Raw genomic sequence first — 54,215 nt, 5'->3', positions numbered from 1 at the left:
GCAGCCGACGCAGGCCGCGCGGCGATATCTCTCAGGCCGATATGGCGACGTAGGGAATGCTGGTCACGAGAGCGACCAGCAGCACCGCGTTGCCCAGCATGCCGCTCCAATGCAGCCGGCGCAGCCGGTGCGGGGCCTCAGCATCACCTGCGTCCCTCGCGCGGAGCTGGTCGTCGATCCGTTGCATGAACCAGCGGCGTCCCCAGATCGCCAGGGCCGCGAGCAGGCCGACGCCCATCGCGGCGACCAGGCGACCGTCGAGCAGGAAAGCCAGCGCCCCGATCACGCCGGCGACGCGCATCACCAGAAAATGGGCGTTGAACATCCCACGCAATAGCTGGGCGACGGGCTGGATATCGAGCTTCACCAGCAGGAAGGCGGGCGAGGCCAGCGTGAAGTAGCCCATCGGAAAGAGCAGAGTGATCATGACGGCAACGGCGACGCCATCCGGTGTCATGCGATCGGCCTTTCTTGTCCGCCGGTGAGGGGGCCGGCACCGGCGCACAATCATAGCGGGAAAATGCGCTTCCGACACTAGGCTTTGGTCGGATGCCGGGCTCCGATGGGACAGCCCCGTGCGCCGCGGAAGGTTCAGGCCGGCTCGAGGCCGAGCGACCGCGCGCTCTCGATCCAGATCGGCAACTCGTGCTGATACAGGGCATTGGTCTCCTTGAAGCCGATGGCCGGCTCGAGCACGAAGGTCGCGAGAACCTCCTTCACCTTCGGATCGCTGTTGGCGGCGACGCAGAGCGCCGCCAGGCGGTCGACCACCGGCTGCGGCGTCGCCTTCGGCACGGCCCAGCCGGAGAAGCCGCTCACGGTGAAGAATTTCGACGTTGCGCCCTGCTCCGGGAGGGTCTTGATGGCTGGGATCGCGTCGACCTTCTTCGAATGCACGGCGAACACGGTGCCACGGTCGCTTTGCAGGACGGACTGCGCCGCCGTGTAGCTGCCCATTGCGGCATCGAGCGTGCCTTCCAGCATCCCCGTCCACATCGGCGCTTCGCCGCGGTAGTGAACCGGCTCGATGGAAAGACCGTACTGCTTGTTGAGCTCGTTGATCGTCATGTGCGGGGCCGAGCCCGCGCTATAGGTGCCGAAGTTGACCTTGCCGCTCTTGCGCGCGAAGGCGACGAAATCCTCCAGCGTCTTGACCCCGGTCTTGGGGTTTGCGACCAGCAACAGGCCGGCGCCCGGAATGACGCTGACCAGCGTCAGATCCTTGTCCATGTCGTAGCCGGGATTCTTCATCACGACCCGGTTCATGATGTAGGTGGTCGAGATCGAGCACAGGATGGTGTGGCCGTCGGGCTCGGCGCGGGCGACCTCTGCGGTGCCGATCGCGCCGGAGGCGCCGGGCTTGTTCTCGACCACGACGGTCTTACCGACCTGCTTGGAGATGAATTCGCCATAGGCGCGCGCGAGCAAATCGGTCTGTCCGCCGGCGGGATAGCTGCAAATCATGCGGATCTGCCGCGAGGGCCAACTGCCTTGCGCCGAGGCGCCGCGCGCGACGAAGGGCATCGCGATTGCACTGGTACCGGCGGCGATGAAGTGGCGGCGATCGAATTTTGCGGGCATGATTCCCTCCTGATTTTTGCCGACCCTACTGCATCAGGCTGGGGTGGTAGGCGAGACAGATTGGCGCATTCGACAAGGCCGCGCGGTGCCCATTTGCGCGTCATCCGGGCGATCGGGTCTTCCGCATCACCCGCAGCCAGACGATCTCGGTCAGGGCCACCGCAATCAGGCCGAACGTGCCGCCGATCAGCACGTTGACGATGCGCTCCTCGGCGATGCCGCTGGCGCCGCCGGCAAAGGATGCGGCGAGCGCGATGAAGCAGCAGCGCAGGCCGAAGCCGACGATGTAGCGGGAGAACGAGATCAGGGTGAGGGTGGCCGCGAGAATCGCGATGGCGTAGCCGACGCGGCTTTGCGGCAGTGCAAGGCCCGCGAGAAAGCCGAGCGGCGCGCCGATGAAGGCGCCGATCGCCCGCTGCTTCAGCTTGCCGGTGGACGCCGTGAGGTCGCCGACCACGACGCTTGCGGCCGACCACATCACCCATTGCCCCTGCGCGAGGTTGAAGATCTCGACCAGGGCGGCTGCGGCAAAGACCGCCATAGCGGTTGCCGCGGCGGGCAGAAACCAGTCGGTCGCGGGCGGTCCGAACGAGGTCGCGGCATTGCCGCGCTGCCGCTGGTCGTAAATCTGGATCGCGCAGACGAGCGCCAGCGCGATCGGAGAGGAGGCGATGACCACGCCGGCATGACGTATCGCTTCCTCGGCGCTCACGCCCTCCCGCACCTCGCAGGCGAGATAGACGGCGGGGATGAAAACCCAATTGCCGAGCGTGCGGAAATGTTCGCCATAGCGCGTTCCCGCCACCGCAAGGAAGCCGGCGAGCGCCGTCAGCACCACGAATAGCGGCTTGACCGGAGCTGCAAGGAAAAGCGCGGCAAAGGTGACGAGGATGGCGAGATAATGCCACGCGACGACTTTTGGCGGAAAGTGCTGCCTGAGCGCCGGAATCAGCAGCGAGACCGCGACGAGCCCCAGGTTCAGCAGCGCCGTCTCGCGCGAGATGAAATAGGCGGCGACCATCGGACCGACGACGATCAGCGCGCGCAGCAGTTCGCTGGTCTTGACGTCGCGGGAGAGGAGATCACGCAAGTTGGTGGCGGAGGGAGTCGTGGGGGGATTCACGGGGCACCAAAGGGGCGAACGAAACACGATGCATACCACGGAAATGTGGTCGGCACTTTGGCGTGTGGAGCGACGGTCGCGCCACACCCTCGCTGTCATCGCCCGGCTTGACCAGGCGATCCAGTATTCCAGAGGCGCTTGCGATTGAATCGAGAGGCCGCAGCGTACTGGATGCCCCGCCTTCGCGGGGCATGACACCGGTGATGTGACGGCACGTGTGGCTACCTCACCGCTGAATGATCTTCGTCCAGACATCGCCGAGGATCGCAGGCTCGCGCGGTGGCAGATAGGTGAGGCCGGCCTGCTTGCCGAATTCGGCGATCTTGCCCTCGGCGGCAAGGCTGGTCAGCGTCTTGTTGACCGCGTCGATCAGTGCGCCGTCGCTGGCGAGCCCGACATAGCCGCGATTGGCGCCGATCGGATAATAATAGCCCGACGCGGTGATCGTCGTGTCGGGATGCGCGGCGCGGTGGGCATCGAAGCGGCCGAGGTCGATCAGCGTCGCGTCATAGTCGCCGCGCTGGAGCGCGCCGAGGAGATCGTCGCGGCCGGGGACGAGATGGGTGATGCTGTCGATCAGGCGGCCCTTTTCGAAGGTCATCAGGATGGCATCGCCCAGCGAGCCGCTCTCGATCGCAAGGCGAAGGCCGCCGAGATCGCCGATGTCGCCGATCTTGCGGCCCTGCGCTTTCGGCCCGAGTACCACCGTCATCGGCGAATAGACGTAAGGCTGGCTGGGCACAAGCACGCCGAGCGCGACGCGGCGGCGCCGGTCGTCGCGCGTGGCCCCGGCGAAGTCGGGCAAGCGTGCCGTCTTCATGCCGGGCTTGACGAGGGAATCCGTCGTCAACGCATAGCCGCCGACCAGCGAGCAGCGCCCATCGGAGAGCAAGGCGTTGGCCTCGAGCTGCGGGCTCGAATCCTCGTCCAGCTTGCTCTCGAACCACTGGATCTTCAGCGGCCGGCCGATCCGGTCCGCGATCGCCTGCGCCAGCAGCACGTCGAAGCCTGAATCCGGCTTGCCCTTGTGATGCACCGAGAGCGGAGGCCGGTCCTCATCGAGGCAAACCTTCAGCGGCTCCTCGGCCGCGCGCGAGGCGGTAGTCGCCGCCGCGAGGATCGCGGCAACGCTCCATGCGGCGAGCCAGGGTCTCATGGCTTTCTCCTGCTCGAGACGAAGGCCCAGAGATTGCCGATCTCGTCGTCGCTCAAAATGTCGGCCCAGGGCGGCATCTTGTTGTTCTTGCCGTTCTTCACCGTCGTGACGAAGCGCGTCTTGTCGTCGGGAAAGGCGCGCAGGTCCGGCGTGATGGTGCCAGAATTCATCATGTTGGGGCCGTGGCAGTGCGAGCATTTCGAAGTATAGGTCGACTTGCCATAGTCGATCTGTGCCTGCACGGGATTGCCGGTTGCATCGTCCGCGGCACGAACGGTCGCCGCAAGCGCGACCGTCAGCACCGCGACGGTGGCGATCGTCGCCACCGTCTTGTGAGATATGTCCTTCAGCATCGGGCCGTGGTTATTGCTTGACCGCAAAAACCCACAGCGAGCCGCCGGGCGGCACCTTGGCAAGCCGCTCGTCGCCGGAGAACAGCGAGTAGACGCCGCCATAGCCGGAGGTGACGGCAACGTACTGCACGCCATCCTGCTGCCAGGTCACCGGTTGTCCCTCGATGCCGGAACCGGTCTGGAACTGCCAGAGCTTCTTGCCGGTGTCGGCGTCGAAGGCCTCGAACTCGCCTGTCAGTGCGCCCGAGAACACGATGCCGCCTGCGGTCGACAGCACGCCCGAGAAGCGCGGGATGTCGCTTGGCGCTTCCCACTTGGCCTTGCCGGTCATGGGATCGATCGCCTTCAGATGACCGCGCGGGCCGTCACCCCACTCCCAGAGGTCGGTGAGGTCCATGCCGAGATACCATTCGCCCTGCTTGAAGGTGACGGGCTCGGTCTTGTACCTGCCGCCGAAGGCGAGCGTGTTGGCATAGGCCAATCCGGTCTGCGGATTGAACGACATCGGCTCCCAGTTCTTGCCGCCGAGGATCGACGGATAGACGGTGACCTTCTTACCGTCGCGCGCGTCCTTCGAGACGTCGGTCTCGATCGGCTTGCCGGTCTTCATGTCGATGCCGGTTGCCCAATTCACCTTCACGTAAGGATTGGCCGCGAGCAGCTTTCCGTTGGTGCGGTCGAGCACATAGAAGAAGCCGTTGCGGTTGGCGTCCATCAGCACCTTGGTCGGCTTGCCCTCGACATTCATGTCGGCGAGGACCATCTCGGCCACCGAGTCATAGTCGAACGGATTGTTCGGCGAGAACTGGTAGTGCCACTTGATCTTGCCGGTCTTGGGATCCATCGCCAGCACGGAGCAGGTGTAGAGGTTGTCGCCGGGACGCACCGCCGAGTTGAACGGTCCGGGATTGCCGATGCCCCAATAGACCGTGTTGAGCTCGGGATCGTAGGACCCGGTGATCCAGGTCGAGCCGCCGCCGAGCTTCCAGGTGTCGCCCTTCCAGGTGTCGCCGCCGGGCTCGTCCGGCGAGGGGATCGAATGGGTACGCCAGAGATGCTTGCCCGTCGCCGGGTCCCAGCCGTCGATGAAGCCGCGGGTGCCGAACTCGGCGCCGGAGATGCCGGTGATGACGACACCGTCGGCGACCAGCGGCGCCACCGTCATCGAATAGCCTTCCTTGATGTCGGCCGCCTTCTGCCGCCACAGCTCCTTGCCGTCCTTGGCATCGAGCGCGATCACGTTGGCGTCGAGCGTGGTACGGAAGACCTTGCCGTCATAGAGCGCGGCGCCGCGGTTGATGATGCCGCAGCAGACGATGCGCGGCGTCTCGGTGGGATACTCGACCTTGGATTTCCAGATCTGCTTGCCGGTCTTGGCGTCGACCGCCATGGTGGCGTTGTGCGAGGTCACGTAGATCACGCCCTGGTACACCAGCGGCTGCGATTCCTCGCTGCGATCGTCGTTGAAACTGTAGTTCCAGACCGGGACGAGATTCTTGACGGTGTCCTTGTTGACCTGGTTCAGCGTCGAGAAGCGCTGCAGATTGTAGCCCATCCCGTAATTGAGAACGTTCGATGTATCGGTCGCACCCTTGACCAGCTGCTCGGTGGTCTGGGCGTTTGCACACGTCGATGCAAGCATGACGAGGCTCGCGGCCATCGCAAAGCGTTTCATCCGTTCCTCCCAATATGCGCGCCTTTTGACGCTGCGGCAGCAACACTCCGCCCGAACGCAAAACACGTCAATACGAAAGTGGTAAGTGCGTCGCCGATATGTTGGATGCCAGATGCCGGTCACCTGACAGAAACCTGACAACCCACTTTCACTTGTGCGCAGACGCTGAAAAAATTCCGTGGCATGAAGCGGAGGCGGCTTCGGCCGCTCTGCTCGGGCCGTCGGGTTCCGCGAGTTGTGCAGTGCGCAGGTTGCAATTCCGGACTTGAACCGGGGCTCGCTTGTAGACTTATGTCGTTTCGATCCCCTGCGAATCGGGGGGCTGGTCAGGAGGGTTTGATGATTTCACGTCGCTCAGTTGCGCTTGCGCTCACGATTGCAGTGCTGTCCGGTCCAGCTTGGGCTGCTTCCGGCAACGCCGTAAAGATGTTCGACACCGACAATGACGGCACGCTCGATCTCGCCGAGGTGAAGAAGGCGGCCGCCGCGCTGTTCGCAAAGCTCGATCCCGATCACGACGGCACGCTTGACGCGCGCGAATTGCGCGGACGGTTAACGGCGAAGGAACTCGCCGCCGCCGATCCCGATCGCGACGGGACTCTCACGCTCGACGAATATCTCGCGGTGGTGGAGCAGCGCTTCAACGCAGCGAATCCCGACAAGGACGGAACGCTGGATGCGAAGGAGCTGAACTCGCGCGCCGGCCGCGCGCTGCTGCGCTTGTTGCGGTGAGAGACGCGGCGCTTGACTGGGAGCGAAGGCGATTTGCCCGAGAGGGAAATTCGCGAGCATAATGCGACAGTTCGCTGTGTTTGCGCTTCGATTCCAGGCTTGCGCTGCACCTGACGCAGCCCTAGGTTTTGCCCCGCGCGATGTCGCGCTCAATACCCTTGGGAGACCCGAATGGCTTGGAAAGCTCCGAAGATCGTGGAAGTGCCGGTCGGCATGGAAATCAACATGTACGCCTGCGCTGCGCGCAAGTAAGACTGACGACCTGCCGCGGCTTCGATGGCGAACGCCGTCGAAGCCGTGGTAGTGTTCGCAATGCGCCTTGGAGCCCACACGATCTGGACGGCAATTGCGTTCGGTGTTGCGCTTGCACCGGCGTGTGTCAGTGCCGAAGAGAGCTTCGATACCGAGCACATCTTCGGCTTCATGATCGGCACCGACGTCGGCAATCCCGGCGAGCGCGAATTCCAGACTCAGACCACGGGACGCTTCGGCAAGGGCGGCACCTATCGCGCCCTCCAGCAGGAGGTCGAGATCGAAGTCGTGCCGCTGCCGAACTTCCGTATCGAGGTCGGCGGCACCGCCACGCTGCATGACATCACCGGCGTTCCCGATATCGACGACCGCCGCCAGTTCAATTTCCAGGGCGCCTCGCTCGACCTGCGTTACCGCCTGCTCGACCGCGGGCGCGCGCCATTCGGATTGACTGTCGCCGCCGAACTCCATGGCGATCGCATCGACGAGACCAGCGGCGCGAAGGGACGGATGTACGGCTCCGAATTCACGCTCGCTTTCGACCGTGAGCTGATTCCGAACTACGCCATCGGCGCGCTCAATTTGATCTATCAGCCGGAATGGGCGCGCTTCGAGGTGGCGGGGGTGTCCGAGAAGAGCTCGACGATCGGCGTTGCCTTTGGCGGCATGGTGCGCGTGCGCCCCAATTTTCTGCTCGGTGGGGAGATGCGCTACTTCCGCCAGTATGAGGGCATCGGCCTCGGTGAGTTCTCGGGGCAGGCGCTGTTTGTCGGTCCGACCGCCTATTTCCAGCTATCGGAGAAGTCGCGGCTCACCCTGAGCTGGAGCATGCAGGCCTGGGGCCGCCCGGCCGGATCAGGCGGCAATCTCGACCTCGTCAATTTCGAGCGTCATCAGGCGCGATTGGTGTTCGGGGTAAACTTCTAGGTGTCTGTTCCGCCGTTCCCCGCGCGCGGGGAGAGGGAACATCCCGTCCGTTTGAAACTTCCTGCTCCTCGGAACGTAATCTTTCGTGCTAATCTCCATTGTCCCCTTGCGACAGGATCCCGGCATGAACCCGATTGACCTGGTGGTGACTGTATGTGCGGTGCTCTCGCCTGCGACCTGCGAGGAGCAGCATCTGGTGTTCAACTTTGCGGGCTCGCCGAGGCAATGCGTGATGGCTGCGCCGCCCTATATCGCGCAATGGGTCGGCGACCATCCGAAGTGGCAGGCGGTGCGGTGGCGCTGCGAATATCCGCACCCGAACGACAAGGCGTGAGCCGCCTTCGTTATTTCGAGCAGTCCTTCAGGTCTTTGTCGGCGATCGAGAACACCGCGTCCGCCTTGATCTCGATGTCGCGGACGATGCACTGCCGCGCATTGGGATAGCTGACCCTGGCGTCATAGCGGCCGGGTTCGACGCCGGTGATGCGCAGCCGCTCGTCGTGGTCGACCTCCTTGTCCTTGTCGTTCAGGCACTGGTTCGGGCCCCACTCGGTCTTGCCGGCGGGCGAGAGCTGGAAGCCGGAGATCGTCTCCGTCGTCAAATTCCAGAGCCGGATGCCCTTGCCCTTGCTTTGGGCGGCGGCTTCGCCGGCCAACGTCAACAACGCGATCAAAGCCAGAAACCAACGCATCAGCCGATCCTCCCAAAGGCGACCTGTTATTCCCTGATCAGGCGCTCGCGGTTCTTTGCCTTGTCGAAATTCCTGGCGCGGTCAAGGCCGATCGGCGCGATCAGCTTCGCCGAGGCAAGATCAGCGCCCTCGAAATCGGCGTCAGTGACGGTGGCTCCGGTCAGGTCGGCGCCGCCGAGCTGAGCATTTTTGAGCGATGCGCCGGTCAGGTCGGCTCCCTTGAGGGAGGCAAATTCGAGATCGACGCGCGACAGGTCGGCATTGCGCGCGTTCAACCCTTCCAGATTGGCGGATCGCAGCACGGCGCGCATCAGCCCCATCGACTGGTTGCGCATATCGGCGCCAAGATGCGCGTTCGCAATCGAGGCGCCGATCAGGCTTGCGCCGGTGAGGTCGGCCGCGATGCGAGCACCGGTCAGGTCCGCGCCGTCCAGACGCGCGCGCGCCATCTGCGAGGCGAACAGATTGGCGCCCTTCAGGCTCGCGCCCGCGAGATCTGCGTCGAGCAGCCACGCCTGATCGAGGATCGCCTGATCAAGACGGGCACCGGCGAGTTTCGTCTTGTTGAGTCGTGCCGCACGGAGAATCGCCGTGGAAAGGTCGAGACCCGAGAGATCGAGCCCCGACAACCGCTTGCCGGTGAAATCGGCCGGCGCCACGGCGCTGGCTTTGGCCAGGATGGCCTCGACCTCCTGCCGGCTCATTTCCGCGGAGACCATCGCGGGTGACGTGAGGTCGACGTCACGCATCATGTCCTGCGCGCTCGCCATGGTCGCGACGAGAGCGAGGCCAAGCGTCATGAGGGCGACCATTCGCTTCATCATCGGGCTCCGCTACGGGCCCTGTTTAGCACGCGCTTTGCGTGGCTGCCTATGAGGCATCACGCCCGGCGTGTTCGCCGCCATGTTCGCCTTGGATTCTCGCCACGAGGTCCGCCCTGATCGCGGCGATCTCTGCGTCGCCGCGTGCGCCACGCGGGATGCTGATGGGCACTTCTGCCAGAATTCGCGCCGGCTGCGGCGACAGGAAGAACAAGCGGTCGCCGAGGCGGATCGCATCGTCGAGGCTGTGGGTGACGAGCAGGGTCATCATGGGGCGGCTTGCGACCAGCGTCGCGATCTCGTCGCGCAGGCGGCCGGCGAGCGCGTCGTCGAGCGAGGCGAGGGGCTCGTCGAGCACGAGCAGATCGGGCTCGACCGCGAAGGCGCGGGCCAGCGCGACGCGCCGGGCAAGACCCAGCGACAATTCGCCGGGAAAGTGGCTGCGATGCGCTTCCAGCTCCAGGATCCTGAACAGCTCCGACAGCTTCGCCTCGGAGATGCCAGGAGCTGCAAGCCGCACATTCTGCTCGACCGAGCGCCACGGCAACAGCCGCGGCTCCTGGAACACCATCCCGATCCGCGCTTCCGGTGGACGCGCGATGGTCCCGTGGAAATCGCGGTCGAGCCCGAGGATGATGCGCAGCATCGTGCTCTTGCCGCAGCCGGAGGGGCCGATCAAAACGCCGACCTCGCCGGATTGAAGCGCGAAGCTGACCGGGGCCAGCACCTCGTGCGTTTCGCCCGCGGCACTCCTGAATGTCTTTCCGGAGATATCGACTTCAAGCCGCACGGGGCCGCCACCGTGTTGCGCGGGCTTCGAACGGCTGCACCAGCAAGGTTTCGATGACGAGTACGACGGCCGCGAAGGTGAGCGAATAGGCCAGCAGTCGCGGCGTGTCGAACAGCTGGAAGGCGACGCCGATCTCGAAGCCGACGCCGTTCGGCCGTCCCAGCAGCTCGGCCACCAGCACGATCTTCCATACCAGCGACAATCCGGACCGGGCCGAGGCTGCGATATAGGGCGCAAGCTGCGGCAGCACGACGTGGCGGAACGCGCGCCAGCGCGGCATCGCGAACACGGTGGCCATCTCGTCGAGCGAACGGTCGAGCGCGCGCGTGCCCTCGCGCAAGGTAACGATGGCGGTCGGCAGCTTGTTGATGGCGATCGCCGCGATCGCGGCCGCTTCGGTCAGGCCGGCCCAGATATAGGCCAGCACGATCACGACCAGCGCCGGCAGGTTCAGCAGCAGGATCAGCCAGGGATCGCCGAGCCGGTCGGCGAGCTTCACCCGTCCCATCAAATAGCCGATGGCGCTGCCGAGCGACATCGCCAGCACGAAGGCGAGCGCGACGCGCGCCAGCGTGGCGCCGAGATGCAGGAACAGGGCGCCGCTCGATGCTTCCGCGATGATGACGTTGAGCACGGCAGGCGGGGAGGGCAGCTTTGCGCCGCCGACGAACAGCGCTGCAATCCACCAGGTCGCGAGGAACAGGGAAAACGAGAGAAGACGCAGCACCTCAGTCTCCGGGGACTGCGTGATAGAAGGTGCCGGGATCGAGCTCGGCCGCCGGCCCGACCAGGTCGCGTCCGCCGATCTCGGCGAGCACGCGATAGAGCACGCGCGCATCCGCCTCCTCGTCCACGATGCTCCGGCGCGGAATGCCGTCGCGATAGCGGTCGCGGTAGGTCTTGAGGATGGCCGGATCGCTCGCGCCGGTGAGCGGCGCGATCTTGTCCCAGGCGGCGTCCGAGGTGACCAGCAGCTGCTTGGCCTTGCGGGTCATCGCAATGAAACGCGCCACCGCATCGCGGTGGCTTGCGGCCCAGCTCTCGTCGAAGACATAACCGACCGCGGACACCGCGCCCTTGGCCCCCAGCTTCGGCAAAATATCCTCGATGCCGGCGAGGCGGCGAAAGCCCTTGGCCTCGAGCTGCGCACAGAAATTCCAGAAGTTGAGGCTCGCATCCATCTCGCCGTCGAGCGCCTTGGCGGCAATCAAGGGCGGCGCGCCATAGACGATGCTCGCGTCCGACTTCAGGTCGATGCCGTCCTGCTTCATCCGCGCCTGCAGCAGCAGCCAGCTCTTGTCGATCGCGCCGCCGCCGACGCCGAGCTTGCGGCCCTTGAGGTCGGCGAGCGTCTTGAGCGGCGACGAGGCCGGCACCATCACCGCGCCGAGCGCGCTGGAATAAGGATAGAAGGTGAGCTTGGCGCCGAGCACGCGCTCGCGCGACACCCACAGCCAGTCGGACAGGATGATGTCGGCACTCCCGGCGCGCAGGGCGATCTTGCCGGCCTCGGGGCTCGCGAGCTCGGCGACGTCGAGCGACAGATCGGCTTCCTTGTCGAGCCCGCCGGCGCGGATTGCGGCCAGCTCCCAGGAGAATGTTCCGGTCTTCTGCACTGCAAGGCGGATCGTATCCGCGGCGCGGCCGGGGGCGGCCAGCGACAGCGCCAGCGTCATCGCGAGCGCCAATGTTCGTCCAGGCGCTCTCAAACCAAGTGCTCTCATCACCTTGTGAGCCGTTTCCTCGAAGGGAGTGCTTTTCATGACAATACGCATAGCATAGCTTTCGTCGCAACCAGCGGGAGGACGCTCATGAATCTGGCGGGACAGCTACGACCGATTGTCGCCGCATTGGCGGTGTGGGCTGCGACCGTCTACGCCGCGCGTGCCGAGGAGGCCAATGATTATCCGACCTCAGCGCGTGCCGAATACGTCTATGGCTGCATGAAGGCCAATGGCGAGAGCCGGCAGTCCATCGAGCAATGCTCCTGCTCGATCGACGTGGTGGCCTCGATCGTGTCCTATGACCGTTACGTCACCGCCGAGACGGCGCTGAGCATGTCCCAGGTGCGCGGCAATCTCGGCGTCCAGTTTCGTACGTCGGAGCAGGCGAATTCGGCGGTGAACGATCTCAGGCGCGCGCAGGCGGAAGCCGAGGTGAGGTGTTTCTAGCTGCCGCATAGACGGTGCGATCCCTTCTCCCCTTGCGGGAGAAGGTGGCGCGAAGCGCCGGATGAGGGGTATCTCTCCCCACGTTCAGACGACTAAGAGTGCCGCTCGCGGAGACATACCCCTCACCCGTCTCGCCGCTTTGCGGCGAGCCACCCTCTCCCACAAGGGGAGAGGGGAGGGCAGAGCCTCACGTCCCCGGCTTCTCCACATCCCATTCATTGCGGAACACGTGCCCGTCCGTGTCCTTCGCCTCCGCACGGAATCGCTTGGCGCCATTTGACACATACGTGAAGCGCAGGTTGGGATCTTCCGAGATCGAGATGCCGCCCTCCATCGACAGCACGGGGCTGTCGTCCTGCGTCAGCTTCAGCTGGTTGACGAAGAAGGCGGGGACGTAGAGCTGCGTGACCTGATCCATTTGCAGCCCGGAATTGTTGGGATGGCCGATCATGATCTGCGCCTCGCGGACGCGGCTCGCCGGTGCCTCCTCGCGCGCGAATTGCCGGTAGCGCATCTGGCCGAGCCGGTTCCTGGCTTCCTCGATGTTCTTTCCTGCCGGCGCCGAGCAGCCGCCTGAGGCCTTCACATAGGTCTTGGCGACGTAGAGCTGGCCGTCGCTGAGCTCGGCGACCGCGTGGACGTCGGTGTAGTTGTTGACGCGCACGCGCGTGGAGATCTCGGTGACGTTGGCATCTGCGCCGAGCTCGAACTTTGCCGCCATTGGCGCGGGGTTGCGGTCGATGACGAGGGTGATCGAACGGATGCGGCGGCTATCCGCAGGCGACAGTTTGCTGCGCAGGGTCACCGGCACGATCGCCGCGTCCTCGGCGCGATAGGGCATCTCGATGCCGATGACGTCGTTGCCGTCGTTGATCGGACGGTTGCTGAAGATGTCCTGCACCAGGCCCGGCCAGGGATCGTAAGCCTCCTCGGCGCTCGCCGGCACAGCGAAGGCGATGCCAAGCAATGCGGCGATCAGGGGCAGGCGGCGTGTGCATCCCGTCATGGTCGTGGTTCCGTGCGGACGAAGCAGTTTTCTCTGGGGCGGCGCAGCCGATCCCCCGTCCAGCGTAGCGCGTCCACTACTCCCATTCAATTTCCGAAAATGCTGCGGTTGCGTTGCGAGCATTGTAGTCGTCGAACAATTGCCAATGCGGCCGTTCCGATGCGGCCGCCTTGTCGGCGGCAGTCCGGATCGGCTCGCCCTTCTTGTTCGACGCCCGCACGTCCGCCAGCAGCGTCGTGAGATAACGCCGCTCGTCGCCGAGCGCGGCAGGCCAGTCGCTCACAGGCCCGTGACCCGGCACGACGCGCTGCGCCGGAATTTTATCGAGTTCCCCGAGCGTGCCGAGCCAACCGCGGATGCTGCCGTCCATCACCGGAATATGGCGGAGGAAGACGAGATCGCCCGCAAACAGCGTCTTGCTGGCCTCGTCGAACACGGTCAGATCGTTGTCGCTGTGCCCGACCGGCCAGGCCCGCAAGGAGAGGCGGCGCGACCCGAGATCGAGCGTCAGGGTATCAACGACGAGCAGGGTGGGCGGCACGATCTTCACGGGATCGATCAATTCGCTACCCATGAGGCGTCCAAAATTGTCGAGATAATACGGCCCGCGCGTCGCCAGCGCCTGCGGCAGCTTGCCGTGGCCGACGAAGCTGGTTCCCTCTGCGGCGAAGGCCGCATTGCCGAAGACATGGTCGGGATGGCCATGGGTGTTGATGACGTAGCGGATCGGCTTGGATGTGCGAGCCCGCACCGCCGCCAGCAGCGCCTCGCCCTCACGGAGGCTGCCGCCGGTGTCGATCACGGCCACTGCATCCTCGCCGACGATAAAGCCGACATTGGCGATGTCGCCTTCGTTCTCGCGGGTCATGAGGGCGGTGGTCCCGGAGTGCACGAAGATTCCCGGTGCGACTTCGCTCACAGGCAATTCGGCTGCCCCGGCGCGTGCTAGCGTTGCTGTCCCCAGAAGGGACAGGGCTGCGATCAAGGAAGCGATGCGAGACACTTTTCCGCCTCAGTTCAGATGGCTTGCCGCACTGCACTGCAACAAACCAAAGCCAACACAAAGTGTGGCAAAGCATGGCGCGTCATGCGTTGCATGGCTAGCATTCAAACAAACCGAGGAGGAAGCGCGATGACGGAGGCCGGGCGACATCGTCGCTGGTTGTTTTCACTGTGGGTCCTGGTGGCATCCTGCGCATTCGGCGACGTCGCCATTGCGCAGACCAGCGAGACCGGCGACCTCTCGTTCGAGCTGGTCGATCCAAAAGTGCTGCGCGTCTGTGCCGACCCGCGCAATCTGCCGTTCTCGAACGAGAAGGGCGAGGGGTTCGAGAACAAGCTCGCCGAGCTGCTCGCGGACAAGCTCCAGAAGAAGCTCGATTACGTCTTCTTCCCGCAGGCCACCGGCTTCGTGCGCATGACGCTGGGCGCGCATCGCTGCGACGTCATCATGGGATTTCCGCAAGGTGACGACCTCGTGCAGGGCACCAATCCCTATTACCGCACGACCTATGCGCTGGTCGCCAAGACCGGCAGCGGGCTCGAGGACGTCGATACGCTCGAAGACGCGCGCCTGAAGGGCAAGCATGTCGGCATCGTCGCCGGCACGCCGCCGGCGACCAACATGGCGCTGGCCGGCCTGATGGGCGATGCAAAACCCTATCCCCTGATGATCGACACGCGCTTCGATAACTCCGCGCAGGCGATGGTCGACGACCTCGTCGCCGGCAAGATCGACGCAGGCGTGCTGTGGGGTCCGATGGCCGGGTATTATGCGAAGAAGGCTGGCTCGCTTCATGTTACGCCGCTGGTGAAGGAAACCACCGGGCCAAAGCTGATCTATCGCATCGGCATGGGCGTGCGCCCCGCCGACCAGAACTGGAAGCGGCAGCTCAACAAGCTGATCCAGGAGAACCAGGGCGAGATCAACAAGATCCTGCTCGACTTCGGCGTACCGCTGCTCGACGAGAGCGACAAGCCGCTCGGCGCGGAGACGGCCAAGAAGACGCCATGAGGCGGCGCGTTGCCGCTGCGCTGGTTGCCGCTGCCCTCACGGCGCCGGCATTCGCGCAGCAGCAGGAGCCGTTCGAGCCCGATGGATATCGCGCCGACAATTACCGCGCGCCGGTGCCGGCGACGCTCACTGGCGCGCGCGTGCTGACGACTGCGGAGGCCGAAGCAATCTGGCGTGCGAAGAGCGGCGCGTTCATCGACGTGCTGCCACGCGCGCCGAAGCCGAAGAACCTCCCCGAAGGCACCGTCTGGCGTGATATGCCGCGGAAAAACATTCCGGGCAGCATCTGGCTGCCGGACACCGGCTACGGCATTCTGCCGCCCGCCATGGACGATTATTTCCAGCGCGGCCTCGCCCACGCCGCGCGCGGCGACAAGGCCGCGCTGCTGGTGATCTATTGCCTGGCCGACTGCTGGATGTCCTGGAACGCCGCCAAGCGCGCCTTGGCCTACGGTTATGCCAACGTCGCCTGGTACCCCGACGGCACCGATGGCTGGGAGCGCGCAAACCTTCTGCTGGACGATGCGCAACCCGAGCCGCGGCCGGAGCAATAGTTCTCTCCTCGTCATTGCGAGCGTAGCGAAGCAATCCAGAGTCCCTCCGTGGAAAGATTCTGGATTGCCTCGCTGCGCTCGCAATGACGGTGTGGGTCGTCCGCGCACATCGACTAGACGCCTCGCGGAAGCTCCCTTTCGCCGAGAGCGAGGCGGAAGCAAAGCCTACTGCTTCTGCAGCTTCGTCAGCGTGCCTGTACCATTGTTGTCGGTCGCCGAGTACGTCACCCTGTCGCCGGCATGGACGGCATCCAGCATCGCGGCGTCCTTGGCCTTGTACTCCTGAAGCGTGCCGGCGCCGCCTGCGCTGCCGCCGACTGTGCCCTTCTGTGTCTGCTGGATCGAGATCGTGCTGTTGAGCCGGTCGATTCTGGTGACCATCCCGGTCATGTCGTCAGCAAAAGCAGGGGACGCAAGCGTGCTGATGGCTGCAGCGCATGCGAAGATGAATTTTGTTGTTCCCATCGAGGCCTCCCGACGTCTTGGAGTTCACGTCGACAAGCCATCCTAGAGCGATTTGGTTCCGGCTGATAGCGCGGCAAAGGGTAACGATTGATATCGCGGGAACTTTCAGAAAGTCGTCGTCAGCGAGGCTGACGCTATTCCATTTCCTGCTGGATCACGCGTCCGAGAGCGAACAGGCGCTGGTCGATCGCGGTCGGAACCTCGCAGACGAACCGCACCACCTTATGGCGATCTTCGAAAATGCGGGTTTCCCAGATCAACTGGTTGCTGAGCGCATCGACCTTTGCGTCGTCGCGTGGTGTCGCGCTCTGGAGCGCCTGGAGCTGGATCGACTCCTCGCGGATCTTGTCGGCCGCCTCGCGCTGTTTGCGGCTGACGCGTTCGAGCCCGTTCATGACCTGCGAGCGCTGGGCGTTGAGCGTGTCGAACAAGCCGGCGAACAACAGCTTGGCGTTCGCCGTCTTGTCAGCGGCGGAGCCGGCCAAAAACTCCTTCACCGACTTCTCGGCCTCGTCCATCGGCGTCTTCCGCGCCGACAGTTTTGAGACCAGCGCGGTGACCTTTGCGTCGTCCTTCCATTTGGTCTCGGCGTCGTCGAGTGCGGGACCGGCCCAGACGGCGGCGAGCGAGATGTCCGGCACCTTGGCCTGCGTGCAAGGCCAGTTGGGATAGCGTGGATCGGCGGCGCACGCAGCCGTGCTCGCAACGGCGAGCGCAAAAGCGGCCATGGCCAGAACCTTCATCATTCGCCTCCCGCAGGGCCCCGTCGCGCCAGCCCGCGCGAGGGATCATAGGCCAGAATCGCGCCGATCATGAAGACGATTGTGCAGGCCGCCACCACCGCCAGCGAGATCCAGTTGATTTGCCCGTAGAATGCAAAACGGATCAGTTCGACCGCATGGGTGAACGGGTTGGCCTGGCAGAGATAGTAGAGATAGGGGCTCCCCTCCTGCACGCGCCAGAGCGGGTAGAGCGCGGAGGAGGCGAAGAACATCGGAAAGATCACGAAGTTCATTACGCCGGCAAAACTCTCGAGCTGCTTGATGCCCGAGGAGATCAGCATGCCGAGCGAGCCCAGCATCAGCCCGGACAGGATCAGCGCCGGCAGCACCGTGAGATAACCGATGGGGGGAGGCGTGATGTCCCAGAACCAGGCGATCAAGAGGAACGCATAGACCTGGAGCAGCGACACCGCGGTGCCCGCCAGCAGCTTGCAGAACAAGAGGAACCCGCGCGGCAGCGGGCTCACCAGCAGCGTCCGCATATTGCCCATCTCGCGGTCATAGACCATCGAGAGCGAGGACTGCATGCCGTTGAAGAGCTGGATCATCGCCATCAGCCCGGGCGCGATATAGACCTCGTAGAGGATGTAGGTCTCGTAAGGCGGGATGATGGAGATGCCGAGCACCTGGCGGAAGCCGGCGGCGAAGATGAACAGCCATACCAGCGGCCGTACCAGCGCCGAGACGAAGCGCTCGCGCTGATGCAGGAAGCGCAGGCCCTCGCGCCAGACGATGCCGGTGAGGCAGGTCATGTATTCCGCGGTCGAGAAACCGCGCGGTGTATCCCGCGTCGTGATGCTGCTCATGCGCCGCCTCCCGGCATCGTCTGCGCACCGGTCAGGCGCATGAAGGCGGTGTTGACGTCCTGCGCGCCGGCATCCGTGATGACGCGGCTCATCGGCCCCTGCGCCAGCACCTTGCCCTGGTGCAGCACCACGAGGTCGTCACCAGGCATGATCTCGTCGAACAGATGCGTGGCCCAGAGCACGCCGATGCCTTGCTCGGTGACGAGCTGGCGGACATGGCTGATGATGTCGGCGCGCGCCTTGACGTCGAGGCCGACGGTCGGCTCGTCCAGCAACAGCAGCCGCGGCCGGTGCAGCAGGGCGCGTGCGATCTCCAGCCGCCGCATCTGGCCGCCCGAGAGATCGCGCACCTTGCTGCCGGCACGCTCTTCGAGCCCGATGCGGCCGAGCAGCTCGCCGCTGCGCGCGGCCGCTTCGCGCCGGCTGATGCCGTGGAGTGCGGCGTGATAGAGCAGGTTCTGCGTCAGCGACAGGTCGAGATCGAGCGTGCGCGGCTGGAATACGACGCCGAGCAGCCGCAGTGCCTCGCCGGGGCTCTTGCTGATGTCGTGGCCGAAGATGCCGACACGCCCGGACTGGATGCCGAACAGGCGCGTGATCAGCGAGAACAGTGTGCTCTTGCCCGCGCCGTTGAGCCCGAGCAGCGCAGTGAAGCTCGCAGGCTGCACATTGAAGGAGACGTCCATCAACGCCCGGCGCGGCCCGTAGGAATGGCTGACGCCGTCGATCGACAGCGCCGGCACCGCGGCCGCTTGCAGCCTCGGCATCTCCTGTGGCTCGGCGATGGGAGCAGGGCTGGTCATGGCGAGATCGTAATGCCCCAGGGCAGTTCGCCCACCTGAATGGTCTTGATCACCTTTTGCGCGACGACGTCGATGACCGAGACGTCGTTCGACACGCCGTTGGTGGTGAGCAGGTATTTCTCGTCCGGCGTGAATGCCATGTGCCAGACCCGCTGTCCCACCAGCAAATATTTCGTCACCTTGCGCGAGGCGACGTCGACCACGGCGACGCGGTTGGCGGGACCCAGCGCGACGAAGGCGGTCTTGTCGTCTTTGGTCATGCCGATGCCGACCGGCTGGATCGCCTCTTTCCGCAAGCCCGGAATCTCGAACGTGACTTTGCCGGTCACCTCGTGCTTTTTGGGATCGATGATCGAGACGGTGCCGCCGATCTCCGAGGACACCCACAGCTCCGAACTGTCATGCTTGAATTCGGCAAAGCGCGGCCGCGCGTCGACCAGCACGTTGGCGACGATCTGGCGCGACGAGGTGTCGATGAAATGCGCCATGTTGGTCGTCTCGGACGTGTTGATCAGTGTCTTGCCGTCGGGGCTGATGGTCATGCCCTCGGGCTCGACGCCGACCTGGATGTCGCCGAGCCGCGCGCGCTTCTCCAGATCGATCACGGTCACCGTGTTGTCGTTCTCGTTGGCGACATAGAGGATCTTTCCGGCCGCATCCTGCGCGAACAATTCCGGGTCGGGCCCGGAGGGCAGGCTGTCCACGATCGCTTGCGTCTTGGCGTCGATCACCTGGATGGTGTCGTCGTCGCCGACCGCGACCATCACGAACTTGCCGTCGCGCGTGAAATCGATGCCGCGCGGGCGCTGGCCGACCTTGATGGTCTTGGTCACGGTCCAGCTGTCGGTGTCGATCACCGAGACCGTGTTGCTCTTCTCGTTCGAGACATAGGCGATGAACGCATGCGCGGGCGCAGCCGCAAGCGCCAGTCCGGACAGCAACCCCACACGCCACATGCGCAACATTCGCGTCCTCATTTCAGCTTGCATTTGCTCTCCGGGCGGTCGTAGCCGAGCGTGTCGAGCTCGGAGACCTGGTGCAGAAATCCCTCCTGCGGCGATACCGACACCACCATCCGGCCGTCGACCAGCAGGATCGGCTGGCGCAGCTGCAGGTTCCAGTCGCGCAGGCTCAGTTTTGTGCCCTTGAACGCGGCAACCGAGAAGTCCGGCCCCTTGATGAAGTCGGCGACCTTCTTGACGTCGCCGGAATTGGTGCGCGAGGTGGCCTCGCCGATCATGCGCACCGCCGTCCAGGCCTGCATGTCGAGCGGGGTCATGCGCCGCGAGTTCAGCTTGATGAAGCGGTTCTGCATCTGGATCGCGCCCCACTGGTCCTGCGATGCGTCCCAGCTGCGCGGCACGAGGCCGGCCGAGCCCGCGACGGGGCGCGGATCCCAGGTGCGATAGGGCAGATAGGCGCCGAACACTTCGCTCTCGTCGGCGGCGACCAGCACGTCATAGGCCGGCAACTGTTGCGTGAACACCGGCATCTGGCGCTGGATCAGCGTGACACCGCTATCGGTGCGGCGCGCGCCGCCCTTGTCCTCGAAGGTCTTCTCTTGCACGATCTTGGCGCCGAAGCGTGTGGCGGTACGCCGGAGCGCGTCTGCAAACAGCTTGTCCTCGTCATGCGAGCCGACCACGAGCACCCAGCGCTTCCACTGCTTCCACACCAGATATTGGCCGAGCGCATCGGCCAGCATCGCGCGCGTCGGCGCGGTGTGGATGACATTAGCGCGGCAATCGGCCTCGCGCAGGCGCTCGTCGATCGCGCCGGCGTTGAACAGCAGCGTGCCGCGCTCGCGCAGGGCATCCGAGACCTTCAACAGCGCGTCGGCCGGCAGGTCGGCGATGATGAAGCCGTTTTTTTCGGCCAGCGCAGCCGCAGCCTCAACCGGATCTTCGCCTTCCTTGATGCGGCGCTCCTCCAGCGTGAAACGCTGGTTGAGGAATTTTCCCGTGGTGTTGTTGTCCTCGATGGCGAGGCGCGCGCCGGCGACGCCGTCATTCTCCGCGGGCTGCTCGACCAGCGACAGCGTCGATCTGGTGCCGGCGACGCCGAGATAGCCGACGCCGATCTGCACCGGGTCGGCCGCGAGCGCGCTCGTCGCGGCAAGACCCAGGCCGATCAGGCCGACCAACCATCGGATCATGTTTCCTCCAGAAGTTCTCCCTGGCTTGACCGCCGGTGGAGAATTGTCTCTGCTAAAGCATGACCGATTTGGCCCGGCTTGCAACCCCGCATTTCGTCCCCGCGCGCGCGAGGCCGGGAATCACGATCATGCGAGCGCTGATCTGTTTCGCAGCTTTGCTGTTGACGGGTTCGGTCGCGTTGGCCGATCCGCCAAGGCTCGCGGTGTTCGATTTCGAGCTGATCGACACCAGCCTTCCCGGCGAGTTCTACGGCTCCAAGCCGGAGGAGGCGCGGCTCGAGCGCATCAGCGACCAGCTGCGCAAGGAACTGGCGCTGTCAGGAAGGTTCCAGCTGCTCGACATCGCGCCGGTCAGGGATGCCGCCCGTCACGCCAATCTGCAGGCCTGCGGCGGCTGCGACCTCAAGCTTGCCGGGCAGCTCGGCGCCGACCTCGAGATCACCGGCATGGTGCAGAAGGTCTCGAACCTGATCATCAATCTCAACATCTATCTGCGCGACGTGAAGACCGGCAACATGATCACCGTCGCCAGCGCCGACATGCGCGGCAACACGGACGAATCGTGGTCGCGCACGATGAGCTACCTGATCCGCAATCGATTGCTGGCGCCGAACTACGGGAAGCCGGAGTAGAGCTTCGCCTTTCCCCGCTAGCTCTGCTGCACCCTCGCCCCTTGTGGGAGAGGGTGGCTTCGCGAAGCGAAGACGGGTGAGGGGTCTCTCTCCGCGAGTCTAACTTTCACTTGAAGCGCGGTGAGATACCCCTCATCCGGCATCCGGCGCCATAGCCGAAGCTTTGCTTCGGCGTTCTTAAGAACGGCGGCCGTGGGCCGCCTATGCCACCTTCTCCCGCAAGGGGAGAAGGAAGAAATCACCCCTTCAATCTTTCCGCATGCCAGTGCAGATGATCGCCCATGAACGTCGAGATGAAATAATAGCTGTGGTCATATCCCGCCTGCCGCCGCAGCGTCAGCGGGATGCCCGCCTTGGTGCAGGCGGCCTCGAGCAGCTCGGGCCTGAGCTGTTCTTTCAGGAAATTGTCGGCCTCGCCGACGTCGACGAGGAAGCCGGAATATTTCGCGCCGTCCTCGATCAGCGCCACGGTGTCGTGGTTGCGCCAGGTCTCCTTGTTCGGTCCGAGATAGCCGGTCAGCGCCTTGATGCCCCAGGGCACGAGCGAAGGCGCCACGATCGGCGCGAACGCGCTGGCCGCGCGATAGCGGTGCGGATTGCGCAGCGCGACCGTCAGCGCGCCGTGGCCGCCCATCGAATGGCCCATCACCGATTGCCGCTTGGCGTCGACCGGAAAATTCTCCGCCACGAGCTTGGGCAGCTCGTCGGTGACATAGCTCCACATGCGATAGTTGCGCGCAAACGGTTCTTGCGTCGCGTCGATATAGAAGCCAGCGCCGAGGCCGAAATCATAGGCATTGTTGGCATCGCCCGGCACGTCGGGCCCGCGCGGACTGGTGTCGGGCGCGACGAAGATCAGGCCGAGCTCGGCGCAGGCTTTGCGGAATTCGCCCTTTTCGGTGACGTTGGCATGGGTGCAGGTGAGGCCGGAGAGATACCAGACCACGGGAAGCTTTGCGCCGGCGGCATGTGGGGGAACATAGACCGAGAACACCATGTCGGTTCCGGTCGCCTGGCTGGCATGGCGGTACACGCCCTGCACGCCGCCATAGGAAGTGTTGGTCGAGACAGTCTGGATCGTCATGCCGTTATGCTCCGTGGCATCTAACCACATCAAGATTGCAACGCTTGTGTGACCGAATTCGTGGCGGTGTTTGTCAGGCGACGCCGCTGTCGATCGCCAGCCGCACCAGCTCGACCGAGGTCTTCACGCCGAGCTTCTGTCGCATGATCGAGGAGGTGTTGGCGACAGTCTTGTAGGACGACTGCACCAGCCAGGCGATCTCGGACAGGCTCTTTCCGGCGCTGAGCAGCCGCAGGATTTCCATCTCGCGTGCGTTCAGCTTCGACAGCGGGCTTTGCGCCAGCGTCGGTCCTGCAAACGCGATGCTGCGCGCGATCGCGGTGGGCAGATAGGTGCTGCCGCCCCCGACGGCGCGGATCGCCTCGACGAGGTCGTCGGGGTCGCCGGTCTTGGAGACGTAGCCCTTGGCCCCGCACTCGATCGCGCGCGCGGCGAACGCAGGGTCGTCGTTCATGCTGAACATGATGATGCGGGCCTCGGGCGCACGTTCGAGGATGCGGCGCGCGAGCTCGAAGCCGGAGACGGTCGGCAGGTTGATGTCGATGATGCAGAGGTCGGGGCGCTCGACAATGAAGACGCATTCGCCGTCCTCGGCGTCGGCGGCCTCCAAAATCTCGATCTCGCCCTCGTCGGCCAGCACGGCACGGCAGCCGGAGGCGACAATGGGATGATCGTCGACGATCAGAATGCGCATAGGCGTTCCCCGTGACAGCCTCGGCCTGCTTTTCCGCCGCATGATCCGAACAAGAACGCTGCGCGTCTCATGTCGCCTCATGCAACCCGGCCGGGATTGCTGTACGCTTTCGATTAGATATCGGGCGCTTCGCCTCTGTCAACGTCAACGGACAGGCGCGGGCCAACCTTCGCGAGGCACGGGCGGCACCAATGTGGCAAAATCTATCGTTGCGCGCGCGCATCAACCTTCTGCTGGCGCTGCTGCTGGCGCTGGGGCTCGCTGTCAATATCGGCCGCCAGGTCGCGGAAGCCGGGCCGCGCGTGCAGGCCGAGGACCAGAGCGTGATCCGGCTCGCGCGCGAATTCATCGAAATGATCGTTGCGGATCTGAACGAGGCGCCCGACCCGGATGCCAGGCTGAACCAGATCGCGCGCGATCTGAGCCGCCTGCGCCATGTCAGCATCGCGCTTCAGGACGCCGGCGGTAACCCGCTGACGCCGCCCCGGCCTGCCGACGACGACGCGCGTGGACCGCCGGCCTGGTTCGTCGGCCTGGTTCATCCGGAGCAGACCACGGTGAGCGTGCCGGTCTCGGTCCATGGCAAGCCGGGCTCGCTGGTGATCACCGCGCATCCCGATGACGAGATCGCCGAGATCTGGGACGCCATCGTGACCCAGCTCGAGGTCGGCTCGGTGATCGCGCTCGCGCTGTTTCTGGTGATGATGACGGTGGTCGGCCGCGCGCTCGCGCCGCTGCAGTCATTGGCGCAGACGATGACCGCGATCGAGGGCGGGCATTATGACGCGCGCGCCACGCCGGGCGGTGCGCCCGAGCTGGCCGCGATCTGCGGCAAGCTCAATCATCTCGCGGCGGCGCTCGGCGAGGCGGTGGAGGAAAAGCGGCTCCTGGCCGAGCGCGCGGTGTCGCTCCAGGACGTCGAGCGCAAGGAGATCGCGCGCGAGCTGCACGACGAATTCGGGCCGTATCTGTTCTCGCTGCGCGCGCATGCGAGCGCGCTGGCGAAGCTCGCGGACGGGCGCGCGCCGAATGCCGACTCGGTCCGGAAGCACGGCAGCGCCTTGCTGGAACAGATCAACCAGCTCCAGCAGTTCACCCGCCGGGTGCTGGAGCGGCTCCGGCCCGTCGGCCTTGCCGAGCTCGGCCTGCGCCAGGCGCTGGAATCGCTCTCGCGGCTGTGGCGGGAGTCGCATCCCGACGTCGCGATCGAAACCGTGATCTCCGCCACGCTCGGGGTCACCGGCGAGACGGCCGACCTCACCATCTACCGCATCGTGCAGGAGGCGCTCACCAACGTGTTCCGCCACGCCGGCGCGACGTCGGTCAATGTCGTGATCGAGCCCGTCGAGCAGGCCGGCGGCCGCGGCTACGCGCGCGTGCGGGTCAGCGACAACGGCTGCGGCATGGAGCCGGGCCAGAAGCTCGGCTTCGGCCTCGTCGGCATGCGCGAGCGCATTCTGGCGCTGGGCGGCACGCTCAACGTCGTCTCCAACGACGGCGGCTTGACCGTGGAGGCGCTGGTTCCGACGGCGGCGTCCTGATTGCATCGGGAAAAATTCCCGATTTGGTCGGGAAAACGGGTGCGGATAGTGCCAGACCTTTTGTGGCTGGCGGACTCACTGCCGCCGAATACACTCATCTCAACCAAACGGCGAAAATCAAAACAGCCGGTGGTCACGGATTGGAAGGCAGGGATGGGCAAGCCTCTTTGGTTCAAGCGTCGTTTGTTGATGGCCTCGGTGTCGACGGGGCTGGTGTCGGGCTTGGTCCTTGCAAGCCCCGCCGCAGCCGCGCAGGACGAGGAAACCAACGTCCAGAACCTGCCGCCCGTCGAGGTGACGGCACCTCCGCCGTCGGCCGTGAGGCGTAGTGCGCCGACGCGGCCGGTCGCGCGCATAGGGGCGCCGGCGTCCGCCAGCCCCAGGACGCGCCTTTACGTCTACCCGACCTCGCCGGGCACCGGCCGAGGTCTCGATGTCGACAAGGTGCCGTCCGCGATCAATGCGGTTGATGCCAGCCAGATCAGGCGTACCGCCTCCCCGGATATCGCGGTTGCCCTGCAGCAGTACGTGCCTGGTCTCAGCATCAATGAAGTGACCGGCAATCCCTTTCAGCCCGATGTGCAGTTTCGCGGCTTCGTCGCTTCACCTCTGGCCGGCACGCCGCAGGGCCTCGCTGTCTACCAGAACGGCGTACGCATCAACGAGGCGTTTTCCGACACTGTTAATTGGGATCTGATCCCGACGGCTGCGATCCGATCGGCAGTGGTCGTGACTAACAATCCGGCATACGGCCTTAACGCGCTCGGCGGCGCCATCGATCTGCAGATGAAGAACGGCTTCAACTATCAAGGGGCCGAGATCGATATCATGGGCGGCTCATTCGGCCGCATCCAGGGCTCTGCACAATGGGGCAAGAAGGTCGACAATAATTGGGCAGTCTACGGAGCGCTCGAAGGCATTCACGACAATGGTTTCCGCAATTTCTCGCAATCGGATGTCCGGCGCTTCTATGGCGATGTCGGGTATCGTTTCGAAGGCAACGAGTTCCACCTCAATGGCGGCGTCGCCAACAATTCCCTGGCAGGCCCCAGCACCGTTCCGGCCGAATTGCTCCAGCAATATTGGGGGGCGACCTACACAACGCCGCAAACCATCTCCAACAAGGTCGGCTATCTCAACCTGACCGGCAAAGTGGAGGCGACGCCGACCTGGACCTTTGAGGGCACGGCGCATCTGCGGAGCTTCAAACAGAGTACCGTGGACGGAAATCCGACCGACGCCCAGGCATGTGCCGATCCAACGCTCCTGTGCTTTGGCAATGATACGGTCCCGGCTTTTGGCCTGAATGGCGTTCAGCTCGCCAATACCTTTGCGCCAGACGCCATCCTCAGCGAGATCGATCGCACCAGCACGAAATCGACCACATTTGGCGTATCCGGTCAGGCAACCAACACCGACCAGCTGTTCGGTCATGAGAACCGCTTCGTAGTTGGCGCGAGCTATGATGTCAGCAGCACGCGCTTCACCGGCAGCGCTGAATTAGGAACCATAGGCACGAACTATGTCGTCACGGGCAGCGGCATATTCCTGGGTCCCTCCGGTGACCCGACATCGGTTGGTCCCGTGTCGCTTCGCACCGTCAACCAATATCACGGGCTCTACGCGCTCGACACGTTCAACGTGGACGATCGCTTTGCGGTGACGGCAGGCGGGCGATTCAATGCGGCCCGTGTCACGCTGATGGACCAGCTCGGCACCGCACTCAATGGCGATCATACCTATGATCGGTTCAATCCGATCATCGGCGGCACCTACAAGATCACCTCTGAAGTGACTGCCTATGCGGGCTATTCCGAAGCCAACCGGGTGCCCACGCCACTCGAGCTCGGCTGCGCCGATCCGGCGAGGCCATGCATCATCGGGCAGTTCCTGATCGCAGACCCCCCACTGCAGCAAGTCGTATCCAAGACGTTTGAAGCGGGCTTCCGCGGCACCAAGGAATTGAACATCGGCTCCCTCGGCTGGAAGATCGGCGCCTTCCGGGCTACCAACTACGACGACATCCTCGCGACCCCGATTCCCGGCCTGACTGGCTTCGGCTTTTTCCAGAACGTCGGCCGGACGCGCAGGCAGGGTATCGAAGCCGAGGTGAGCCTGAAGTCGAATGTGCTTCAGTTCCAGGCGAGCTATGCGTTCCTGGACGCGCGCTTCCTCGACGCGCTGACGCTTGGCTCAGAGAGCCCGTTCGCCGACGCCGGCAACATCCAGGTCTTGCCGGGCAATCACATTCCGCGCCTCCCTAGCCACCTTATTAAGGCAAGCATCGAATATGCGGTTACCGATGTCTGGAAGGTCGGGGGTGACGCGCTCTTTGTCTCGAGCCAGTATTTCGTCGGCGATGAGTCCAACCAGTTTCCGAAGCTGCCGTCCTACGCGGTGTTTAATCTCCACACCTCCTACCAGATCACCAAGAACCTGCAGATTTACGGTCGCGTCGCCAACATCTTCGACAACCGCTACTCGACCCTTGGCACCTTCTTCGATAGGGAAGCCTTGCCCAACTTCACCAATGGCGGTGCGGAATTCAACGACCCGCGATCGCTGAGCCCGGCAAGGCCGCGCGCGTTCTATGCGGGCATGCGGATGACGTTCTGAGTTCGACACGCAAGCCCGGCCGCCTCTGGAGGGCGAAAGACATCATCATCTTTACTCCGCCCAGCCTCGGGCGAGGATCGCGGCTTGCTGCAAGGAAATGCGCCGGACCAGCGGGTCTGCATGGCGGTGCACCAGCTGCCAATCCGTGCTGTCCTTGCGATAGATTTCCGTGACGCGCAGCGACCAGTCCTGGGCAGGCAAGCCGCCGACCTCCGCGCTCTGGCGTTCGATCATGACGAGAGCGATGAGCCCGTTCGACGCATAGGTCTGCAAGACCTCCAGCTCGGTCTCACCGTTCCTGAAATATTGCGCCAGGTCGGCCAGCCGCTTTGGACTGCTGTCGAATCCGAAATTCGCAGGGCCTCCGAAAGGTTGCATCAGTGTGAAATCCGGCGCAATGCGGACAAGCTGGGACCAGCGGTCCATATCTCCACGCATGAAGGCCGCATTCTTCTCCCCGGCGCGCTGGATGATGCTGGCTAGCGCGTCGTCCCCGGCGGTTGCATTGCGTGGAAGCTGACCGGAAGCAGGAATTGCCGCCGCCGCCATCATCATCGAGCGCCTCGACATCCTGTGCGGCGAGTCCTGGTTGTCCGGCGAGCCATGGCCTTTGCTCACCCCTTTCGACCTTCTGATCATTTCGAGGCTCCTGATTGCACGATCTACGCATTCCATGGGGCCTTGATCTCGATGAATCCAGCGATATGATTTCAGCAACATGCTGAACCAAATTGATCTATCCAGGATCGAACTGAATCTCCTTGTGGTCTTCCGCGTGGTCCTGGAAGAACGCCATGTCGCGCGCGCGGCCGCGCGACTGAACCTGACGCCGTCCGCTGTCAGCCACGCGCTTGGCCGGCTGCGCCTTGTTTTGAACGACCCGCTGTTCCTGCGAACGCCGAAGGGCGTCGTTCCAACGGAGCGGGCCCTGGAGCTCGACCACCCTATCGCTGAAATCATCGCGCGCGTCGAACAACTGGTTGGCTCGGCTAGACCATTCGACCCTGCAAAAAGCCATCGCCGGTTTACGATCGGCGCACCCGATGCTGTTCTCGCCTCAACAACGGGGCAGCTACTCGGTTCGATCGCGAGTAGGGCGCCCCACATCGACATCGGATTGATCCATGTGATGCCCGCGCCCCGCGGCGGCGCGATCGGCGAACCCTGGCACGAGTGCCTCGAGATGCTCGAAAGACGAGAGCTGGACGTCGCGATGCTGCCGCTGCCGGCGGTATCGCCGCGTTTCGAGGCGCGCAGGCTCTACGACGAGGAATTCGTGCTGGCCATGCGCAAGGGACACGCCTTCGCCAGAGCTCCGACACCCGCGGCTTTCTCGCAATCGCAGCATCTGCTGGTGTCTCTCAGCGGTGAGCCGCGCGGCTTCGTCGATGAGATGTTGGCAAAGCGCGGTCTCAGGCGCCGCATTGCCTTGACTGTCCCGAACTTTATGATGGCGCTCGTCCAGCTTGCAGGGTCCGAACTGATTGCAGCGTTGCCGCGGCGTCTGGTGCAGCAGCACGCCGGGCATTTCGGATTGATATTCGTCGAGCTGCCTTTCGCCCGTAAACCGGATACGATCTGCGCCATCGCGACCAAGGCTGCGATGAAGGACGCCGGTGTCGCATGGCTGATGGAAGTTGTCTTCGCCTCGGTCGGAGCAGGTCGGAACCGCAATCGGTAACGCGCGCTCGCTCAGTTGGCCGGCCCCCAAACCGTTTCCTCCGTCCAGCCCAGATCGGCAAACTCGGATGCCCTTAACGGCGCTTCCGCAGTCGAAAAGAACTCGTCGAGCTGCGGCGGCTTGATGCGGGTTCCCGATAACATCGTATGCGCCTGCCCACGGTGGTGAATTTGATGCTGAATGAGATGCATCAGCAGCCGGTCGCGTCGCTCTATCTGGACATCAGGACCTCGATTAATCCGCACGTCTTCGTTCAACGAGGCGGGCGTCAGGGCATCGCAGACGCCTATGAAGCGCCGGTCCATCGATGCTTGAGCTTCCGAGAGCCCTGGAAGAGCTGGAAATGGGATCGGATCCTCCCAGGCCTTCGGCCCAAGCCATCCGCCCTCGAGTGCATCGACGTAAAAGAGGTCAACGACATAAATATGGTTCAACGTCCGCTGCAGGCTCGGGAAGAAGCCCGTCCGCTCGACCTCAAATTCGCCCTGGCTCAGCTCGGCGCACGCGCGGAGCAACCGGTGGTTCGCCCAGGCATTGTTGTAGGCGAAGGCGCTAGCTTTGAACGATCGACATTGCAAACCCCGTACACCGACCTGCTCGGCGCCGCGTTCCTTTACCGATCAGAAACCATAGCAAATGATCTGAAAATTGTAACGAAACGACTTGGCTGTTTCCGGGTAGGTTTGCCGGAGGGCCCGTCCGATGACAGAGCACCAGTTGAGAGAGCAGGAATTCCAGATCGCGCGTTACAGGCTTCTGGAGCGCGAAGTCACCGATCCGCTTGCCGCGTGCCTGCTTCACAGCATCATCGAGGATCTGGAAGCCGAGTTGCGAAGGGACAGACCGGATTCGCACGGGCCGCGCGATTAACCGTTTCTTAGCGCTGATCATGCGGATTATTCGCGAGGGAATGTCAAGGGAGACTGCTCCCATGCTGAAGGACGGCACCTACGCGGCGTGGTACAAGACGCCACTGGACCAGGGTACCGGGATCGTCCATGTCGCAGACGGACAAATCTGGGGCTGCGACAGCCTGATGACCTATCACGGCTCCTGCAAGGTCGACGGCGATCGCTTCACCGCCACCGTGTCGACGAAGCGTCACACCGACGGACGTGCAACGGTCTTCGGCATCGACGACGAGCTCACGCTGGACATCGAGGGAAACTGCCCCGGCAAGGTCGCGACCTACACGGCGAAGGCAGCGCAGATGCCGGGAATGATCCTCCAGGGTACGCTCATTCTCACGGAACAGCAGCCGCCCGCGCGTGAGCGAACCGAGCAGGCATCGGCGTTCAATCCCGAAAAGCTTCCGAAATTGCCCAAGCGCTCGCGCTGATCGAGCGAGCCGGGTCGCTCGGCGTGCTCGGTTCAATACAGCATCATGTCGGACAAGGCTTCGCGTTGCCAGCTTGCCAGGCTGGCGCGACGGCCGCAGCAGGACTCGCAATCACTCGGGACCGCGTTTGTGAACGGACGTATGCGTTCTTGCCATCGATGGTGGAGCGTCGGATCGTTCTATCGATGGTTTCGGACCATCGCTCCTGCATTCGCAGCGCGAAGCTGAAGATCATACCGCCCAACGGCAAGGACCGCGACTTCGTGGTGGATGGTCTAGGCTCGCGAGCCGTGATCAATTCGCTGTTGGCGTGCTTCGACGCGGCTCAGGGCGTGAAGGGCAAAAAGCAGGGCAGGGGGTAAATCCGGGCGTTCTTCTGCATTTTTGCATCCGAAAGTCCCGGAACTCCCGCTTTTCAAGCAGCTTCCGACACGCCATTGTGCCGCCGCAACAATCGTCTCAAGGGGCAGTATCAATGTCGGACAAGGTTTCGCGTCGCCAGTTTGCCAAGCTGGCGGGATTGTCCGCAGCCGGAATCGCAAATCCGCTGGAGGCCGCCGAGGTTAAGCCGGCACCGGCGCCGCGAGGCATGGACGGCTTTCCGGCGGGCTTTGTCTGGGGCACGGCGACCTCGTCCTATCAGGTCGAGGGTGCGGTCGACGTCGACGGGCGCGGGGCCTCGATCTGGGACAAGTTCGTGCGCATCCCCGGCAAGATCGAGGACGGCACCACCGGCGATCGCGCCGTTGAGCACTATCACCGCTACAAGGAGGACATCGCGCTCATCAAGGAGCTCGGCTGCAAGGCCTACCGCTTCTCGGTGGCATGGCCGCGGGTGTTTCCGGACGGCGACGGCAAGCCGAACCCGAAGGGGCTCGACTTCTACAATCGTCTCGTCGACGAGCTCCTCAGGAACGGCATCGAGCCGTGGCTGACGCTCTATCACTGGGACTTGCCGCAATCGCTCCAGGATCGCTTTGGCGGCTGGCGCTCGACCGAGACCTGCAAGATCTTTGGCGACTATGCGGGCTATGTGGCCGAACGCCTGACCGATCGCGTCAAGAACGTGTTCACGCTGAACGAGAGCGGACGTTTCGTCCAGTTCGGCTACGGCCTCGGCATCGACGCGCCCGGCGTGACGCTGCCGCAAGCAGAGGTTAACCAGGTCAGGCATAACAGCGCGCTCGCGCACGGGCTCGCGGTGCAGGCGGTGCGGGCGCACGGCCGCCGCGGCACCAGGGTCGGGCCGGCCGAGAATATCGACGTCTGCGTTCCCGCAATCGACACGCCCGAGCATGTCCGTGCGGCCGAGATCGCGCTACGCGAGATGAATGCCGGTTATCTCAACCTCATCATGACCGGCCGGTATACCGACGCCTTCCTGAAATACGCGGGCGCCGATGCGCCGAAATACACCGACGCCGAGCTGAAGATCATCTCCTCGACGGTCGACTTCCTCGGCCTCAACATCTACGCGCCGCAGAACTATGTGGTGCCTTCCGACCAGGGCGCGGGCTTCATGCCGCTGCCAATCCCGAAATCGTTCCCGCACATGAACTCGAACTGGCTCCGCGTCGCGCCGGAGACGATCTACTGGGTGCCGAAGCTGGCCGCAAAGATCTGGAAGACGGACGCGATCTACATCAGCGAGAACGGCACCTCCGGCGACGACGTGGTGACGCCCGACGGCAAGATCTACGATACCGACCGCATCATGTACCTGCGCAACTATCTCGCACAGCTCCAGCGCGCCACCGCCGAGGGCGTGCCGGTGCGCGGCTACTTCCTCTGGAGCCTGCTGGACAACTTTGAATGGGTGTTCGGGCTCAACAAGCGTTTCGGGCTCTATCACGTCAATTTCGACACGCAGGTGCGCACGCCAAAGCTCAGCGCGACCTTCTACCGCAACGTGATCGCGAAGAACGCGGCGGGGGCATAGCTTTCTCTCCCTCTCCCGGATTTTCCGCCGCGCGTAAAATCCGACCTCTTCCCGCAGGCGGGGCGAGGTGACGCAAGATCGCGCGGCCACGGCCGTTTAACCTGACAGGCCAATCGCTTTACCGGTATCACCGCGCCCCATGCGGAACCCGCGTTTCTACTGTGCATGGGGTTGTTTTTCAGTTTTTTGCAAGGAGGCCGCGCGGCACCGCACGTTGACTCCACTCTTCCCCTTATTCAGAAACGACATCAACACCCATAAACAAGAGGACAACGCCAATGGCTGACGCGCTGATCATCGATGCCTGCCGGACCCCGCGGGGCGTCGGCAAGGCCGGCAAGGGAGCACTCTCGGGCATTCATCCGCAGCAGCTCGGCGCGACCGTGCTGCGCGCGCTCGCCGACCGCACCGGCATCGACACCGCCGATGTCGACGACATCGTCTGGGGCTGCAGCGCGCAGGTCGCGACCCAAAGCGGCGACCTCGGCCGCATGTCGGCGCTCGATGCCGGCTACGACGTGCGCGCCAGCGCGGTGACGCTTGACCGCTTCTGCGGAAGCGGCATCACCAGCGTCAACATGGCGGCGGCCTCGATCATGTCGGGCACCGAAGACCTCGTCATCGCCGGCGGCTGCGAGATGATGTCGATGGAAGGACGCCGCGGCGGCGGTCCGATGATGATGGACTCCGGCAATCTGCGCCTGCGTGCGCGGCATCCGCAGTCGCATCAGGGCGTCTGCGCCGACGCGATCGCGACGCTGGAAGGCATCACGCGAAGCGACGTCGACGCGCTGGGTCTCGAAAGCCAGAAGCGCGCCGCGCAAGCGATTGCCGGCGGCCACTTCAAGAAGAGCCTCGTGCCTGTTCGCCGCGAGGACGGCAGCCTCGCGCTCGACCATGAGGAGTATCCGCGGCCGCAGACCACGATGGAAGGGCTGAGCGCATTGAAGCCCGCATTCCCCGCGATCGCCGATTATGCGCTCGACGACAAGGGGACGACCTATCGCGGCCTCATCCTGCAGAAATATCCGGACCTCAACATCGACTTCATGCATCACGCCGGCAATTCGTCCGGCGTCGTCGACGGTGCCGCCGCGATCCTGCTCGCATCGCCCGCTTATGCCAGCGCGCACGGCCTGAAGCCGCGCGCTCGCGTCGTCGCGATGGCCAACATGGGGGACTCGCCGACCCTGATGCTGAACGCGCCGGTGCCGGCCACGCGCAAGGTGCTGGCGAAGGCGGGGCTCTCCATCGACGACATCGACCTGTTCGAGATCAACGAGGCCTTTGCGGTGGTGGCGGAAAAGTACATCCGCGACCTCAAGCTCGACCGCGCCAAGGTCAACGTCAATGGCGGCTCGATCGCACTCGGCCATCCCATCGGCGCCACCGGCTCGATCCTGATCGGCACCGTGCTCGACGAGCTCGAACGGCGCGACCTGAAGCGCGGTCTCGTCACCATGTGCGCGGCCGGCGGCATGGCTCCCGCGGTCATCATCGAGCGCGTCTAGCCTTATTTTTCAGGGTGAATCGCGACCGGCCTTTCACAAAGAGGCCGGTCGTCGCTTGTCGAAAGCAGCGAATCAGCTTTAGCAAGGCGGCGTGCGGGCCTTTGAAACAAGGCAAAAACCGCTGCCGGAGGCTCCTTCCGCTCTGGAAGCCGCTGAAAAGCAGGGTTTTTTGCCTCAGAGGGCCAAAAAAGCCCGTAAAATCGCGACAAAACTGTGCAGAAGGCTCTGGGCCTTCAACGGTTGGTCTAATATGCAACCGGCAACGAATCAGAGGAGACACGATGCCAACCCAAATGTCCAAATCGCAGCTGATCGAAAAGATTGCGACCGCCACCGAGCTTTCCAAGCGCGACGTCAAGAGCGTCATGGAGACGCTGACCGACGTCGGCCACAAGGAGCTCAAGAAGAACGGCCTGTTCCTGGTGCCGGGCTTCGCCAAGTTCGTGGTCATCAAGAAGCCCGCGACCAAGGCGCGCAAGGGTACCAACCCGTTCACGGGTGAGGAGATGATGTTCAAGGCCAAGCCGGCCCGGAAGATCGTCCGCGCCCGCCCGGTCAAGGCCGCCAAGGACGCGGTGGGCTAACAACGCAAAGGCCCCCTCAGCTAGGAGGGGGCCTTTTGTTTGGGGCTGCCGCGAGGGCTTGAGACGGAGGGCTCAACCCTTGCGGCGCTTCACCCGGACCGGAACGGGCTGAAGCCGCGGCCCGGGTGCCGCCAGCGCATCGCGAATCCGGTCGATCGCACGGTCGAGCAGCCGACGCAGCCGCTGCGTCTTTCGCGATCGCCTCGCTTTTTCCAGCAGTTTCTTCATCGCCTTCACTCCGCCGCTTCGACCTTGGCATCAGCCGGCTCGAGCGCTGCGGCGATGGCCTCGTCGACGCGCTCCAGCCAGATGAATTCGAGGTTGTCCCGCGCGCTCTTCGGGATGTCGTCGTAGTCCCGCTTGTTGCGCGCCGGCAGCATCACCCGCTTCAATCCGGCGGCGGCCGCAGCCACCACCTTTTCCTTGATGCCGCCGACCGGCAGCACCAGGCCGCGCAGCGAGATCTCGCCGGTCATCGCGGTGTCGCTGCGCACCGTGCGATTGGTGAGCAGGGACGTCAACGCCGTGAACATCGCAACGCCCGCGCTCGGTCCGTCCTTCGGGGTTGCGCCCGCCGGCACGTGAACGTGGATGTCGCTCTTCTCGAACACCGACGGATCGATGCCGAGCTGCGTGGCCTTGCTCTTCACCAGCGTCATCGCAGCCTGCACGCTCTCGCGCATGACGTCGCCGAGCTGGCCGGTCAGGATCATGCCGCCCCGGCCGGGCACGCGCGAGGCCTCGATGAACAGGATGTCACCGCCGACCGGCGTCCAGGCGAGCCCGGTGGCGACGCCCGGAATGCTGGTCCGCTGCGCAATCTCGCCCTCGAAGCGCGGCTGGCCGAGCACGGTGGCGATGTCCTTCGGGCTCACCACGACTTTGGCAGCCGTGCCCTCGGCGATTTGCACCGCGGCATGGCGGAACACCTTGCCGATCTCGCGCTCGAGATTGCGCACGCCGGCCTCGCGGGTGTAGCCCTTGACGACCAGCTTCAACGCCTCCGGCTCGATCTCGGCCTGCTCGGCCGTCAGACCGTTGGCCTCGAGCTGACGCCGCACCAGATAGCGGCGCGCGATCTCCAGCTTCTCCTCCTCGGTGTAACCGGCGAGGCTGATCAGCTCCATGCGATCCAGCAGCGGACCCGGAATCTGGTCCAGCATGTTGGCGGTCGCGATGAACACCACGCGCGACAGGTCGAACGGCACGGCCAGATAGTTGTCCCGGAACGTCCCGTTCTGCTCGGGGTCGAGCACCTCCAGCATGGCGGCCGAGGGATCGCCCTGCACGCCACGGCCCATCTTGTCGATCTCGTCCAGCATCATGACGCAGTTCCGCGTGCCGGCCTTCTTGATGCCCTGGATGATGTTGCCGGGCAGTGCGCCGATATAGGTGCGCCGGTGACCGCGGATCTCGGCCTCGTCATGCACGCCGCCGAGGCTGACACGCACGAAGGGGCGATCCATCGCGCGTGCGATGGATTGGCCGAGCGAGGTCTTGCCGACGCCGGGCGGGCCGACGAAGCACAGGATCGGCGCCTTGCCATGCGGAGCGAGCTTGCGCACCGCCAGATATTCGATGATCCGGCCCTTGATCTTCTCCAGGCCAAAGTGATCAGCATCGAGGATGCGACGCGCTTCCGTGATGTCGATCGGCTTCTCCGCGGGCAGCGCCCAGGGCAGCTCGATCAGCCAGTCCAGATAGGTGCGGACCATGCCGGACTCACCGGCAGCCTCGGGCATGCGCTCGTAGCGGCGCAGCTCCTTCTTGGCGTGCGCTTCCGCTTCCGGCGGCATGTTGGCCTTGGCGATGGCAGCCGTCAGCTCGGCGACCTCGGCCGCCTTGCCGTCGCCTTCGCCGAGCTGGCGCTGGATGGTCGCCATCTGCTCGCGCAGGATCGCCTCGCGCTGCCGCTCGTCGAAGGAGGCCTTGGTCTTCTGGCCGATCTCGTTGGAGATGCGCAGCACCTCCAGCCGCTCGGCCAGATGCTTCGACACCTTCTCGACGCGCAAGGCGAGGTCGATGGTCTCCAGCACCTCCTGCTTGTCCTGCGGCTTGATGTCCATGAACGAGGTCGCCAGGTCCGCCAGCGCGCCGGGCGCGGTGGTGCTCTGGAACAACGCGACCAGCTCGGGCGGCGCCTGCGGCAGCAGCTCGATCGCCTCGATGGCCTGGCGCTGCAAGTTCAGCGCATGCGCCTCGATCTCAGGCGAGCTCGTGGTCGGCTCAGGGATCTGCTGGAAGCGCGCAGCTAGGAACGGCGTCCCCGGCAGGAAGTCGAGGATGCGCGCGCGCTGCACGCCCTGGCAGACGATGTGGTGGGTGCCGTCGGGCGCGGTAATGTAGCGCACGATGTTGGCGATGGTCGCGACCCGGTAGAGATCGTCCGGCCCGGGCTCCTCGATCTCGGGGCTGCGCTGCAGGACGATGCCGACCGGCCGCTGCTCGCGCAGCGCCTGCTGCGCGGCGGCGATGGACTTCGCCCGGCCAATCGCGATCGGCGCGATGGCGCCGGGAAACAGCACCATCTCGCGCACCGGGACGACGATCAGCGCGTCTTCGGGAATCTTCACGTCGGGATTATTCTGGGAATTGGTTTGTGCGGTATTCATCTGTTCGGTGGCCATGATCGACCTCAGGATTTAGCGAGGCGCAGCGCGACGCAGCCGTCCATCACGAAGCGGCTGATGGCGTAGCGGCCAACGGGAAGCGCGATGCGCCGCTCGAAGCGGCCCTGCGGCAGCTCGAGCCGGTGGATGCGGGCGTTGCGAAGCTCCGGCGGCAGCGTGCGCTGGCCGGAGATGACGAGCACGCCGTCGAGGATCACCGTCTCGACATTGTCGGGATTGACGCCGGGAAGCGCGACCAGGATCAAAAGCTCATGCTCGGTCTCGAGCACGTCGATCGGCGGCTCCCAGCAGGCTTCCTGGCGGCCGAACTGCTGGCGCAGCCGTTCGGCGCGGGTCAGCGAGTCCAAGGCTTCGGACAGCATCCAGTCGAGGGGATTTTTGGGTTGCATGGCAAAACTCGGGGAAGGCGCTGCGGTTGGAAAAGGAGCATATGGGGGCGGTTCCCCAAAATTCCAGCATCGCGCGTTTGGAGCATGCCTGGCCTCTCCAACCGGAAAAGGCCCTTGCAGTGGCACGCTTCGACGCCGCGGGGATATTCCGCGGCATCGAAGGCAACAGTTGGGCGCGTCGCGCCGATCAGGCCGCGGCGCGGTACTCCTCTTCCGCTTCGAGGTTGATGACCGAGGTCGCGAGCTCGGTCAGCGTGTGATCGGTCGCCTCTTCCTCGTCCAGCGTCGCCTGGAGCAGCCTTGCCGCGTCCGGCATGCCGAGCTCCTCGGCCCAGGTGCGCAGCGTGCCGTAGCGGGAGATCTCGTAGTGCTCGACGGCCTGAGCGGCTGCGAGCAGGCCGGCGTCGAGGGCAGGGGCGTTCTTGAAATCCTTCATGATCTCGGCGCCCTCGTCGGTGATGCCGTTGATCGCTTCGCAAGGCTTGCCGCGGGCCGGCTTGCCCAGCATCTTGAAGATCTGGTCGAGCCGTTTGACTTGGCCCTGCGTCTCGCGCAGATGCTTGTTGAAGGCGGCGGCAAGCTCCTTGGAATGCGCGGCCTTGGCCATCTTGGGCAGCGTCTTGATGATCTTGTTCTCGGCGTAATAGATGTCCTTCAGCGTCTCGTGAAACAGGTCGCTCAGCATCTTCGGCGCCTGACGCGGGCGGCGCGCCGCGGTCTTTTTCGCGTTCGCACGTTTCTTTGCTTGTTTAGCCATAGATCCTCCTCTTGAGGGGCACGGGAAGTCGATCCCGTCCTCAATCCTCGCGCGACCAAGACTCTAGGAGGGCAAATGTTCCTCGCGAAGGTCGCGTCGAGCCGTTATGGATCGCTGCTCCACTTGGCGTGAGACCGTCCCGCATGCTCGACTTCGCGCTGTCCGCCTTCGTGACGCTGCTGCTGGTGGTCGATCCCGTCGGCCTTGCGCCGGCCTTCCTGGCCGCGACCGGGGGGATGCCTGACAAGGTCAAGCGCACGATCGCGCTACGCGCGCCGCTGATCGCGGCCTCGATCCCTGCTCCGCCAGCTCGGGATCGGCATCCCCGCCTTCCAGATCGCCGGCGGACTGCTGCTGTTCGGGGTTTCCTACCAGATGATCTTCGGCGACCGTCCGCATCGCGAGGCGCGCGAGGCCGACAAGGCGACCTCGGAGCATGCCTCCGACGTCGCGGTGTTTCCGCTGGCCATCCCGATGATGGCCGGTCCCGGCGCGATCGCGACTACTCTGCTGCTGACGGCGATGCCGGCTATGGGGCCAAGCTCGCGATCATCATCGCGGTCGTCGTCTCCGTCTGCCTGCTCTGCATGCTGTGCTTCGTCTCCGCGAGCCTGATCGTGCGCACCCTCGGGCGCACCGGAAATGCCGTGCTCTCACGCGTGCTCGGCATGCTGCTCGCAGCCTATTCGGTGCAGTTCGTGATCAACGGGATCGCGGCCGTCCGGGCGAGCTTTTCGTAAACCTGCGACAATCTACTAATATACTGATTTTGCAATTGGTTTCTTGATGTAACGGTACAGCCGGCAAGGCAGCAGCCAATCCCGGCCGCTTTCTCTTGCACTGCCATATAGCTTTGACGTACTCCCGGTCTAACAAAGGTCCATCGTCAAGAAGCCGAGAAGAAACCGAGATATCGATGACAGCGGACGAGCTCGCAAAGAGACAGGCCATCATCGACGCGTGCCGCCGCATGAACGCGCTCGGCATCAACCAGGGCACCTCGGGTAATATCAGTGTCCGGCATGTGGATGGGCTTCTGGTCACGCCGACCAGCGTGCCGTATGACGCCATGACGCCCGACCAGATCGTGTTCATGGCGATGGACGGCTCCCATGCCCCCGGTCAGAAGCCCTCCAGTGAATGGCGCTTCCACAGCGACATCCTGAAATCGCGGCGCGACGTCAACGCCGTCGTCCACGCTCATCCGACCTATTGCACCATCCTGGCGATCATGGGCATGGAGATTCCGCCCGTGCACTACATGATCGCAGCCGCCGGCGGTGACAGTATCCGTTGCGCACCCTATGCCACCTTCGGAACGGCGGACCTGTCCGAGCATGCGCTGCGGGCGCTGGAGGGCCGGCTCGCCTGCCTGCTCGACCATCACGGCATGATTGCGGTCGGCAAGACGCTGGACAAGGCGATGTGGCTCGCCGTCGAGGTCGAGACGCTGGCGCGGCAGTATCACGGCTGCCTCCAGATCGGAAAACCGCCGCTGCTGTCGAGTGCCGAGATCGAACGGGTCCGCCAGCGCATGGCCGGTTACGGCATGTCGGAAGAGTAGGGCGGGCAAAAAGGTGTTCGCGCGGATCAGACACATCGCCGATCGCAAGGGATCGAACCGCGTCATGGTTCGCCTGCGCGCGCTCTTGCGCAGCAACGAGTTCTACCTGATCCCGCTGGCGCTCGTGATCGGCACGCTTACCGGCGCCATCGTGACGCTGATGGCCGAGATCGCGCAGATTGCCCATATGGTGATCTACGGCATTCCCGTCGACGTTCGCCTATCCGCCCACGCCCGGGTCAGCCCCTGGGCGGCCCTGATTGCGCCCGCGCTCGGCGGACTGGCGCTCGGTATCATGGAATGGTGGCGGCGGCGGCTGAAGATCTCCAACGCGGTCGACCCGATCGAGGCGAACGCGCTACGCGGCGGCAATCTGTCGATGCGCGACAGCATGGTGGTGTCGAGCCAGACGCTGATCTCGAACGGCTGCGGCGCCTCGGTCGGCCTCGAGGCCGGCTACACCCAGATCGGCTCGGGCATCGCCTCACTGTTGGGCAAGTTCTTCAATCTTCGCCGCACCGATTTGCGTTTGATCGTCGGCTGTGGCGCCGCCGCGGCGATCGCGGCAGCCTTCGGCGCGCCGATTACCGGCGCCTTCTACGCCTGCGAACTGATCGTCGGCGTCTATTCGGTCGGCAGCGCCGCGCCGATCCTGGCCGCCTCGCTTGCCGGCGCGCTGACCGCGCAATGGCTCGGCGGCGCGCCGTACTCTATCGAAATACCGAAGGTCAGCGCGGTCGGCGTCGAGCAATATCTGGCATTGATCGGGCTTGCGCTCATTACCAGCGGCGTCGGCATCGCGGTGATGCGGTCGTCTTCGATGTTCGAGCGCCTGTTTATCTGGCTGCCGGTCTGGCTGCGCCCGGTGATCGGCGGCCTTATCGTCGGCAGCTTTGCCATCGTCACGCCGCAGGTGCTAGCGGCCGGCCACGGTGCCATGGTGCTCGATCTCTTTCACGACATGACGATCGGCCTGATCGCGATCATCATCGCCCTAAAGGTGACGGCCTGCCTGATCTCGCTCGCCTCGGGCTTCCGCGGCGGACTGTTCTTCGCCTCGCTGTTCGTCGGCAGCCTGATCGGAAAGTTCTTCGCTGCGGTTCTTTTGCTCATCAGCCCGGAATTCGTGATCGATCCGCTGGTGGCGATGCTGACGGGTATGGCGACGCTCGGCGTCGCCATCGTCGGCGGTCCCCTGACCATGTCGTTCCTCGTGCTCGAGATGACCCGCAATGTTGACGTCACCGCCGTGGTGCTAGCCGGCTGCATCGTCACCTCGATCTGTGTCCGCTTCATGTTCGGCCATTCCTTCTCGACCTGGCGCCTGCATCTGCGCGGCGAGACCATCCGCAGCGCCAATGATGTGGGCTGGCTGCGCAACCTGACGGTCGAGCGGCTGATGCGCTCCGACGTCGGCAAGGTGCCGTCGACCACGACGATCGCCGCCGTGCGCGGCGAATTCGCGCTGGGATCGCGGCCCGGCATCGTCATCGTCAACAATGCGGACGAATATGTCGGCCTCGTCCTGCTGCCCGACCTGTTCTCCAGCGACCTCGACACCATCGCCGACGACATCCAGGTGATCGAGCTCGCCCGCCTGACGGAGATCGTGCTGATCCCGGAAATGAACGTGAAGTCGGCGATGGCCGTGTTCGACGAGGCGGAAGCCGAGATGCTGGCGGTGGTCGATTCCACCGATAGCCGCAAGGTGGTCGGCTTCCTCACCGAGACGTTTGCCCGCCGCCGCTATGTCGAGGAGATCGACAAGGCCACGCGCGGCGTGCTCGGGGCGCTGTCGTAAGGGTCTGCGGCCTCGGGGTCGAGAGAGGTATTGGGGGAGGGGACCATGGCACCCGGGGTCGTCCGGCCTCCGAATTTCCTTGAGGGCGTCTTGCTTTGGACAAAGCGCGTCAGCGATGATCAGGGCAAGCAAATGCGACGGACGCCTTCGGGCGACATTGGGCCGGGAAGGGGAGCGCCAATGAACTCCGTGACGACACCGATCGAGCCGCGTTATGCGCCGTCCGCGCGCATGGACGAAGAGCTCACGCATACCTTCGAGAAAATCAAGAGCGTGGATGAAGAGATCGCGCGCGCCAGCGAGCAGCTTGCCCGGCTGGAGCGCGATGCCGTGCGCAGTCGCCCGCGGCGTGGCGGGACGGCGCTGCGCGGCTTCGTCGGTCTGGGGCTGGCTGCGGGGATTGGCATCGCTGCCTTGGTCTCGCAATCATCCCACGGTGATACGGTCAGGCAGATAATCGCCGGTTGGGCGCCGCTGCACGCTGCGACGTCGTCGCAGTTGCAAGCAGAGCCGGCGCGCGAAGCTGAGACGAGCCCGGCTGCTCAATTGGCCGAGGCATCGCCGCAACCGGCAGCCGCCGCCGAAACCATACCAGAGGTAGTCGCGCCAACCGGCAGCACGCTCCCGCCGGAGTTGACCGAATTGCTGCAGAAGCTGGCGAGCGATCTCGTAAACGTGCAGCAAGGCATCGATCAGCTCAAGGCGAGCCAGGCGCAATTGAAAGCGAACCAGGAGCAAATGTCGGTCGACAATCTCAGGCTTGCCGATGAGTTGAAGGCAGGCCAGGAACAAATGGCGCGGCTCGTCGCCAAGATGCCCGGAGACAAGGCGTCTGAAAACAAGACGCCGGATAACAAGATGCCCGAGATCAAAACGACCGACCGGTCGAACGCGGGGCGGAAGACGAGCACAGCACCCGTGCCTGCGCCACGTCCGGCTGCGGCCCAGACGCGCAAGCCGGCGCCAGCAACGTCGTCACCGCATGCCGCGGTGCGACGGCCGGCTCCGGTCCAGCTGCAATCAGCGCGACAATAGTCGCGATCGATATGGGCCCGTAGTCGCGGCCGCATTCACGACAACGATCACCCCGCATCGGTGGTGCCGACGCCGTCGAGAACTACCACCGGCATCGCGCCGAGTAAGGCGGCCGTCATGCTGCTTTCGAATTCGCCGAGCCGCACCAGCGCGACGCGGACTATGCCGCTGATCGTATGGCGCCCATCGCCATCAGCGCGATGATCGAACCCTGCGAGGCCGAGAGAGTAGGCGCTGCCGGTTAGTGCATAGATCTGCCAGCCAATCGCCGAGGTGGGCGACTTGATAGGAGCATTCCGACAGGGTTCGCGACGCGATGTAGGGCAGCAGCCGACGGCGTCGCGACAAGGCAACGGGTAGAGATGACAGAGTGGAAGCTCGATCCAAGGTGTCGAGCAATCATGGAAGCGGGACGGCGTGCGTCGTGCGCCGCCGTCCGCGCCGGCTATCGGCCTGGTTGAGTTGGGGAAGCAACGACGCACGCCACGATCCGTCGGACCAGTGGCAGCACCATCAGCAGCGTCGGAAAGGCGACGAGCCATGACAGCGCCCAGGCGCCCGGCCAGGTCGCGAGGAACGCCGGCGTTGCGCCGAGGCTCCGGAGCGTCGAAATAACCGACACCACGGCCGTCATGAGGATGGACAGCACGAATGGCATTACGATCGGCGCATAGCGTGCCGGCAGTTTGCGAACCGCAATCATCTGATTTCTCTTGAGGAAAAGGACGCGTCAGTCACGTTGAACCTGCGAAAATGGCATCGATCCCGACGGCGTCGGTTGATGCGTTGGTTCACGTGAAACGCTAACGGCGACCGAAAAACGGCGCGGCTGTTCATTATCCGCTCAGGTTGAGTGTCGCAAGCTCGATCGTGTCGTTCGGTTTACAATCGTTCGAAGCGTGGCAGATTGCCGCGATCATGAAACTTTCAGTGGTTTGCACGTTCTGGATCGTTTCATATTTTGACTTTGAACGAGAGCAAAGGACGCTGAGATGAGCGATAGGCCCGTAAATTCAAGCTTCGGCCGCAACACCGCACTGGCTGCGTTTGCGAGTCTGGCTCTGGCGACAGCTTCCGTCTCGCCCTCGTCTGCGGCGCCGGCCGGTTCGCCGACCGTCAGCGCGAACTCTGCGACGTCTAGCAGATCCGTTGCGACCGATTTCAGCGCCGCCCGCCGCCACCGCTACTATCGCCGGGGTCCAAATGCGGCAGGGCTTGCCTTCATGGGCGTGGCGGCAGGTCTGATCGGAGGTGCCATCGCAGAGAGCCGGCGCCAAGAGTACTACGAGAATCGCTATTATGACGGCCCGGGTCCTTACTATGGCGGTCAGGGATATTATGGCGGCGGTCCCTATTACGGTCCGCGTGGCTACTATCAGCCTTATTAGGCACCTGTTCTCGCCGTAGCCCGGATTGCACGGAGCGTGTCATCCTGCGGCGCTTCGCGCCGACCCGTTGGCTCCGTCCGGGCTACGCGTCTCTGTGTTGCCCGACGGGCAAAACACCCGGCGGGCTGTCAACCCGCGCGCTATGAGACGAGCTAGCGACATTGAACGGCATGCTCGGGCTGTCGGAACAAGTTAGTTCGGTGTAGGATGGTGTCGCGAAGGAGAATTCACCCACGTATGGGATGAATGAGCCGCGCCATGGAAGAGAAATCTCCTCAAATGAGATTGGCACAGCCGCGGGGGACTGTGCTGACGAATATGGCCGTCGCAGCGTTGATAATTGCTGCGCTCTATTTCGGTCGTGAAATTTTTGTTCCCTTCGCGTTAGCAGTTCTCCTGAGTTTCGTTATGGCGCCCTTCGTGATGCGCTTACGTTCCTGGCGAATTCCGCGCACGATTTCTGTGCTGGTGGTCGTCTTCATCGGATTCTCGATCATATTTAGTCTAGGCGGTCTTATGGTTTCGCAGGCGACCCGGCTCGCCACCAAGCTGCCAGGCTATCAACAAACATTGAGTGACAAGATCGAAAGCCTGCGCGGCTTAATGGGCGGCGGCTCTGGAACATTGGAGCAGGCGTCGACAGTTCTGAAAGAATTGAAGACAGAGTTGCAGAATCGAGATGGGGCCGGTCGACCTACTGACGGCCTCACCAGACAGCCCTCAGACAAGCCGATACCCATACCCGTTGAGGTAAGGCAACCCGATCCTGGTGCTCTGTCGACGTTTGGCGCAATCATCCAGCCACTGATTTCACCTTTAACGACGACAGGGATCGTCGTGATCTTTGTTGTCTTTGTCCTGCTGCAACGGGAAGATCTGAGGAATCGGCTTGTCCGACTGGCCGGATCCGCGGATATTCAACGCACGACTGCGGCCCTGGACGACGCCGGTAAGCGTCTGAGCAAGCTCTTTCTTACCAAGATCGCGTTCAATGGCGTGTTCGGTCTTGCAATAGGCTTAGGTCTTGAATTCATCGGTGTCCCCTCGGCTCCGCTATGGGGGCTGATCGCGATGATTATGCGATTTGTACCGTATATCGGTGCATTGATATCTGCGGTATTCCCTCTCATTCTCGCGGCGGCGGTGGGCACGGGCTGGCAGATGCTGATACTTACGGCGGCATTGTTCGTCGTGCTTGAGTTGCTCGCAGGACAGGTCCTCGAACCCTTGATTTTTGGGCATAGCTCGGGTCTTTCCCCGATTGCAATTATCCTGTCAGCGTCATTCTGGACGTGGCTTTGGGGGCCGGTCGGACTGGTGTTGGCCACGCCCTTAACAATTTGTCTCGTCGTCCTTGGGCGGCATGTCGATCGCCTCAAATTTCTTGACGTTATGCTTGGCGACCGACCACCGCTGACGCCGCCGCAACTGGCTTATCAACGAATGCTGGCGGGAGATCCCATTGAAGCGGTGGAACAGGCACATGAATACCTGAATGACTCGTCGCTTGAGAATTATTATGACGACATCCTCTTGAAAGGCCTGAGACTCGCGGAGGCCGACCGTCAATTGGGTCACCTCGATCAGGACCGATTAAATCGGGTAGTTTCAACGGTGGAAGAATTGGTCGCTGAGCTGGGGGCACACCATGACGTGGAAGCAACAGGACCCGGTTCCCCGGATCTAAGCTCAAGCCCCGGAGCTGCCATTACATTCGAGCGAGCAGGCTCCGAGCACGCTTTGATTCCGGAGCCGCCGACCTCGTCTATTTCGGTCGTTTGCATCCCTGGTGCCGGGCGACTCGATGAGCCGACGGCGCTTGTGCTGGCGCAGCTTCTGCGGTACCGCGGGATTCAGGCAATTGCGGAAAAGGCTGATGCTTCATCAATGTCGAAATTGCTTTCGCTCGAATTGGCGAACACCGCGCTTGTATGTGTCTGCTATTTGAGTCAGCCGTCCACCGCCAAGATTCAGCACGTCGTTCGAGGGCTCAGTAAAAGGATTGGCGCAACCCGTATCCTGTTCGCTTTGCTGGGAACGGGAGCCGCAGAAACGGTGGGAAACGCTTCCAACGCGTTGGTAGCAAGCGGGTCGTTCGGTGCAGCCTTGGAAGCAGTCGTTCACGTGACCTCCGCGCAACCTGATGCGTCGGATCAGGCGAAGGCAGCTGCTCCGGCGTAAAAACGAATCTTTTGCTCCTCTGGATTGCCGGGCGTCGCAGAGCGACCATCCGCATCGGTCACCGGGTCCTGTGGAGAGAAAAAGGATGGGCGGGGACCGCGCGACGGTGACCCTTGCGAATATTTGCCATCGCGCACCGCACATTTGGCCGGACCCAAAAGCTTCAGCAGGGACAATAGCGATCATTGCGACACGCGTGGAATGTCCACTCACGCCTCACAAGCAAAACATTCAGTTTGCACGGCCGCGATGACCCTTTGACCTAGGTCAATACTCTCAACGTGGGTTTACCTTGGAAGTAGCAACTATCGGAGCGGCTGCACTCTTCGCCTGTATCTTGTGCGTAACGCCGATATCGCTCGTATGTCGTGCAAGGGAAACGTGTCGTTGTCTGTGGCAAGCAGCCTGAGCTAATCACGCAAGGAGGAGCTGTACATGGGTATCCTTGACGAGTTAATGGGCGGTGGGCAACGCCAGAAAGAGTATCGGGATTTCGTTGATCGATACGAACAAGGAAATCCGTCGGAGGGTTATTCCGATCAAGAGGTTCTCAAACGGTATGGTGATGTGTCACACGCCGTGCCGTCTGACCAGTACGCGCAGGCAGCGATAGAAGCGTTGGGCAAGCTTTCGCCGGAAGAACGGGCGGCGTTCGTGAAGATGCTGCAGGAGCGAGCCGCCGCGCGCGGCGTGGCGCTACCGGGACAAGTGGCCCCCGAACCGAAGGAACTGGGCGAGGTGCTCACCGATCTGCATGGGAGGCCCGGTCAGCTCCGGGATATCCTCGCCAGTGGCGATGCCCAGCCTCACGAGCAAGCCCAACCGTCGAACCCGATCATAGACATACTTGCGTCCCCGCAGGCAAAGGCCGTGCTCGCGGGGATCGCGGCCATGGTGGTCAAGCGTGTCATGCAGGGTTCATCCCGAACCGCGTAGCGCATGCGAGGCCCGCAGCCAAAGTCCGGTTGGGGTCATTCGGTTGACCTACCGGCAAGTCCGGGCAAGGTTCGCTATGCCGCCAAAAAAGCGGAAGCGAGTTATCCTGTCGCGACGCAACAGGAATGAACACGATGACCGAGAGCGACGGCCCGCCCATCGCCAAAGGTTCTGCGACTGTCAGCGCGTCGGCCATTGGTGTGTCTGCAGCACTCGCTGTCATCGCCCGGCTTGACCGGGCGATCTAGCATTCCAGAGACGGCTGTGATTGAGCCGAGAGGCCGCGGCGTACTGGATTCCCCGCCTGTGCGGGGAATGACAATGGCACTTGGAGGACGCCGCCGCTGCCTCATACTCCGTCTCGTGCCCCGGACGCAGCGCAGCGCTCTTGCGGTGTGCTGCAGAGCCGGGGCCGATGTCTCCGCATTCTACTCTCCGCATTCTACCGTGTCGCTTTCTGGGTCCCGGCTCTGCGCAGAAACGCTTGCGCGTTGCAGCGCGTCCGGGACACGAGAGACGTCGCAGCAACCGCGTTCTACGCCCGCATCACCGTCCCGCCGGTGCCGACAGCGCGCCGTTGGCGTAGCGCTGCCAGTCGGGTGTGGTCGACTGCGACGGCCAGAACGCGTTGGAGTCGCGGACCGACTGGGTGATCGGGGCGGGTTGTGCCTTGCTTCTGTGGTGGCGGTCGCTTGCGGCGGCGGTCTGGATGGTGGCGGCGGCGATCAGGGTGACGCCGAGAATGGCAAAGGTCTTTCGCATGGTTGTTTCTCCCGTGACGGCGATTCAGGCTGTGAGAAAAAGGTCTCCTGTGTTCGAGGTCGTGGCTGACATGGCGATGTGCCCTACCGAATATCAGCAGGGCCGGTTTCACGATCCGAAGCGCGGCCATCACGTTGGGGCGAGCAGATTTTCTAGCCCCGGCCAAATATTCGGCAATCGCGCCCGCAGCTCCGGTGGACTTGCCCCTGGCAATCCGGTTCAATGAGGCGAATTGAGTTCTCAGGCGACAACGATGTCGAAATATCTGGTGGTCCTTCTCCTGATCGCCTCGCCGGCGGCCGCGCAGGTTAAGCTCGCGCCAAAGACCTCGGCAGCGCATCCAGACCCCTGCGCCCCGATCGGGCGGACCGCGGACGGCAAGCTGGTTTACTCCATGAAATGCGAGAATCTGCCGGCGCCGCCTCCACCTCCGCCACAGGCGGAACTGAAGGAGGCGCCACCTTCGGCCGCGCCCGCCGCCGACCCCGAGCCGGAGGTGCGGCGGAGTGGTATTTTCGGCTGGTCCTACGACCGCAGATGACGGGCCGCGCCACTTGCACGAAGCCCGATGGAATGCTCTTTGCTTGAAAATTCCCCGTGGGCCTTTGGCCCCCGATCCAGAGAGATGAGATGAGCAAACTCGTTATCCGCGCCGGCGACTTCACCTTCGATGCCCGCTTCGAGGAGCAACTGGCGCCCAAGACCGTCGCTGCGTTCCGCAAGGCGCTGCCGTTCGAAAGCCACATCATCCATGTGCGCTGGAGCGGCGAGGGCGTCTGGATGCCGCTCGGCGATCTCGATTTCGGCGTCGGCTACGAGAACCACACCAGCTATCCCGCGCCGGGTCAGATCATCCTCTATCCCGGCGGTATCAGCGAAACCGAGATCCTGCTCGCCTATGGCGGCGTGCACTTCGCCAGCAAAATGGGCCAGCTCGCCGGCAACCATTTCATCACGCTGACCTCGGGCCTCGAGAATCTCGCGACCCTCGGCAAGAGCGTGCTCTGGAAGGGTGCCCTGCCGATCCGCTTCGAGGAAGTCTGAGTGACGGATACTCGCTACCCGCGCGATCTCCGCGGTTACGGCCGCAACCCGCCGCATCCGCAATGGCCTGACAACGCGCGGGTCGCGGTGCAGTTCGTCGTCAATTTCGAGGAAGGCGGCGAGAACAACATCTTGCACGGCGATCGCGCCTCGGAAGCGTTTCTGTCCGACGTCCTCGGCGCGCAGCCCTGGCCGGGCAAGCGTCACGCCAATATCGAGTCGATGTTCGAATATGGCTCGCGCGCCGGCTTCTGGCGGCTGTGGCGGGTGTTCAACGCGCGGAAGTGGCCGACCACCGTGTTCGGCGTTGCCACCGCGCTGAAGCGGAATCCGGAGATTGTCGCGGCGATGAAGGAGTCAGGCTGGGACATCGCAAGCCACAGCCTGAAATGGATCGAGCACAAGGACATGACCGAGGCGCAGGAGCGTGCCGAGATCGCCGAGTCGATTCGCGTCCACACCGAGGCGACGGGCTCGCGGCCGCTCGGCTGGTACACCGGGCGCTCCTCGATCAACACCAACCGCCTCCTGATGGAGGAGGGCGGCTTCCTCTATCTCTGCGACTCCTATGCCGACGATCTGCCCTACTGGGTCAGGGGCGCGAACGGCAGGCAGCTCATCATTCCCTATACGCTTGACGCCAACGACATGCGCTTCATCAACCCGCAGGGGTTTGCGGAAGGCGAGCAGTTCTTCACCTATCTGAGGGACGCCTTCGACGTGCTCTATGCCGAGGGCGACACCGCGCCGAAGATGATGTCGGTGGGGCTGCACTGCCGCCTTGCCGGCCGGCCCGGCCGTGCCGCAGGACTGATCCGCTTCCTCGATTATATCGGCAAGCACGATCGCGTCTGGGTGCCGACGCGGCTCCAGATCGCGCAGCACTGGCACGACAAGCATGCCGATCTTGCCGCCGACGCCTTCGAGATCGGGTGAGGACGATGGCGCAAATCTCGCTCGCCGATCTCAATGCTGCTGATAAGGCCAGCTTTGTTGCGGCCCTCGCCAACGTCGTCGAATATTCACCGTGGATTGCCGAGCAGCTCGCCGGAAAGCGGCCGTTCGCCGGTATCAATGAGCTGCACGCCGCGCTGATGGCAGCGATCCAGAGCGCCGAGCCCGACGTGCAGCTCGCGCTGATCCGGGCGCATCCCGATCTCGCCAACAAGACCCAGCGTGCAGCGGGGCTCACTGCAGAATCGACCAACGAGCAGAACAGCGCCGGCCTCGACCGGCTGTCGGAGGCCGAATACGCGGCGTTCGAGCGCGTCAACAATGCGTACCGCGACAAGTTCGGCTTCCCCTATATCGTCTGCGTGCGCCGTCACACCAGGGATTCCGTGCTGCGCGACTTCGAGACGCGGCTGCGCAATATCGCCAAGACCGAGACGCGGCGTGCGATCGAGGAGATCGGCCGCATCTCCGCGCTGCGGCTCGATCAGCTCGTCGTCGCCGACGACAAGCTGAAAGTGCATGGCCGGCTTTCCACGCATGTGCTCGACAATCACGCCGGAAAGCCTGCAGCCGGCATCCCGGTGGAGCTCGTCGAGCTCGCGAGCCTCGGTGAGAGCCGCGTGATCGCGCGCGCAATCACCAATGCCGATGGCCGCACCGACCAGCCGCTGATCGGCGGCCGTCCGCTGCCGATCGGCCGCTACGAGCTCAAATTCAGCGTTGCCAAATATTACGCCGAGCGCAACGTGCCGCTGTCAGACCCGCCGTTCCTCGACGAGATCCCGCTGCGCTTTGCGATCAGCGAGCCGGAAAGCCACTACCATGTGCCGCTGCTGGTCACGCCGTGGAGCTACTCGACCTATCGTGGAAGTTAATTCCCAAACTTCTCGTGCAGTGCCGGAAACAGCCGGTCCGGCTTGAACGGCGGCGCGGTGAAGCGGATGCCGGTGGCATCCGCGATCGCATTGCCGAGCGCGGCGGTGACCGGATTGTAGGGGCTCTCGCTCATCGACTTGGCGCCGAGCGGCCCGATCGTGTCGGAGGTCTCAGCAAAGAAGACCTCCGTGCGCGGGACGTCTGCGAAGGAGGGCAGGTGGTAGTCGCGGAATTTCGGGTTGGTGACGCGGCCAGTTGCGTCGATCACCATCTCCTCGTAGAGCGCCGCCCCGATCGCCTGCGCGACGCCGCCCTCGACCTGGCCGCGGCACTGCATGGGATTGGCGACGACGCCGGCGTCCGCCGCCTGCACGCTCCGGAGAATTTTGATCTCGCCGGTGCCCTTGTTCACGGCAACGCGAAAGCCCTGGACGTTGAAGCCGACCGAGCGCGGCGTCCCCTCGGAATTGCCGCTGGCCGCGAACGGCTGCCCGCGTTCGCGCGCAAGCTTCGCGAGTTCTGCAAAGGACATGCGCCGGACGCCGCTGACGACGGCTTCGTCGTCGAGCGTGCAACTCGCTGCGTCGCACAGCCAGGCGCTGGCGGCTGCAGCTTTCAGTTCGGTCGCAAGCCGCATCGCGGCCGCATGCGTTGCCTTGCCCGCAACGAAGGTGCCCGCACTGCCATAGGCGCCGGTGTCGTGACCGCCATGGGCGGTGTCGGACTGTCGCAGGCGGATCCTGTCGACGGTGGTTGCGAGCGTCGTCGCCGCGATCTGCCGGTGCACGGTGCTGGTGCCGTTGCCGAACTCGGCGGTGCCGACGGTGAGGTCGAAGCCGCCGTCGTCGTTGAGCGCGATCATCGCATCCGCGAGATGGCCGGCCGGCGGCACTGTGTCGATCATGGTCAGCGCGACGCCGTCGCCGATCAGCCACTCCGGCGTCAAGTCCGGCTGCGGGCCATCGGCCTGCATGGCGCGTTCGACGAGGTCGAGGCACTGGTCGAGCCCGTAGGAGCCATAGAGCACGTCATGAAATTCGGACGGCGGCGGCGACAGCATGGGATCGCCTGGTTTGACGACGTTGCGCCGGCGCATGTCGTAGGGGTTGATACCGAGCTGCCGTGCCAATTCGTCGATCGCGGCTTCGATCGCGATCTGCGTTTGGGGCAGGCCATAGCCGCGAAACGCGCCCGACGGCACCGTGTTGGTGTAGACGGCGAAGCCATCGACCTTCTTGTTCGGACAGTTGTAGACAGCGATGGACTCGGACAGCGAGTGGAACATCACGGGGCCGGCATGATTGCCGTAGGCGCCGGTGTTGGAGAGCACCTCCAGCTGGAGCGCGGTGAGCCGGCCGTCGGCATCGGCGCCGGCCTTGATGTGGACCCGCATCGGATGCCGCGTCGAGGTCGCGATGAACTGCTCCTCGCGGGTCAGCTCCAGCTTGACCGGTCGTCCGGTCTTGAGCGTCGCGAGCGCCAGAATGTCCTCGACGAACATCTCCTGCTTGCCGCCAAAGCCGCCGCCGACGCGTTCGCAGAACACGCGGACCTTGTCCAAGGGAAGCCTAAAGATGTCCGACAGCGCGCGGCGGGTCAGGAACGGCACCTGCGTGGAGGTGCGAACATTGAGCACGCCGGAAGCATCGAGCCAGGCGAGGCCGCCATGGGTCTCCAGGGCCGCATGCTGTACGCGGTGGCTGTGGAAGGTCGCCTCATAGGTGACGGCAGACGTGGCGAGTGCCGCCGCCGCGTCGCCGTATTCGCCATGGGTCTCCGCCGCGAGGTTACGCTGGGGATCGGCGATGCGGTTCGCGGTGGTGCGGTCAGGATGAATGACAGGTGCACCCGGCGCCATCGCCTGCTCCGGGTCGATCAGCGCAGGCAGAATTTCGTAATCGACCTTCAGCCGCCGGCACGCCTCCTCGGCGGTGGCCTCGCTCTCGGCGACGACGGCGGCGACCTTCTGGCCGATGAAGCGGACGACGTCATCGAGGATGCGGGTATCCTCCGGATCCATCCAGTCCTTCTCATGCCGCGCGGTCGAGATCAGAACCGACGGCGCATCCTCATGCGTCAGGACCGCGTGCACGCCGGGCACGCGCAGGGCATCCGACTTGTCGATCGCGACAATTTTCGCGTGGGCGTGCGGCGAGCGCAGCAGCTTGATGTGCAGCAGGTCGTCGATCTGCGTGTCGAAGGTGTAGTGCGCCTTGCCGCGCACGACGTCGGGGCCTGCGGGCGCCGGCAGGCTGCGGCCGAAGGCGGCGCCGGGCTCGACGCTCTCCTCGACATTGGTCTTGCCGAGCAGTGCGTCCTCGATCGAGCGATAACCGGTGCAGCGACAGATGTTGCCCTTCAGCGCCGATCCGAGATCAGTGCGCTGCGCCTGGTTCAGCGAGGCGCAGGTCAGGATCATGCCGGCGGTGCAGAAGCCGCATTGGAAGCCCTGCGCGTCGAGGAAGGCCTGCTGCATCGGATGCGCGCCGTGGTCGCCAGCGAGGCCCTCGATCGTGGTGACGGCGCGCCCCTCGGCACGGAACGCCGGGATCAGGCAGCTGTGCACCGGCTCGCCGTCGATCAGCACGGTGCAGGTGCCGCAGTCGCCGGCATCGCAGCCCTTCTTCACGCCGAAATGGCCGAGCTCGCGCAGGAACGTGCGCAGGCACTGGCCGGCGCGCGGCTCTTGCGGGAAGGTCTTGCCGTTGACCTCGAAACTCATGACGGCGTTGCCCCGACGAGTTCGGCGCGAATCTCCTCGGCGAGCCTTAGCGTCATATGCTTGCGCCAGGTCGGCTTGCCGTGGATGTCGGTGTGGTACAGATCATCCGGGATCTGCTGCGCGATCGCGTCGCGAAGCGCGCCCGCGTCCGGAGCCTTGCAAAAGGACAGCTGGATCGGTCGCACTGTCGATGCGGTCACCGACAGCGTCAGCGTGCCATCGCTGTCCAGGCTGCCGATCAGAAGCGCCGCAGAGCGGCCGACCGGGGCCAGCGAGATCTGGCGAAAGGCCGTGCGGCGCTTCAGCGCGGCAGTCGGGATATCGATCTGCCGGATTAGGTCGCCCGGCGTCAGGCGGTTGCGCTGGTTGCCAATGACGAAGTCGACGACGGGTATCTTCTCTTCACCGCCGCCGGCCTTCCAGATGGTGCAGACGCCGTCCAGCGCTGATGTGAGCGAGATCATCGGTCCCGCCGGCAACGACATGCAGAGATTGCCGCCGACCGTCGCGGTCTTCCAGATCTTGAATGAAGCAAGGAAAGCCCGGCAGCACTGGCCGATCAGCGGGGCTGCGAGCCAGTCGGGTGGGCAGGCGAAACCTTCGAGCTGCGTGATGGTGCAGGTGGCGGAGATGGTGAGATGGGTGTCTGTGATCGTCAACGCCGGCCATTTCAGGTCAGTGAGATCGATCAGCCGCT

At 64.0% G+C, this 54,215-nt stretch carries 58 protein-coding genes and 1 pseudogene (1 of these 59 only partly in view); 28 read left to right on the top strand and 31 right to left on the bottom strand.

The features are described from left to right. Positions 1–31: 31 nt before the first annotated feature. From AB7245_RS31940 to AB7245_RS31915, 6 genes are all read right to left on the bottom strand, one after another. Complete coding sequence (locus AB7245_RS31940; protein WP_063981979.1) at positions 32–457, bottom strand: hypothetical protein; 426 nt, start codon at positions 455–457, stop codon at positions 32–34. A 134-nt stretch (positions 458–591) separates the two neighbouring features. Next, positions 592–1,581, bottom strand: coding sequence for a Bug family tripartite tricarboxylate transporter substrate binding protein (locus tag AB7245_RS31935; RefSeq protein WP_231142736.1), 990 nt, complete (start codon positions 1,579–1,581; stop codon positions 592–594). A gap of 100 nt (positions 1,582–1,681) precedes the next feature. Then, a complete protein-coding gene (locus tag AB7245_RS31930; RefSeq protein WP_354102671.1) occupies positions 1,682–2,671 on the bottom strand; it encodes an FUSC family protein in 990 nt (329 codons plus the stop codon). Between the two features lie 259 nt (positions 2,672–2,930). Beyond that, the gene (locus AB7245_RS31925; RefSeq protein ID WP_063981982.1) at positions 2,931–3,860 is read right to left on the bottom strand and encodes a substrate-binding periplasmic protein; all 930 of its coding nucleotides are present in this window, start codon (positions 3,858–3,860) and stop codon (positions 2,931–2,933) included. Further along, positions 3,857–4,213, bottom strand: coding sequence for a c-type cytochrome (locus AB7245_RS31920; protein ID WP_063981983.1), 357 nt, complete (start codon positions 4,211–4,213; stop codon positions 3,857–3,859). The genes AB7245_RS31925 and AB7245_RS31920 overlap by 4 nt, the downstream gene beginning before the upstream one ends. A gap of 10 nt (positions 4,214–4,223) precedes the next feature. Next, on the bottom strand, positions 4,224–5,888 hold the full coding sequence (locus AB7245_RS31915) for a methanol/ethanol family PQQ-dependent dehydrogenase (protein WP_063981984.1): 1,665 nt from the start codon (positions 5,886–5,888) through the stop codon (positions 4,224–4,226). 339 nt (positions 5,889–6,227) lie between these two features. Here AB7245_RS31915 and AB7245_RS31910 point away from each other — a divergent pair, with 339 nt between their 5' ends. From AB7245_RS31910 to AB7245_RS31895, 4 genes are all read left to right on the top strand, one after another. Continuing rightward, positions 6,228–6,620: an EF-hand domain-containing protein gene (locus AB7245_RS31910; RefSeq protein ID WP_063981985.1), complete on the top strand. Its 393-nt coding sequence runs from the start codon at positions 6,228–6,230 to the stop codon at positions 6,618–6,620. 171 nt (positions 6,621–6,791) lie between these two features. Beyond that, a complete protein-coding gene (gene pqqA / locus AB7245_RS31905; RefSeq protein ID WP_012029362.1) occupies positions 6,792–6,872 on the top strand; it encodes a pyrroloquinoline quinone precursor peptide PqqA in 81 nt (26 codons plus the stop codon). Between the two features lie 24 nt (positions 6,873–6,896). Continuing rightward, positions 6,897–7,799, top strand: a complete 903-nt coding sequence (locus AB7245_RS31900) for a hypothetical protein (protein ID WP_439035398.1) — start codon at positions 6,897–6,899, stop codon at positions 7,797–7,799. A 124-nt stretch (positions 7,800–7,923) separates the two neighbouring features. Continuing rightward, the gene (locus AB7245_RS31895) at positions 7,924–8,133 is read left to right on the top strand and encodes a hypothetical protein (protein WP_014493627.1); all 210 of its coding nucleotides are present in this window, start codon (positions 7,924–7,926) and stop codon (positions 8,131–8,133) included. A gap of 10 nt (positions 8,134–8,143) precedes the next feature. Here AB7245_RS31895 and AB7245_RS31890 read toward each other — a convergent pair whose 3' ends face one another. From AB7245_RS31890 to AB7245_RS31870, 5 genes are read right to left on the bottom strand one after another with little or no spacing between them, the layout of a single operon-like run. Next, positions 8,144–8,491, bottom strand: a complete 348-nt coding sequence (locus tag AB7245_RS31890; RefSeq protein ID WP_187387988.1) for a hypothetical protein — start codon at positions 8,489–8,491, stop codon at positions 8,144–8,146. A gap of 26 nt (positions 8,492–8,517) precedes the next feature. After that, entirely contained in the window at positions 8,518–9,315 is a 798-nt protein-coding gene (locus AB7245_RS31885; protein ID WP_439035397.1) for a pentapeptide repeat-containing protein, read from the bottom strand. A 46-nt stretch (positions 9,316–9,361) separates the two neighbouring features. Then, positions 9,362–10,102, bottom strand: coding sequence for an ABC transporter ATP-binding protein (locus tag AB7245_RS31880; RefSeq protein ID WP_354120391.1), 741 nt, complete (start codon positions 10,100–10,102; stop codon positions 9,362–9,364). Then, positions 10,092–10,829 carry an ABC transporter permease gene (locus AB7245_RS31875; RefSeq protein ID WP_038957639.1) on the bottom strand — a complete coding sequence of 246 codons (738 nt, stop codon included), beginning with the start codon at positions 10,827–10,829 and terminating at the stop codon, positions 10,092–10,094. The genes AB7245_RS31880 and AB7245_RS31875 overlap by 11 nt, the downstream gene beginning before the upstream one ends. Position 10,830: 1 nt before the next feature. Beyond that, positions 10,831–11,778 carry an ABC transporter substrate-binding protein gene (locus AB7245_RS31870; RefSeq protein WP_354120497.1) on the bottom strand — a complete coding sequence of 316 codons (948 nt, stop codon included), beginning with the start codon at positions 11,776–11,778 and terminating at the stop codon, positions 10,831–10,833. 135 nt (positions 11,779–11,913) lie between these two features. Here AB7245_RS31870 and AB7245_RS31865 point away from each other — a divergent pair, with 135 nt between their 5' ends. After that, on the top strand, positions 11,914–12,273 hold the full coding sequence (locus AB7245_RS31865) for a hypothetical protein (protein ID WP_014493633.1): 360 nt from the start codon (positions 11,914–11,916) through the stop codon (positions 12,271–12,273). A gap of 187 nt (positions 12,274–12,460) precedes the next feature. On the opposite strand, the gene AB7245_RS31860 is transcribed toward AB7245_RS31865, so the two are convergent. Both AB7245_RS31860 and AB7245_RS31855 read right to left on the bottom strand, forming a co-directional pair. Further along, on the bottom strand, positions 12,461–13,279 hold the full coding sequence (locus tag AB7245_RS31860) for a quinoprotein dehydrogenase-associated SoxYZ-like carrier (protein ID WP_071911687.1): 819 nt from the start codon (positions 13,277–13,279) through the stop codon (positions 12,461–12,463). A 76-nt stretch (positions 13,280–13,355) separates the two neighbouring features. After that, entirely contained in the window at positions 13,356–14,282 is a 927-nt protein-coding gene (locus AB7245_RS31855; RefSeq protein ID WP_439035396.1) for a quinoprotein relay system zinc metallohydrolase 2, read from the bottom strand. A 129-nt stretch (positions 14,283–14,411) separates the two neighbouring features. Between AB7245_RS31855 and AB7245_RS31850 the strand changes: the two genes are divergently transcribed. Both AB7245_RS31850 and AB7245_RS31845 read left to right on the top strand, forming a co-directional pair. Next, on the top strand, positions 14,412–15,293 hold the full coding sequence (locus AB7245_RS31850) for a substrate-binding domain-containing protein (protein WP_071911690.1): 882 nt from the start codon (positions 14,412–14,414) through the stop codon (positions 15,291–15,293). After that, positions 15,290–15,847, top strand: coding sequence for a PQQ-dependent catabolism-associated CXXCW motif protein (locus AB7245_RS31845; protein WP_439035395.1), 558 nt, complete (start codon positions 15,290–15,292; stop codon positions 15,845–15,847). The genes AB7245_RS31850 and AB7245_RS31845 overlap by 4 nt, the downstream gene beginning before the upstream one ends. A gap of 165 nt (positions 15,848–16,012) precedes the next feature. Here AB7245_RS31845 and AB7245_RS31840 read toward each other — a convergent pair whose 3' ends face one another. The 6 genes from AB7245_RS31840 to AB7245_RS31815 all read right to left on the bottom strand — a co-directional run bounded on the left by AB7245_RS31840 (position 16,013) and on the right by AB7245_RS31815 (position 20,858). Next, a complete protein-coding gene (locus tag AB7245_RS31840; RefSeq protein ID WP_063981995.1) occupies positions 16,013–16,312 on the bottom strand; it encodes a copper-binding protein in 300 nt (99 codons plus the stop codon). 134 nt (positions 16,313–16,446) lie between these two features. Then, on the bottom strand, positions 16,447–17,055 hold the full coding sequence (locus AB7245_RS31835) for a hypothetical protein (protein WP_063981996.1): 609 nt from the start codon (positions 17,053–17,055) through the stop codon (positions 16,447–16,449). Then, positions 17,055–17,900 (bottom strand): ABC transporter permease, encoded by an 846-nt coding sequence (locus AB7245_RS31830; RefSeq protein ID WP_439035394.1) that lies wholly within the window; start codon positions 17,898–17,900, stop codon positions 17,055–17,057. Before AB7245_RS31830 ends, AB7245_RS31835 begins: the two co-directional genes overlap by 1 nt. Further along, positions 17,897–18,703, bottom strand: a complete 807-nt coding sequence (locus AB7245_RS31825) for an ABC transporter ATP-binding protein (RefSeq protein ID WP_439035393.1) — start codon at positions 18,701–18,703, stop codon at positions 17,897–17,899. The genes AB7245_RS31830 and AB7245_RS31825 overlap by 4 nt, the downstream gene beginning before the upstream one ends. Next, positions 18,700–19,668 (bottom strand): YVTN family beta-propeller repeat protein, encoded by a 969-nt coding sequence (locus AB7245_RS31820; RefSeq protein ID WP_439035392.1) that lies wholly within the window; start codon positions 19,666–19,668, stop codon positions 18,700–18,702. The genes AB7245_RS31825 and AB7245_RS31820 overlap by 4 nt, the downstream gene beginning before the upstream one ends. Before the next feature lie 8 nt (positions 19,669–19,676). Beyond that, positions 19,677–20,858 carry an ABC transporter substrate-binding protein gene (locus tag AB7245_RS31815; protein ID WP_439035391.1) on the bottom strand — a complete coding sequence of 394 codons (1,182 nt, stop codon included), beginning with the start codon at positions 20,856–20,858 and terminating at the stop codon, positions 19,677–19,679. 59 nt (positions 20,859–20,917) lie between these two features. Between AB7245_RS31815 and AB7245_RS31810 the strand changes: the two genes are divergently transcribed. Beyond that, positions 20,918–21,490 (top strand): DUF3280 domain-containing protein, encoded by a 573-nt coding sequence (locus AB7245_RS31810; RefSeq protein ID WP_439035390.1) that lies wholly within the window; start codon positions 20,918–20,920, stop codon positions 21,488–21,490. A 238-nt stretch (positions 21,491–21,728) separates the two neighbouring features. Here AB7245_RS31810 and fghA read toward each other — a convergent pair whose 3' ends face one another. Both fghA and AB7245_RS31800 read right to left on the bottom strand, forming a co-directional pair. Then, positions 21,729–22,574, bottom strand: a complete 846-nt coding sequence (gene fghA / locus AB7245_RS31805; protein ID WP_439035389.1) for an S-formylglutathione hydrolase — start codon at positions 22,572–22,574, stop codon at positions 21,729–21,731. Positions 22,575–22,647: 73 nt separating this feature from the next. Beyond that, positions 22,648–23,268, bottom strand: a complete 621-nt coding sequence (locus tag AB7245_RS31800) for a response regulator transcription factor (RefSeq protein WP_354120400.1) — start codon at positions 23,266–23,268, stop codon at positions 22,648–22,650. 191 nt (positions 23,269–23,459) lie between these two features. Between AB7245_RS31800 and AB7245_RS31795 the strand changes: the two genes are divergently transcribed. Together AB7245_RS31795 and AB7245_RS31790 are read left to right on the top strand one after the other, a co-directional pair. Continuing rightward, the gene (locus tag AB7245_RS31795) at positions 23,460–24,809 is read left to right on the top strand and encodes a histidine kinase (RefSeq protein WP_439035388.1); all 1,350 of its coding nucleotides are present in this window, start codon (positions 23,460–23,462) and stop codon (positions 24,807–24,809) included. Between the two features lie 153 nt (positions 24,810–24,962). Continuing rightward, the gene (locus tag AB7245_RS31790) at positions 24,963–27,425 is read left to right on the top strand and encodes a TonB-dependent receptor domain-containing protein (protein ID WP_439035771.1); all 2,463 of its coding nucleotides are present in this window, start codon (positions 24,963–24,965) and stop codon (positions 27,423–27,425) included. 51 nt (positions 27,426–27,476) lie between these two features. Here AB7245_RS31790 and AB7245_RS31785 read toward each other — a convergent pair whose 3' ends face one another. After that, complete coding sequence (locus tag AB7245_RS31785; RefSeq protein WP_439035387.1) at positions 27,477–28,064, bottom strand: DUF4440 domain-containing protein; 588 nt, start codon at positions 28,062–28,064, stop codon at positions 27,477–27,479. Positions 28,065–28,143: 79 nt separating this feature from the next. On the opposite strand from AB7245_RS31785, the gene AB7245_RS31780 reads away from it, so the two are divergent. Next, positions 28,144–29,106, top strand: a complete 963-nt coding sequence (locus AB7245_RS31780; RefSeq protein ID WP_439035386.1) for a LysR family transcriptional regulator — start codon at positions 28,144–28,146, stop codon at positions 29,104–29,106. Positions 29,107–29,117: 11 nt separating this feature from the next. Here the strand turns inward: AB7245_RS31780 and AB7245_RS31775 are convergent, their stop codons facing one another. Next, positions 29,118–29,684 carry a DinB family protein gene (locus tag AB7245_RS31775; protein WP_439035385.1) on the bottom strand — a complete coding sequence of 189 codons (567 nt, stop codon included), beginning with the start codon at positions 29,682–29,684 and terminating at the stop codon, positions 29,118–29,120. A 124-nt stretch (positions 29,685–29,808) separates the two neighbouring features. Here AB7245_RS31775 and AB7245_RS31770 point away from each other — a divergent pair, with 124 nt between their 5' ends. The 6 genes from AB7245_RS31770 (at position 29,809) to AB7245_RS31745 (ending at position 34,479) form a co-directional block, all read left to right on the top strand. Then, positions 29,809–29,976, top strand: coding sequence for a hypothetical protein (locus AB7245_RS31770; RefSeq protein ID WP_439035384.1), 168 nt, complete (start codon positions 29,809–29,811; stop codon positions 29,974–29,976). Positions 29,977–30,037: 61 nt separating this feature from the next. Continuing rightward, on the top strand, positions 30,038–30,445 hold the full coding sequence (locus AB7245_RS31765; RefSeq protein ID WP_439035383.1) for a hypothetical protein: 408 nt from the start codon (positions 30,038–30,040) through the stop codon (positions 30,443–30,445). Between the two features lie 149 nt (positions 30,446–30,594). Next, the gene (locus AB7245_RS31760) at positions 30,595–30,807 is read left to right on the top strand and encodes a hypothetical protein (RefSeq protein WP_439035382.1); all 213 of its coding nucleotides are present in this window, start codon (positions 30,595–30,597) and stop codon (positions 30,805–30,807) included. A gap of 113 nt (positions 30,808–30,920) precedes the next feature. After that, positions 30,921–32,384 carry a GH1 family beta-glucosidase gene (locus tag AB7245_RS31755; protein WP_439035381.1) on the top strand — a complete coding sequence of 488 codons (1,464 nt, stop codon included), beginning with the start codon at positions 30,921–30,923 and terminating at the stop codon, positions 32,382–32,384. A 278-nt stretch (positions 32,385–32,662) separates the two neighbouring features. Then, positions 32,663–33,895: an acetyl-CoA C-acetyltransferase gene (locus AB7245_RS31750; RefSeq protein WP_259256597.1), complete on the top strand. Its 1,233-nt coding sequence runs from the start codon at positions 32,663–32,665 to the stop codon at positions 33,893–33,895. Positions 33,896–34,176: 281 nt separating this feature from the next. Next, positions 34,177–34,479, top strand: a complete 303-nt coding sequence (locus tag AB7245_RS31745) for an HU family DNA-binding protein (protein WP_014493658.1) — start codon at positions 34,177–34,179, stop codon at positions 34,477–34,479. A 72-nt stretch (positions 34,480–34,551) separates the two neighbouring features. On the opposite strand, the gene AB7245_RS31740 is transcribed toward AB7245_RS31745, so the two are convergent. The 4 genes from AB7245_RS31740 to AB7245_RS31725 form a co-directional block, all read right to left on the bottom strand. Then, entirely contained in the window at positions 34,552–34,716 is a 165-nt protein-coding gene (locus AB7245_RS31740) for a hypothetical protein (RefSeq protein ID WP_439035791.1), read from the bottom strand. Next, positions 34,713–37,106, bottom strand: coding sequence for an endopeptidase La (gene lon, locus AB7245_RS31735; protein WP_439035380.1), 2,394 nt, complete (start codon positions 37,104–37,106; stop codon positions 34,713–34,715). The genes AB7245_RS31740 and lon overlap by 4 nt, the downstream gene beginning before the upstream one ends. Before the next feature lie 8 nt (positions 37,107–37,114). Beyond that, positions 37,115–37,498 carry an Hsp20/alpha crystallin family protein gene (locus AB7245_RS31730; RefSeq protein WP_014493661.1) on the bottom strand — a complete coding sequence of 128 codons (384 nt, stop codon included), beginning with the start codon at positions 37,496–37,498 and terminating at the stop codon, positions 37,115–37,117. A gap of 187 nt (positions 37,499–37,685) precedes the next feature. Further along, complete coding sequence (locus AB7245_RS31725) at positions 37,686–38,255, bottom strand: YciE/YciF ferroxidase family protein (RefSeq protein WP_439035379.1); 570 nt, start codon at positions 38,253–38,255, stop codon at positions 37,686–37,688. A 143-nt stretch (positions 38,256–38,398) separates the two neighbouring features. On the opposite strand from AB7245_RS31725, the pseudogene AB7245_RS31720 reads away from it, so the two are divergent. The 4 genes and pseudogenes from AB7245_RS31720 (at position 38,399) to AB7245_RS31705 (ending at position 42,655) form a co-directional block, all read left to right on the top strand. Further along, positions 38,399–38,995 (top strand): annotated as a pseudogene (locus AB7245_RS31720) (MarC family protein). A gap of 176 nt (positions 38,996–39,171) precedes the next feature. After that, positions 39,172–39,819: an L-fuculose-phosphate aldolase gene (locus tag AB7245_RS31715; protein WP_439035378.1), complete on the top strand. Its 648-nt coding sequence runs from the start codon at positions 39,172–39,174 to the stop codon at positions 39,817–39,819. Between the two features lie 13 nt (positions 39,820–39,832). Beyond that, entirely contained in the window at positions 39,833–41,620 is a 1,788-nt protein-coding gene (locus AB7245_RS31710) for a chloride channel protein (RefSeq protein WP_439035377.1), read from the top strand. 180 nt (positions 41,621–41,800) lie between these two features. Further along, positions 41,801–42,655 (top strand): hypothetical protein, encoded by an 855-nt coding sequence (locus AB7245_RS31705; RefSeq protein ID WP_439035376.1) that lies wholly within the window; start codon positions 41,801–41,803, stop codon positions 42,653–42,655. Positions 42,656–43,100: 445 nt separating this feature from the next. Here AB7245_RS31705 and AB7245_RS31700 read toward each other — a convergent pair whose 3' ends face one another. Further along, complete coding sequence (locus tag AB7245_RS31700) at positions 43,101–43,358, bottom strand: DUF2798 domain-containing protein (protein ID WP_354123863.1); 258 nt, start codon at positions 43,356–43,358, stop codon at positions 43,101–43,103. Between the two features lie 289 nt (positions 43,359–43,647). Here AB7245_RS31700 and AB7245_RS31695 point away from each other — a divergent pair, with 289 nt between their 5' ends. The 3 genes from AB7245_RS31695 to AB7245_RS31685 all read left to right on the top strand — a co-directional run bounded on the left by AB7245_RS31695 (position 43,648) and on the right by AB7245_RS31685 (position 47,160). Then, a complete protein-coding gene (locus AB7245_RS31695) occupies positions 43,648–44,043 on the top strand; it encodes a hypothetical protein (protein ID WP_354123865.1) in 396 nt (131 codons plus the stop codon). Between the two features lie 258 nt (positions 44,044–44,301). Next, entirely contained in the window at positions 44,302–46,224 is a 1,923-nt protein-coding gene (locus tag AB7245_RS31690; protein WP_439035375.1) for an AI-2E family transporter, read from the top strand. Positions 46,225–46,659: 435 nt separating this feature from the next. Then, on the top strand, positions 46,660–47,160 hold the full coding sequence (locus AB7245_RS31685) for a hypothetical protein (RefSeq protein ID WP_071911727.1): 501 nt from the start codon (positions 46,660–46,662) through the stop codon (positions 47,158–47,160). A gap of 546 nt (positions 47,161–47,706) precedes the next feature. Here the strand turns inward: AB7245_RS31685 and AB7245_RS31680 are convergent. After that, positions 47,707–47,922, bottom strand: coding sequence for a hypothetical protein (locus AB7245_RS31680; protein ID WP_071911729.1), 216 nt, complete (start codon positions 47,920–47,922; stop codon positions 47,707–47,709). Positions 47,923–48,175: 253 nt separating this feature from the next. Here AB7245_RS31680 and AB7245_RS31675 point away from each other — a divergent pair, with 253 nt between their 5' ends. From AB7245_RS31675 to uraD, 4 genes are all read left to right on the top strand, one after another. Continuing rightward, entirely contained in the window at positions 48,176–48,463 is a 288-nt protein-coding gene (locus AB7245_RS31675) for a hypothetical protein (protein ID WP_439035374.1), read from the top strand. A gap of 89 nt (positions 48,464–48,552) precedes the next feature. Then, positions 48,553–48,966 carry a DUF3830 family protein gene (locus tag AB7245_RS31670; protein WP_014493672.1) on the top strand — a complete coding sequence of 138 codons (414 nt, stop codon included), beginning with the start codon at positions 48,553–48,555 and terminating at the stop codon, positions 48,964–48,966. Next, positions 48,967–49,902 (top strand): allantoinase PuuE, encoded by a 936-nt coding sequence (gene puuE / locus AB7245_RS31665; RefSeq protein ID WP_439035373.1) that lies wholly within the window; start codon positions 48,967–48,969, stop codon positions 49,900–49,902. Between the two features lie 5 nt (positions 49,903–49,907). Next, positions 49,908–50,795: a 2-oxo-4-hydroxy-4-carboxy-5-ureidoimidazoline decarboxylase gene (uraD, locus tag AB7245_RS31660; RefSeq protein ID WP_439035372.1), complete on the top strand. Its 888-nt coding sequence runs from the start codon at positions 49,908–49,910 to the stop codon at positions 50,793–50,795. Here uraD and AB7245_RS31655 read toward each other — a convergent pair. Both AB7245_RS31655 and AB7245_RS31650 read right to left on the bottom strand, forming a co-directional pair. Then, positions 50,792–53,518, bottom strand: a complete 2,727-nt coding sequence (locus tag AB7245_RS31655; RefSeq protein WP_439035371.1) for a molybdopterin-dependent oxidoreductase — start codon at positions 53,516–53,518, stop codon at positions 50,792–50,794. The two genes, uraD and AB7245_RS31655, sit on opposite strands and share 4 nt — an antisense overlap. Next, positions 53,515–54,215: the 3' portion of an FAD binding domain-containing protein gene (locus AB7245_RS31650; protein ID WP_439035370.1), read on the bottom strand. The gene runs 127 nt beyond the window's last position; the window shows 701 of its 828 coding nt (coding positions 128–828); its start codon lies beyond the right edge, outside the window; its stop codon occupies positions 53,515–53,517. The genes AB7245_RS31655 and AB7245_RS31650 overlap by 4 nt, the downstream gene beginning before the upstream one ends.

This window comes from Bradyrhizobium sp. 604_D8_N2_3, assembly GCF_051810765.1.
Taxonomy (GTDB): Bacteria; Pseudomonadota; Alphaproteobacteria; order Rhizobiales; family Xanthobacteraceae; genus Bradyrhizobium; species Bradyrhizobium barranii.
Note: the sequence above shows the minus strand (reverse complement) of the source record. Positions and strands in the feature narration are given on the sequence as shown.

What these genes read in the sequence shown, in the direction of transcription:
- AB7245_RS31940 (WP_063981979.1), bottom strand. Translation starts at nt 457, where the DNA reads ATGACACCGGATGGCGTCGCCGTTGCCGTCATGATCACTCTGCTCTTT.
- AB7245_RS31935 (WP_231142736.1), bottom strand. Translation starts at nt 1,581, where the DNA reads ATGCCCGCAAAATTCGATCGCCGCCACTTCATCGCCGCCGGTACCAGT.
- AB7245_RS31925 (WP_063981982.1), bottom strand. Translation starts at nt 3,860, where the DNA reads ATGAGACCCTGGCTCGCCGCATGGAGCGTTGCCGCGATCCTCGCGGCG.
- AB7245_RS31920 (WP_063981983.1), bottom strand. Translation starts at nt 4,213, where the DNA reads ATGCTGAAGGACATATCTCACAAGACGGTGGCGACGATCGCCACCGTC.
- AB7245_RS31915 (WP_063981984.1), bottom strand. Translation starts at nt 5,888, where the DNA reads ATGAAACGCTTTGCGATGGCCGCGAGCCTCGTCATGCTTGCATCGACG.
- AB7245_RS31910 (WP_063981985.1), top strand. Translation starts at nt 6,228, where the DNA reads ATGATTTCACGTCGCTCAGTTGCGCTTGCGCTCACGATTGCAGTGCTG.
- pqqA (WP_012029362.1), top strand. Translation starts at nt 6,792, where the DNA reads ATGGCTTGGAAAGCTCCGAAGATCGTGGAAGTGCCGGTCGGCATGGAA.
- AB7245_RS31900 (WP_439035398.1), top strand. Translation starts at nt 6,897, where the DNA reads ATGGCGAACGCCGTCGAAGCCGTGGTAGTGTTCGCAATGCGCCTTGGA.
- AB7245_RS31895 (WP_014493627.1), top strand. Translation starts at nt 7,924, where the DNA reads ATGAACCCGATTGACCTGGTGGTGACTGTATGTGCGGTGCTCTCGCCT.
- AB7245_RS31890 (WP_187387988.1), bottom strand. Translation starts at nt 8,491, where the DNA reads ATGCGTTGGTTTCTGGCTTTGATCGCGTTGTTGACGTTGGCCGGCGAA.
- AB7245_RS31885 (WP_439035397.1), bottom strand. Translation starts at nt 9,315, where the DNA reads ATGATGAAGCGAATGGTCGCCCTCATGACGCTTGGCCTCGCTCTCGTC.
- AB7245_RS31870 (WP_354120497.1), bottom strand. Translation starts at nt 11,778, where the DNA reads ATGACGCTGGCGCTGTCGCTGGCCGCCCCCGGCCGCGCCGCGGATACG.
- AB7245_RS31865 (WP_014493633.1), top strand. Translation starts at nt 11,914, where the DNA reads ATGAATCTGGCGGGACAGCTACGACCGATTGTCGCCGCATTGGCGGTG.
- AB7245_RS31860 (WP_071911687.1), bottom strand. Translation starts at nt 13,279, where the DNA reads ATGACGGGATGCACACGCCGCCTGCCCCTGATCGCCGCATTGCTTGGC.
- AB7245_RS31850 (WP_071911690.1), top strand. Translation starts at nt 14,412, where the DNA reads ATGACGGAGGCCGGGCGACATCGTCGCTGGTTGTTTTCACTGTGGGTC.
- AB7245_RS31845 (WP_439035395.1), top strand. Translation starts at nt 15,290, where the DNA reads ATGAGGCGGCGCGTTGCCGCTGCGCTGGTTGCCGCTGCCCTCACGGCG.
- AB7245_RS31840 (WP_063981995.1), bottom strand. Translation starts at nt 16,312, where the DNA reads ATGGGAACAACAAAATTCATCTTCGCATGCGCTGCAGCCATCAGCACG.
- AB7245_RS31835 (WP_063981996.1), bottom strand. Translation starts at nt 17,055, where the DNA reads ATGAAGGTTCTGGCCATGGCCGCTTTTGCGCTCGCCGTTGCGAGCACG.
- AB7245_RS31830 (WP_439035394.1), bottom strand. Translation starts at nt 17,900, where the DNA reads ATGAGCAGCATCACGACGCGGGATACACCGCGCGGTTTCTCGACCGCG.
- AB7245_RS31825 (WP_439035393.1), bottom strand. Translation starts at nt 18,703, where the DNA reads ATGACCAGCCCTGCTCCCATCGCCGAGCCACAGGAGATGCCGAGGCTG.
- AB7245_RS31820 (WP_439035392.1), bottom strand. Translation starts at nt 19,668, where the DNA reads ATGTTGCGCATGTGGCGTGTGGGGTTGCTGTCCGGACTGGCGCTTGCG.
- AB7245_RS31815 (WP_439035391.1), bottom strand. Translation starts at nt 20,858, where the DNA reads ATGATCCGATGGTTGGTCGGCCTGATCGGCCTGGGTCTTGCCGCGACG.
- AB7245_RS31810 (WP_439035390.1), top strand. Translation starts at nt 20,918, where the DNA reads ATGACCGATTTGGCCCGGCTTGCAACCCCGCATTTCGTCCCCGCGCGC.
- fghA (WP_439035389.1), bottom strand. Translation starts at nt 22,574, where the DNA reads ATGACGATCCAGACTGTCTCGACCAACACTTCCTATGGCGGCGTGCAG.
- AB7245_RS31800 (WP_354120400.1), bottom strand. Translation starts at nt 23,268, where the DNA reads ATGCGCATTCTGATCGTCGACGATCATCCCATTGTCGCCTCCGGCTGC.
- AB7245_RS31795 (WP_439035388.1), top strand. Translation starts at nt 23,460, where the DNA reads ATGTGGCAAAATCTATCGTTGCGCGCGCGCATCAACCTTCTGCTGGCG.
- AB7245_RS31790 (WP_439035771.1), top strand. Translation starts at nt 24,963, where the DNA reads ATGGGCAAGCCTCTTTGGTTCAAGCGTCGTTTGTTGATGGCCTCGGTG.
- AB7245_RS31785 (WP_439035387.1), bottom strand. Translation starts at nt 28,064, where the DNA reads ATGATCAGAAGGTCGAAAGGGGTGAGCAAAGGCCATGGCTCGCCGGAC.
- AB7245_RS31780 (WP_439035386.1), top strand. Translation starts at nt 28,144, where the DNA reads ATGCTGAACCAAATTGATCTATCCAGGATCGAACTGAATCTCCTTGTG.
- AB7245_RS31770 (WP_439035384.1), top strand. Translation starts at nt 29,809, where the DNA reads ATGACAGAGCACCAGTTGAGAGAGCAGGAATTCCAGATCGCGCGTTAC.
- AB7245_RS31765 (WP_439035383.1), top strand. Translation starts at nt 30,038, where the DNA reads ATGCTGAAGGACGGCACCTACGCGGCGTGGTACAAGACGCCACTGGAC.
- AB7245_RS31755 (WP_439035381.1), top strand. Translation starts at nt 30,921, where the DNA reads ATGTCGGACAAGGTTTCGCGTCGCCAGTTTGCCAAGCTGGCGGGATTG.
- AB7245_RS31750 (WP_259256597.1), top strand. Translation starts at nt 32,663, where the DNA reads ATGGCTGACGCGCTGATCATCGATGCCTGCCGGACCCCGCGGGGCGTC.
- AB7245_RS31745 (WP_014493658.1), top strand. Translation starts at nt 34,177, where the DNA reads ATGCCAACCCAAATGTCCAAATCGCAGCTGATCGAAAAGATTGCGACC.
- lon (WP_439035380.1), bottom strand. Translation starts at nt 37,106, where the DNA reads ATGGCCACCGAACAGATGAATACCGCACAAACCAATTCCCAGAATAAT.
- AB7245_RS31730 (WP_014493661.1), bottom strand. Translation starts at nt 37,498, where the DNA reads ATGCAACCCAAAAATCCCCTCGACTGGATGCTGTCCGAAGCCTTGGAC.
- AB7245_RS31725 (WP_439035379.1), bottom strand. Translation starts at nt 38,255, where the DNA reads ATGGCTAAACAAGCAAAGAAACGTGCGAACGCGAAAAAGACCGCGGCG.
- AB7245_RS31715 (WP_439035378.1), top strand. Translation starts at nt 39,172, where the DNA reads ATGACAGCGGACGAGCTCGCAAAGAGACAGGCCATCATCGACGCGTGC.
- AB7245_RS31705 (WP_439035376.1), top strand. Translation starts at nt 41,801, where the DNA reads ATGAACTCCGTGACGACACCGATCGAGCCGCGTTATGCGCCGTCCGCG.
- AB7245_RS31700 (WP_354123863.1), bottom strand. Translation starts at nt 43,358, where the DNA reads ATGATTGCGGTTCGCAAACTGCCGGCACGCTATGCGCCGATCGTAATG.
- AB7245_RS31695 (WP_354123865.1), top strand. Translation starts at nt 43,648, where the DNA reads ATGAGCGATAGGCCCGTAAATTCAAGCTTCGGCCGCAACACCGCACTG.
- AB7245_RS31690 (WP_439035375.1), top strand. Translation starts at nt 44,302, where the DNA reads ATGGAAGAGAAATCTCCTCAAATGAGATTGGCACAGCCGCGGGGGACT.
- AB7245_RS31685 (WP_071911727.1), top strand. Translation starts at nt 46,660, where the DNA reads ATGGGTATCCTTGACGAGTTAATGGGCGGTGGGCAACGCCAGAAAGAG.
- AB7245_RS31680 (WP_071911729.1), bottom strand. Translation starts at nt 47,922, where the DNA reads ATGCGAAAGACCTTTGCCATTCTCGGCGTCACCCTGATCGCCGCCGCC.
- AB7245_RS31675 (WP_439035374.1), top strand. Translation starts at nt 48,176, where the DNA reads ATGTCGAAATATCTGGTGGTCCTTCTCCTGATCGCCTCGCCGGCGGCC.
- AB7245_RS31670 (WP_014493672.1), top strand. Translation starts at nt 48,553, where the DNA reads ATGAGCAAACTCGTTATCCGCGCCGGCGACTTCACCTTCGATGCCCGC.
- uraD (WP_439035372.1), top strand. Translation starts at nt 49,908, where the DNA reads ATGGCGCAAATCTCGCTCGCCGATCTCAATGCTGCTGATAAGGCCAGC.
- AB7245_RS31655 (WP_439035371.1), bottom strand. Translation starts at nt 53,518, where the DNA reads ATGAGTTTCGAGGTCAACGGCAAGACCTTCCCGCAAGAGCCGCGCGCC.